The 57,671-nt window shown below is 44.7% G+C and carries 49 protein-coding genes, 1 pseudogene and 1 riboswitch (1 of these 51 running past the window's edge); of the genes and pseudogenes, 39 read left to right on the forward strand and 11 right to left on the reverse strand.

Annotated elements, in window-relative coordinates; translation table 11 throughout:
* Window positions 1-143 precede the first annotated feature (143 nt).
* The 23 genes and pseudogenes from ACEW8F_RS11575 to ACEW8F_RS11685 all read left to right on the forward strand — a co-directional run.
* Window positions 144-1,259 (forward strand): annotated as a pseudogene (locus ACEW8F_RS11575) (methyl-accepting chemotaxis protein); the annotation flags it as partial.
* Between the two features lie 222 nt (window positions 1,260-1,481).
* Window positions 1,482-2,072 (forward strand): DUF1097 domain-containing protein, encoded by a 591-nt coding sequence (locus tag ACEW8F_RS11580; RefSeq protein WP_373483625.1) that lies wholly within the window; start codon window positions 1,482-1,484, stop codon window positions 2,070-2,072.
* A 412-nt stretch (window positions 2,073-2,484) separates the two neighbouring features.
* Window positions 2,485-3,141 carry a GntR family transcriptional regulator gene (locus ACEW8F_RS11585; RefSeq protein ID WP_373483626.1) on the forward strand — a complete coding sequence of 219 codons (657 nt, stop codon included), beginning with the start codon at window positions 2,485-2,487 and terminating at the stop codon, window positions 3,139-3,141.
* 378 nt (window positions 3,142-3,519) lie between these two features.
* Window positions 3,520-5,898, forward strand: a complete 2,379-nt coding sequence (locus ACEW8F_RS11590) for a xanthine dehydrogenase family protein molybdopterin-binding subunit (RefSeq protein ID WP_373483627.1) — start codon at window positions 3,520-3,522, stop codon at window positions 5,896-5,898.
* Window positions 5,885-6,385 (forward strand): (2Fe-2S)-binding protein, encoded by a 501-nt coding sequence (locus ACEW8F_RS11595; protein ID WP_373483628.1) that lies wholly within the window; start codon window positions 5,885-5,887, stop codon window positions 6,383-6,385. Before ACEW8F_RS11590 ends, ACEW8F_RS11595 begins: the two co-directional genes overlap by 14 nt.
* Entirely contained in the window at window positions 6,385-7,254 is an 870-nt protein-coding gene (locus tag ACEW8F_RS11600; protein ID WP_373483629.1) for a xanthine dehydrogenase family protein subunit M, read from the forward strand. Before ACEW8F_RS11595 ends, ACEW8F_RS11600 begins: the two co-directional genes overlap by 1 nt.
* 92 nt (window positions 7,255-7,346) lie before the next feature.
* Window positions 7,347-8,195 (forward strand): MBL fold metallo-hydrolase, encoded by an 849-nt coding sequence (locus ACEW8F_RS11605; RefSeq protein WP_373483630.1) that lies wholly within the window; start codon window positions 7,347-7,349, stop codon window positions 8,193-8,195.
* Between the two features lie 46 nt (window positions 8,196-8,241).
* Window positions 8,242-9,192, forward strand: coding sequence for a 3-hydroxyacyl-CoA dehydrogenase family protein (locus tag ACEW8F_RS11610; RefSeq protein WP_373483631.1), 951 nt, complete (start codon window positions 8,242-8,244; stop codon window positions 9,190-9,192).
* 75 nt (window positions 9,193-9,267) lie between these two features.
* A complete protein-coding gene (locus ACEW8F_RS11615; protein ID WP_373483632.1) occupies window positions 9,268-10,194 on the forward strand; it encodes a thiamine pyrophosphate-dependent dehydrogenase E1 component subunit alpha in 927 nt (308 codons plus the stop codon).
* Between the two features lie 19 nt (window positions 10,195-10,213).
* Window positions 10,214-11,188 (forward strand): alpha-ketoacid dehydrogenase subunit beta, encoded by a 975-nt coding sequence (locus ACEW8F_RS11620; protein ID WP_373483693.1) that lies wholly within the window; start codon window positions 10,214-10,216, stop codon window positions 11,186-11,188.
* 22 nt (window positions 11,189-11,210) lie between these two features.
* The gene (locus ACEW8F_RS11625) at window positions 11,211-12,554 is read left to right on the forward strand and encodes a dihydrolipoamide acetyltransferase family protein (protein ID WP_373483633.1); all 1,344 of its coding nucleotides are present in this window, start codon (window positions 11,211-11,213) and stop codon (window positions 12,552-12,554) included.
* Window positions 12,555-12,567: 13 nt separating this feature from the next.
* A complete protein-coding gene (lpdA, locus tag ACEW8F_RS11630; protein WP_373483634.1) occupies window positions 12,568-13,947 on the forward strand; it encodes a dihydrolipoyl dehydrogenase in 1,380 nt (459 codons plus the stop codon).
* A 19-nt stretch (window positions 13,948-13,966) separates the two neighbouring features.
* The gene (locus ACEW8F_RS11635; protein ID WP_373483635.1) at window positions 13,967-14,995 is read left to right on the forward strand and encodes a type II glyceraldehyde-3-phosphate dehydrogenase; all 1,029 of its coding nucleotides are present in this window, start codon (window positions 13,967-13,969) and stop codon (window positions 14,993-14,995) included.
* Window positions 14,996-15,007: 12 nt separating this feature from the next.
* Window positions 15,008-16,261 carry a phosphoglycerate kinase gene (pgk, locus tag ACEW8F_RS11640; protein WP_373483636.1) on the forward strand — a complete coding sequence of 418 codons (1,254 nt, stop codon included), beginning with the start codon at window positions 15,008-15,010 and terminating at the stop codon, window positions 16,259-16,261.
* Between the two features lie 46 nt (window positions 16,262-16,307).
* The gene (locus tag ACEW8F_RS11645) at window positions 16,308-17,480 is read left to right on the forward strand and encodes an NADP-dependent malic enzyme (protein WP_373483637.1); all 1,173 of its coding nucleotides are present in this window, start codon (window positions 16,308-16,310) and stop codon (window positions 17,478-17,480) included.
* Window positions 17,481-17,496: 16 nt separating this feature from the next.
* Window positions 17,497-18,747 (forward strand): nickel-dependent lactate racemase, encoded by a 1,251-nt coding sequence (gene larA, locus ACEW8F_RS11650; RefSeq protein WP_373483638.1) that lies wholly within the window; start codon window positions 17,497-17,499, stop codon window positions 18,745-18,747.
* A gap of 71 nt (window positions 18,748-18,818) precedes the next feature.
* Window positions 18,819-19,742 (forward strand): NTP transferase domain-containing protein, encoded by a 924-nt coding sequence (locus tag ACEW8F_RS11655; RefSeq protein ID WP_373483639.1) that lies wholly within the window; start codon window positions 18,819-18,821, stop codon window positions 19,740-19,742.
* Window positions 19,743-19,860: 118 nt separating this feature from the next.
* A complete protein-coding gene (locus tag ACEW8F_RS11660; RefSeq protein ID WP_373483640.1) occupies window positions 19,861-20,697 on the forward strand; it encodes a TylF/MycF/NovP-related O-methyltransferase in 837 nt (278 codons plus the stop codon).
* 16 nt (window positions 20,698-20,713) lie between these two features.
* Complete coding sequence (locus ACEW8F_RS11665) at window positions 20,714-21,796, forward strand: histidine phosphatase family protein (protein WP_373483641.1); 1,083 nt, start codon at window positions 20,714-20,716, stop codon at window positions 21,794-21,796.
* A gap of 13 nt (window positions 21,797-21,809) precedes the next feature.
* A complete protein-coding gene (locus ACEW8F_RS11670) occupies window positions 21,810-22,835 on the forward strand; it encodes a molybdopterin-binding protein (protein ID WP_373483642.1) in 1,026 nt (341 codons plus the stop codon).
* Between the two features lie 69 nt (window positions 22,836-22,904).
* A complete protein-coding gene (locus ACEW8F_RS11675; protein WP_373483643.1) occupies window positions 22,905-23,939 on the forward strand; it encodes an XdhC family protein in 1,035 nt (344 codons plus the stop codon).
* Window positions 23,940-24,006: 67 nt separating this feature from the next.
* A complete protein-coding gene (moaA, locus tag ACEW8F_RS11680; protein ID WP_373483644.1) occupies window positions 24,007-24,966 on the forward strand; it encodes a GTP 3',8-cyclase MoaA in 960 nt (319 codons plus the stop codon).
* Between the two features lie 3 nt (window positions 24,967-24,969).
* Window positions 24,970-25,719, forward strand: a complete 750-nt coding sequence (locus tag ACEW8F_RS11685) for a sulfite exporter TauE/SafE family protein (RefSeq protein ID WP_373483645.1) — start codon at window positions 24,970-24,972, stop codon at window positions 25,717-25,719.
* A 171-nt stretch (window positions 25,720-25,890) separates the two neighbouring features.
* On the opposite strand, the gene ACEW8F_RS11690 is transcribed toward ACEW8F_RS11685, so the two are convergent.
* The 3 genes from ACEW8F_RS11690 to ACEW8F_RS11700 form a co-directional block, all read right to left on the reverse strand.
* Window positions 25,891-26,202 carry a putative quinol monooxygenase gene (locus ACEW8F_RS11690; RefSeq protein WP_373483646.1) on the reverse strand — a complete coding sequence of 104 codons (312 nt, stop codon included), beginning with the start codon at window positions 26,200-26,202 and terminating at the stop codon, window positions 25,891-25,893.
* A 266-nt stretch (window positions 26,203-26,468) separates the two neighbouring features.
* Window positions 26,469-26,963, reverse strand: coding sequence for a rubrerythrin family protein (locus tag ACEW8F_RS11695; RefSeq protein WP_373483647.1), 495 nt, complete (start codon window positions 26,961-26,963; stop codon window positions 26,469-26,471).
* Window positions 26,964-27,180: 217 nt separating this feature from the next.
* Window positions 27,181-27,849, reverse strand: coding sequence for a GTP pyrophosphokinase family protein (locus ACEW8F_RS11700; protein ID WP_373483648.1), 669 nt, complete (start codon window positions 27,847-27,849; stop codon window positions 27,181-27,183).
* A 399-nt stretch (window positions 27,850-28,248) separates the two neighbouring features.
* Here ACEW8F_RS11700 and ACEW8F_RS11705 point away from each other — a divergent pair, with 399 nt between their 5' ends.
* Window positions 28,249-28,497: a GlsB/YeaQ/YmgE family stress response membrane protein gene (locus tag ACEW8F_RS11705; protein WP_373483649.1), complete on the forward strand. Its 249-nt coding sequence runs from the start codon at window positions 28,249-28,251 to the stop codon at window positions 28,495-28,497.
* A 99-nt stretch (window positions 28,498-28,596) separates the two neighbouring features.
* Here the strand turns inward: ACEW8F_RS11705 and ACEW8F_RS11710 are convergent, their stop codons facing one another.
* Window positions 28,597-29,454: a diguanylate cyclase gene (locus ACEW8F_RS11710; protein ID WP_373483650.1), complete on the reverse strand. Its 858-nt coding sequence runs from the start codon at window positions 29,452-29,454 to the stop codon at window positions 28,597-28,599.
* Window positions 29,455-29,678: 224 nt separating this feature from the next.
* Between ACEW8F_RS11710 and cax the strand changes: the two genes are divergently transcribed.
* The 4 genes from cax to ACEW8F_RS11730 all read left to right on the forward strand — a co-directional run bounded on the left by cax (window position 29,679) and on the right by ACEW8F_RS11730 (window position 33,590).
* Window positions 29,679-30,722, forward strand: a complete 1,044-nt coding sequence (gene cax, locus ACEW8F_RS11715) for a calcium/proton exchanger (protein WP_373483651.1) — start codon at window positions 29,679-29,681, stop codon at window positions 30,720-30,722.
* A gap of 149 nt (window positions 30,723-30,871) precedes the next feature.
* Complete coding sequence (locus tag ACEW8F_RS11720) at window positions 30,872-32,896, forward strand: serine hydrolase domain-containing protein (protein WP_373483652.1); 2,025 nt, start codon at window positions 30,872-30,874, stop codon at window positions 32,894-32,896.
* Between the two features lie 158 nt (window positions 32,897-33,054).
* Window positions 33,055-33,207: a hypothetical protein gene (locus tag ACEW8F_RS11725; protein WP_373483653.1), complete on the forward strand. Its 153-nt coding sequence runs from the start codon at window positions 33,055-33,057 to the stop codon at window positions 33,205-33,207.
* A gap of 2 nt (window positions 33,208-33,209) precedes the next feature.
* Window positions 33,210-33,590 (forward strand): DUF1214 domain-containing protein, encoded by a 381-nt coding sequence (locus ACEW8F_RS11730; RefSeq protein WP_373483694.1) that lies wholly within the window; start codon window positions 33,210-33,212, stop codon window positions 33,588-33,590.
* Between the two features lie 156 nt (window positions 33,591-33,746).
* On the opposite strand, the gene ACEW8F_RS11735 is transcribed toward ACEW8F_RS11730, so the two are convergent.
* Complete coding sequence (locus ACEW8F_RS11735; protein WP_373483695.1) at window positions 33,747-35,573, reverse strand: FAD-dependent oxidoreductase; 1,827 nt, start codon at window positions 35,571-35,573, stop codon at window positions 33,747-33,749.
* Window positions 35,574-35,891: 318 nt separating this feature from the next.
* Here ACEW8F_RS11735 and ACEW8F_RS11740 point away from each other — a divergent pair, with 318 nt between their 5' ends.
* The 5 genes from ACEW8F_RS11740 to ACEW8F_RS11760 all read left to right on the forward strand — a co-directional run bounded on the left by ACEW8F_RS11740 (window position 35,892) and on the right by ACEW8F_RS11760 (window position 41,343).
* Window positions 35,892-36,836: a hypothetical protein gene (locus tag ACEW8F_RS11740; RefSeq protein ID WP_373483654.1), complete on the forward strand. Its 945-nt coding sequence runs from the start codon at window positions 35,892-35,894 to the stop codon at window positions 36,834-36,836.
* Between the two features lie 53 nt (window positions 36,837-36,889).
* Window positions 36,890-37,696, forward strand: a complete 807-nt coding sequence (fdhD, locus tag ACEW8F_RS11745; RefSeq protein ID WP_373483655.1) for a formate dehydrogenase accessory sulfurtransferase FdhD — start codon at window positions 36,890-36,892, stop codon at window positions 37,694-37,696.
* 86 nt (window positions 37,697-37,782) lie between these two features.
* Window positions 37,783-38,652, forward strand: coding sequence for a helix-turn-helix domain-containing protein (locus ACEW8F_RS11750; RefSeq protein WP_373483656.1), 870 nt, complete (start codon window positions 37,783-37,785; stop codon window positions 38,650-38,652).
* The gene (locus ACEW8F_RS11755; RefSeq protein WP_373483657.1) at window positions 38,649-39,575 is read left to right on the forward strand and encodes a DMT family transporter; all 927 of its coding nucleotides are present in this window, start codon (window positions 38,649-38,651) and stop codon (window positions 39,573-39,575) included. The genes ACEW8F_RS11750 and ACEW8F_RS11755 overlap by 4 nt, the downstream gene beginning before the upstream one ends.
* Before the next feature lie 136 nt (window positions 39,576-39,711).
* Window positions 39,712-41,343, forward strand: a complete 1,632-nt coding sequence (locus ACEW8F_RS11760) for a D-alanyl-D-alanine carboxypeptidase family protein (RefSeq protein ID WP_373483658.1) — start codon at window positions 39,712-39,714, stop codon at window positions 41,341-41,343.
* A 58-nt stretch (window positions 41,344-41,401) separates the two neighbouring features.
* Here the strand turns inward: ACEW8F_RS11760 and ACEW8F_RS11765 are convergent, their stop codons facing one another.
* From ACEW8F_RS11765 to ACEW8F_RS11775, 3 genes are all read right to left on the reverse strand, one after another.
* The gene (locus tag ACEW8F_RS11765) at window positions 41,402-42,772 is read right to left on the reverse strand and encodes a PhoH family protein (RefSeq protein ID WP_373483659.1); all 1,371 of its coding nucleotides are present in this window, start codon (window positions 42,770-42,772) and stop codon (window positions 41,402-41,404) included.
* 240 nt (window positions 42,773-43,012) lie between these two features.
* Window positions 43,013-44,263, reverse strand: coding sequence for a [FeFe] hydrogenase H-cluster maturation GTPase HydF (hydF, locus tag ACEW8F_RS11770; RefSeq protein ID WP_373483660.1), 1,251 nt, complete (start codon window positions 44,261-44,263; stop codon window positions 43,013-43,015).
* A gap of 43 nt (window positions 44,264-44,306) precedes the next feature.
* Entirely contained in the window at window positions 44,307-45,701 is a 1,395-nt protein-coding gene (locus ACEW8F_RS11775) for an aspartate ammonia-lyase (protein ID WP_373483661.1), read from the reverse strand.
* A gap of 355 nt (window positions 45,702-46,056) precedes the next feature.
* Here ACEW8F_RS11775 and ACEW8F_RS11780 point away from each other — a divergent pair, with 355 nt between their 5' ends.
* Both ACEW8F_RS11780 and epsC read left to right on the forward strand, forming a co-directional pair.
* Window positions 46,057-47,193 (forward strand): hypothetical protein, encoded by a 1,137-nt coding sequence (locus ACEW8F_RS11780; protein ID WP_373483662.1) that lies wholly within the window; start codon window positions 46,057-46,059, stop codon window positions 47,191-47,193.
* A 192-nt stretch (window positions 47,194-47,385) separates the two neighbouring features.
* Window positions 47,386-48,321, forward strand: a complete 936-nt coding sequence (gene epsC / locus ACEW8F_RS11785; protein WP_373483663.1) for a serine O-acetyltransferase EpsC — start codon at window positions 47,386-47,388, stop codon at window positions 48,319-48,321.
* A 227-nt stretch (window positions 48,322-48,548) separates the two neighbouring features.
* Here the strand turns inward: epsC and ACEW8F_RS11790 are convergent, their stop codons facing one another.
* Window positions 48,549-49,565, reverse strand: a complete 1,017-nt coding sequence (locus ACEW8F_RS11790) for an ABC transporter substrate-binding protein (RefSeq protein ID WP_373483664.1) — start codon at window positions 49,563-49,565, stop codon at window positions 48,549-48,551.
* A 261-nt stretch (window positions 49,566-49,826) separates the two neighbouring features.
* Here ACEW8F_RS11790 and ACEW8F_RS11795 point away from each other — a divergent pair, with 261 nt between their 5' ends.
* The 3 genes from ACEW8F_RS11795 to ACEW8F_RS11805 all read left to right on the forward strand — a co-directional run bounded on the left by ACEW8F_RS11795 (window position 49,827) and on the right by ACEW8F_RS11805 (window position 55,338).
* The gene (locus ACEW8F_RS11795; RefSeq protein WP_373483665.1) at window positions 49,827-50,924 is read left to right on the forward strand and encodes an HD domain-containing phosphohydrolase; all 1,098 of its coding nucleotides are present in this window, start codon (window positions 49,827-49,829) and stop codon (window positions 50,922-50,924) included.
* A complete protein-coding gene (locus ACEW8F_RS11800; RefSeq protein WP_373483666.1) occupies window positions 50,924-53,839 on the forward strand; it encodes an ATP-binding protein in 2,916 nt (971 codons plus the stop codon). The genes ACEW8F_RS11795 and ACEW8F_RS11800 overlap by 1 nt, the downstream gene beginning before the upstream one ends.
* 152 nt (window positions 53,840-53,991) lie before the next feature.
* The gene (locus tag ACEW8F_RS11805; protein ID WP_373483667.1) at window positions 53,992-55,338 is read left to right on the forward strand and encodes an MFS transporter; all 1,347 of its coding nucleotides are present in this window, start codon (window positions 53,992-53,994) and stop codon (window positions 55,336-55,338) included.
* 108 nt (window positions 55,339-55,446) lie between these two features.
* Here ACEW8F_RS11805 and ACEW8F_RS11810 read toward each other — a convergent pair whose 3' ends face one another.
* Window positions 55,447-55,833, reverse strand: coding sequence for an FMN-binding protein (locus ACEW8F_RS11810; RefSeq protein WP_373483668.1), 387 nt, complete (start codon window positions 55,831-55,833; stop codon window positions 55,447-55,449).
* A 15-nt stretch (window positions 55,834-55,848) separates the two neighbouring features.
* A complete protein-coding gene (locus ACEW8F_RS11815; protein WP_373483669.1) occupies window positions 55,849-56,313 on the reverse strand; it encodes a MarR family winged helix-turn-helix transcriptional regulator in 465 nt (154 codons plus the stop codon).
* 300 nt (window positions 56,314-56,613) lie between these two features.
* Window positions 56,614-56,760: riboswitch (cobalamin riboswitch) on the forward strand.
* 127 nt (window positions 56,761-56,887) lie between these two features.
* On the opposite strand from ACEW8F_RS11815, the gene ACEW8F_RS11820 reads away from it, so the two are divergent.
* Window positions 56,888-57,671, forward strand: partial view of an anaerobic ribonucleoside triphosphate reductase gene (locus ACEW8F_RS11820; protein WP_373483670.1) — the beginning only. It continues 1,577 nt past the right edge of the window; only the first 784 of its 2,361 coding nucleotides appear in the window; its start codon is at window positions 56,888-56,890; the stop codon falls past the right edge of the window.

Genomic DNA, 57,671 nt, shown 5'->3' on the forward strand with positions numbered 1-57,671 from the left:
CTGGCAAAAAGTATTCAAAAGTTGCGCAGATGGTACTCTGTTAAAAAGAGATTGGACGACCATCTGCTAATGAACAAAATTGTGTTGGCAAGTGCACAACTTTTCGAGACCAAACGCTAAACTTTTTGATTGACAAACACAACCGGGGTGATGTATCAAAATTCAATGGCGAATATGCAAGAGTAATCGGTGGATTTAACCAGATACTGGATGCGGTCATTGCACCAGTGATGGAAGCGTCAGATACCCTGAAAAAATTATCTCAGGGAGATTTGAGTTCGGAGATGGTTGGTGATTATAGGGGTGACCACGCTCAAATCAAAAATGCGTTAAACCAGACCATTGCCTTTTTAAAACAATATGTATCAGAAATTACCATAACTCTTAAAGAAATGGGAAATGGCAATCTCAATCAAAAAATCACAACAGAATATTTGGGAGATTTCTTACCGATTCAGAATGCATTAAACGAAATCATATCAAAATTAAACGAAACCATACTGAATATAAATTTAGCAGCTGGTCAGGTTGAGATGGGTGCGCAGCAGATTTCAGATGGCGGACAGGCATTGGCTCAGGGAACTACCGAACAAGCCAGTTCGATTCAAGAACTGACTGCTTCCATAGAAGAAGTTGCGGATGAAACAATAAAAAACGCTAAAAACGCCAATGAGGCCAATAAATTAGCGTTGGCTGTGCTTCAAGGTGCAGTAACAGGGAATGAACAAATGAGCAAAATGGTTACGGCCATGGTAGAGATTAATGAATCTTCCGGTAACATTTCAAAAATTATCAAAGTGATTGACGATATTGCTTTTCAAACAAATATTCTGGCATTAAATGCTGCAGTAGAAGCGGCGCGGGCTGGACAGCATGGCAAAGGTTTTGCTGTGGTTGCTGAAGAAGTCAGAACATTAGCAGCAAGAAGTGCAGAGGCGGCTAAAGAAACTACAAATCTGATTGAAGGCTCCATTGAAAAAGCGAAAGCAGGAAGCAAGATTGCTAACGATACGGCTGAAAGTTTGAACGATATCCAAAAAAGAGTAGCGAAGGTTACTGATTTAGTTGGCAACATTGCTCGGGCATCGAATGATCAGGCGTCTGAAATTGCTCAAATCAATCAGGGAATCGAACAAGTATCAATGGTTGTCCAAACAAATTCAGCAACTGCGGAAGAAAGTGCAGCAGCCAGTGAGGAACTCTCAGGCCAGGCAGAGTTCTTAAAAAAAATGGTGGGTGCTTTTCAATTGAAAATCTAGTCATAGGCTGTTGAATAAGAGCTTTTCATTATTGTTAAAATACAATTGAGAAAGGTTCTTTTTTTATTGGTGTTAAAAATATCATGTTATCGTAAATACAGGTTAAATAGTGATTGACGTTTACAATAATATATTGTATATTAAAGATAATCGATTATGTATAATAAAGCGGGAAGGTAGTTGAGTATCGATTTTCGCTAGTTTAATCATTAATCGAGACTTATGCGATTAAAAAAGACAACAGGAGCAATCATATTATTAATTATTACCGAAATGGTAAAATTGAAAGGTGGAATTATTATGGGGTATTTAGTAGCAATTGGTCTTACGGCGGGAGTTATCGCCGGGGTTTTTACACATTTGGCATTCATAGCAGCGGTATTACCAGTCATTGTGTGGGTATCCTTCGCCGGAGAAGCTAGCTTCTTCGCTGCTGGGGGAAAAAATATGGGTTTTGTAAAAGGTCTTGCGTCAAACCTGGCAGGTGTATTCTGGGGTTATGTCATATTTTTTATTGTCGGCGCATGGGCTTCGCCACTGGCCATGGGTTTAGCTGTATTTCTTGCGGTTTTGATGATGTGTATCCAGGCTAAAATTGAAATCCTTTCCTTTATTCCAGGAGCATTTATTGGAGCGGCCTGTCTTTTTGGCACGGCATCGGCCGATTTCCCCAGTGGAAACATTGTTGGTGTAGTCATTGCACTGGTACTGGGAGCAGTAATGGGTTGGGTGGCTGAAAAAGCAGCAGGCCCAATTGCCGGTTTAATTGCAAAAAAAATTCCGGAAAAAGCAGTGGCAGAACAACAAGCATAAAAAATTTGTCAGAGTCAGTTGAGTTTTAAATCGCATAAGTAGCAACAATGATCGATCACGTCCAAAAGACGTATTGCCAGATAACTTCATGTTAAAAGCAATACGTCTTTTCTGGTTGAGTCAAATTATTTTGCAATGATACAGGCAAATCGTATTTTTGGGGTTAAAAGGAAACCGTCTTGGCGCATTAATTACGGCAATGAAAATTAGATATATTTAAAAATTCAGCATTGCTTTGAATAATAAAAAAATTAATCATCAATATAATCAGGAATCTGGAAAATTTATAAATATTATTCGGATTTAAAAGATGAGGAGAATAAGGCATTAACGATTATAGATAATTTTGACATGCATAGAATTTGTGCTATAATAAATCAATAATGAATGTTGTAGCAAGGAGAGATCTATTGTGGTAGAGTTAGACGGAAAATTAAAAAAAAGAACTTTATATAGTGATGAGATACGAGAAGTCATCAAACAGGCCATCATCAGCGAGGAGTTAAAACCCGGCGAACGGGTAGTTGAAACCCGTTGGGCAAAAAAACTGGGGGTATCTCAATCACCGGTGAGAGAAGCCATTCGTGATCTTGAAATGATGGGTTTTATTGAAAACCGTCCTTATCAGGGAGCCTTTGTGCGCAAAATGGACAAGAAAGATGTGATTGATGCGTATTACGTTCGGGAAGCCCTGGAAATGGCAGCCATGCGTTATGCCGTTGAAGTCATTACCGATGACCAACTGGAAGACATACTCAATGTGATGGAAGAAATGAAACAAGCGGTTAAAGATGGAAATTTTGAACTTTTTGTTGAAAAAGACAGCTTGTTCCATGAAAAAATTATGCAGATATCCGATAATGGGTTATTAATCAAGCTTTGGAATCAGTGTAAGATCCGGGAATATACCAGCATCAGTGCCTGGATTTCAGATCTTACCCTGGAAACATTGGCCGAGCGGCATAATAGCCTGTATGAAGCATTGAAAACAAGAAACAAGGAGATGGCGATGGAAGCTGTCACGGAGCATTTTGAAGTACTGATCGAAGAAATGAATAATATTTCCTGACAAGAGGAAGCAAGAAAAAAATTAAAGTAAATAATATCAATTCTGTTTGACAGAGATTCCCATAATGATTGGTTAATCATTATGGGAATTTTTTTAAACAGATTTTTTTTGTGCAAAATTAATTTAATAAATTTACGAAATAACAATTGACATTAGGAAAGGGAGGTGTTAGTATTCATCTATAAAATATAATCGATTATATATAATATTTAAAAAATTATGTAGTGCAAAGAAAAATTAAAATATTGGTATTAATAGCAATGGTATGAAAACGCTAATTTCCTTGTGGTTCTTAAAGCACCGCTTATGAATGCTAAAAATCCTGTTGTTAGATTTTCAAGTATTTTAAAATTTTTACTTTAATTTGGAGGTTTAATTATGTCTGATTGTGAAAAGACCAATTATATTGGTAAAAGTGTTCAAAGAATTGACGCATTTGAAAAAGCAACCGGTAAGGCGAAATACTTTGAGGATTATCAGGTCCAGTATAGAGATTTGCTGCATGTAAAGGTTTTACGTAGCCCACATGCTCATGCAAAAATTGTCAGCATCGATGTGAGTGCAGCAGAAGCACTGCAAGGTGTAATAACTGTAGCAAAAGGAAGTGATCCAGATATTCCCTGGTCTGACCTCCCCTATGCATCCAGTTATTATGGAAACCCGGCAAAAGATGAGGTTATCTGGGCCGGACAGGCGGTTGTAGCTGTAGCGGCAGAGACCATTGAAATCGCCGAACAAGCCTTAGAGTTGGTTAAGGTTGTTTATGACGAACTACCATATGTTACTGATCAGCACTTGGCAATGGGACCAGACGCTATATCAGTTACAAGCCCTGAACTGGGAATTGCTGCTGGATATGGTGGGGTTCAACCTGAAGGACCCAATGTCATGGGAAGCTATAAATTGAGACATGGTGATGTTGATAAAGCCTTTGCTGAAGCAGATGTAATCGTTGAGGAAGAATACCAGGCTGGTAAAAAATCAACTTCCCAAATTGAATGCAATGGCAGTATTGTTGAATATCAAGAAGATGGCGGTGTGACGGTAATCACTAATGGCTGTGGTGTTCACGGTGTAATAAAAAATCACTTACTGACCATGTATCCACAGCTTACATCATCCAAATTGCGCGTTATCCAGCCGGTTACCGGCGGTAGTTTCGGAAACCGTCTGTTCCCATTAGTTGAGCCACTAGCAGTATTAATGGCTTTAAGAACAAAAAGAACTGTTTCATATGTTCTTTCCAGAAAAGAAATGTATATCTCATCACCATCCAACTGGCCGGTTTATACCAAATTGAAACTAGGCGCTAAAAAAGATGGAACGATCATTGCTGAAAAGCTGGAATTGGTTGAAGATGCCGGAGCACAGATCAGAGGTTATTTTGATGGACGTTTATCATCTTCAGGTTTAATGTGCGTCTATAATATTCCAAATGTTCACTGTGATTCTTATGCAGTTCGAACAAACACCATGCCATGTGCTCCATATCGTGGTTTAGGCTGTGCAGAATCGGAATGGGCAATGGAAAACCTTCTGGATGTACTGGCCGAAAAACTGGACATGGATCCTTTAGAAATCAGATTAAAGAATATGATCAAAAATGGGGAATCCAATGCTTATGGTGAAAAAGTAACCAGTATTGGTCTCGGAAAATGTTTAAAGGCTGTAGCTGAAGGGATCAAAATTGATGAACCGTGCCAACAAGATGATGGTCCATGGAAATACGGAAAAGGGATTGCGGCGGCCGGAAAGCAGAACACACCACTTGGTCGTGCCGAAGCGGACTGTTTAGTTCACAGCGATGGCAGTATCGAAATTCTTGTCAGTTGTGATGAGCAGGGAATGGGTGTTCAATCAGCACTCCGGCAAATGGCAGCGACTGAATTCCAGATTGACATTGACAGAATAAAAGTAACCCGAGCTGATACCGCCATCACTCCATTTGATAACTTTGGGGCTTCCAGCCGAACAACTTATACAACTGGGAATGCCGTCATTATTGCCTGCCAGGATGCAATTGATCAATTAAAGGAAGCCGCTGGCCGTGAAGTTGGTTTGGCAAAAAAACAGATTACGATTAAGGGCGGGAAAGCCTACATCGTTGGTTCAAATATTGAATCCATTGATATCCCTGATTTATTCAAGCCATTTGATTTCTTTACCCAGCAGACCTGGGGATTATTAAAAGGTACACCAGTAAGAGGTCGTGGCGTATTCTGTCCGGCTCCAGCAGTGGAATGGTTTGGACCTGGTCACGAAGATGGCCGAACACCAAGAATGTGGAACTGGTATCAGTTCAGTGCTTTTGGTGCAGAGGTGGCTGTTAATGAAGAAACAGGTCAAATTAAAATTCTAAAACTGATGAGTACTGCGGATTCGGGAAACCCTATCAATCCAAAACTGGTTGAAGGTCAGATTGATGGTGGTGTTATCATGGCACTGGGATTCTCGATTATGGATCATCATATGTTCCAGGATGGAAAAATGATGAATCCCAATATGTCAGACTATCGTTTGCCAACAACCCTGGAAACACCGCTACAGAAAAACTTTATGCGTGCGATCTTACCAGATCCACTTCCAGATGGTCCGTTTAATGCAAAAGGGATGGCAGAATCCATCATGATTCCTGTTGGACCGGCCATTGCAGCAGCCATTTATCAGGCGATTGGCGTACGACCGACAGAAATGCCAATGACAGCAGAAAGAATATTGAAGTTGATTAAAGATAAGGAGGCCAATGATGCAAAATAGAACGAATTATATTCAAGTTGAATGTGAAATAAATGGAAAACCAGTTGATTTACTAGTTTCACCAGACCGAACCGTAGTTGATGTATTGAGAAATGAATTGGGTTTAACCGGAACAAAACAAGGGTGTGATGACGGGAATTGCGGTGCCTGCACCATTTTAGTTGATGGCAAAGCGGCAAAAAGCTGTTCAATGCTGATTGGGCAGGCAAAAAATAAAAAGATTACAACCATCGAAGGTGTCAGCAACGGAGATGTGCTTCATCCAATGCAGCAGGCGTTTATTGACCATTTTGCAATTCAGTGTGGCTTCTGTACGCCAGGGATGATTATGACAGCGATTGCGATACTCAATGAAAATCCCAATGCTACAGAAGAAGATATCCGCGAAGGATTACATGGTAATTTATGCAGATGCACGGGCTATGTAAAAGTTGTGGAAGCTATTGAAGATGCCCGAGATCAGATGAATGTTGGGGGTGAAAAATAATGAGATTTGATTCATATTGTGAACCAGAAACTATTGAAGAATGTTTAACCATAATGGAAGAACAGGGATCTGATGCTAAAATTCTGGCTGGTGGAACTGATCTGGTTATCCGGATGAGAAACCGGGTGCTAAAACCTAAAACAGTCGTGAGCTTAAATGCCATTCCTGAATTAAGCGAGGTGACCTTAACCGAAGATGGCCTTTATATTGGCGCCATGGCTCGGCTGATGGATGTTTCTAAATCGGAACTTTTGACTGGGGCCTGGAAAATCGTCAAAACTGGGGCCGGAAATGTATCCAGCATGCAGGTGCGAAATATTGCCACCCTTGGCGGAAACACCTGTAATGCTTCCCCAAGTGCCGACACCGTTCCTGGTCTGGTTGTTTCCGGAGCAGTTGCCAATATTGCGGGGAAAAATGGTAACCGAAGTGTTCTGCTGGAAGACTTTTTTACCGGCCCAGGCAAAACCGTATTAGCTGATGACGAAATGTTAGTGAGTTTTAAACTCCCAAAATACGCCGATAAAACCGGTGCTGTTTACAAAAAATATTCAATCCGTGGCGATACCGATATTGCAATTATCGGCGTTGCGGGGAAAATCACTTTGAATGATCAGGGTGAAGTAGCTGATGTGAAAATTGCTTTAGGTGGTGTCGCCCCAACCGTTATGCGGGTGCAAAAAGCCGAAGCCTTATTAACAGGAAAGAAACTGACCTTTCAACTAATTGAAGAAGCTGCAGTGATCGCTTCAGAATCGTGTACACCGATAACCGATGCTCGTGCGACAAAAGAGTATCGAACTGAAATGGTTAAGGTTTGGGTACGACATGTATTAACCGATGCGGCACAGGAAGCTCAAAACAACTAAGCCAGTTAAGGAGCAGAAATGATGCCGCAAGGCATCGCTGCTCCTTTTTTAAACCAATAAATCAATTACGCCGATTGAGAAAGGAAATTTAAATGGAGAAATTAACATCGAATGTCTATACAGAAACAAAGATTCGGGGGTGTAATCCCAGTATTGTTTTCACAAAAGAAGGTGCGGTATTTATTGATACCGCTCAGATTCTAACCGACTTACTGGAAATGATCGCCTTTGCCGAAGAAAAAGGACCGATCAAATACATGATCAATACGGAGCCCCATATTGACCATATTTTCGGAAATCACTGGTTTGCTGGCAAATGTCCGGTTATTGGACACGAAGCAATCGACAAAGATTTCTTCCTGGTGCCAGGTGAGATGGATGGCTATGACTACTCTGTGGATGTGTTAACCCGACAAGATCCCAAAGGCCTGCCATTAATGCCATCCCGGGAAGATTATATTATTAATAAACCACAAATAACCTTCTCTAAAGATATGTCAATGAAGGTGGGCGATCATACCTTTAAGCTCTACCATACACCAGGTCATTCTGATTCGCAGATTGCGGTTTATGTACCAGAGGAACGGGTTGTTTTCGTCGGAGATACCATTTTTTCTGATTGCCAAACCTGGCTGCACTCAGCCAACATCGATGAGTTGATCAATTCGCTTAAATTCATCTATACCCTGGATGTGGATTATATTGTCCCGGGTCATGGACCAGTGGTTAAAAAATCATATATTTTAAAACAATTATCTTTTATTTATGAGTGGCTTAACCAGGTTGCCGAAGGGATTGCCAAAGAATGGACCCTCGACGAATGTATCGAAAAAATAAGTTTTGCGGACCGATGTCCAGTGGATATTGGTCAGGATGAAATGATGGAGTACATTCAACGAACAAATATCATCAAGTGTTACAACTACTTAACCCAGGGATAAGCGACGAAGGGCTTATCCAAAATGAAAAAAGGAGGACATTTTGCAGATGAAATTGGATTCAATTCATAACGTTTCGATTATCGGAACTGGCATGATCGGTGCCAGTATGGCCGTGTTGTTTACCGGAAATGGCTATAAAACGACCATCCTGGCCTATAACGAGGCCGAAGTAGAAGCCGGAAAACAACGTTATCAGGCCTGTTTTGAAGATCTGGTACAAAAAAAACTGGTCACCGAAAAACAATACCAAGCCTGTGAAAAACTGTTGACGATAACAACTGACTATCAGGACATTTCTGATACCGAACTGATTTTTGAATGTGTGGTTGAAAATCTGGCGGTTAAACACAGCGTTTATCAAGCCATTGAAGAGCACTGTCCGAACTTTAAAGCTATTGCCTCGTCGACATCAGCGATTTCCGCCGATGATCTGGCCGAAGGCTTGAAACAAAAAGAAAAGCTGGTGGTGGCTCACCCCTGGAATCCCCCTCATCTGGTTCCTTGTGTGGAGTTGGTGCCAAGCCAATGGTCGGACGCGGGTGTCATCGAAGTCATTTATGAGTTTCTGGAATCGGTCGGACGAAAAGTGGTGGTCATGAAAAAAGCCGCGCCCGGATTTATCGGCAATCGCCTGCAACATGCGTTGTACCGGGAAGCCGTCCACATGGTGGAACAGGGCATTGCGTCACCGGAAGACATTGATAAAACCTTAAAATACAGTTTTGTACCCCGGTATACCTCCATCGGTATTTTTGAACATTTTGACTATGCCGGTTTGGATATGATCGTCAGCATTGATGATTATCTCTTTCCAGATCTTTCAAATGCCGAGAAAACTCCGGATTATATCCGGTCACGCTTTGAAAAAGGTGATCTCGGTCAGAAAACCGGTTTAGGCGTCTACGATTGGTCGAAGGTGGATATGGACGAATTCCGGATGAAAGCCGCAAAACCATATTTTGAGTTTTTCAACTGGAGTTTACCCGAAGAAGAGTAAGAAAAAATAACAGTAAGGATTGAAAGGAGTAATAACGTGATATCAAAAGAACGAAAATTTTGGATCTACGAGATCATGAATAAAATCAGATATTTTGAATTAAAGGCCCTGCGCTTGTTTGAAGAAAATAAACTCCGTGGATCGGTTCATTTATATGCCGGCGAAGAAGCCGTTGCCGCCGCGGTATGTTCCCAATTAACCGATGACGATTATATCACCAGTACCCATCGGGGCCATGGTCATTGTATTGCCAAAGGCGCTGAGCTGGATAAAGCCATGGCTGAATTAATGGGCAAGGAAACCGGCTACTGTAAAGGCCGCAGCGGTTCCATGCACATTGCCGATTTTACCAAAGGTAATCTTGGTGCCAATGCCATTGTCGGTGGGGGCATTCCGATTGCCACCGGAGCGGCGCTGGCCGCCAAGCTTCAGAAAAATGACAAGGTCGCCGTTTCATTTTTTGGGGATGGTGCTTCTAATGAAGGAACCTTCCATGAAAGTCTGAATCTGGCAGCCGTCTGGAAACTGCCCATCATTTTTATCTGTGAAAATAATGGTTTCGGTATCTCGGTTCCGGTTGCCCAGTCAACATCGGTTGAAAACATCAGTGATCGTGCGGTCGGCTATGGGATTCCTGGAGTAACCGTTGACGGGAATGATGTTTTTGCTGTTTATGAAGCCTTTGAAACCGCCCTTAAACGGGCGAAGGCAGGCGACGGTCCGACTTTGATTGAATGTAAAACCTATCGGACCCTTGGTCATTGGACCGGAGATCCCCAAACCTATCGGGATAAAAAAGACGTTGAAATGTGGCGAGATACCAAAGACCCGATTCAATTGTTCAAAAAACGCCTTATTGATGCCGGTGATTTCACGGCTGCAGAACTGGATAAGGTTGAAGAAGCTGCTAAAGTGGAAGCAGATGCCGCCGCCGAGTTTGCCATCAACAGTCCGAATCCGGATCCTGCCGATGTCATGAACGATGTTTTCTACGAAGCTTGAGAAAGGAGCAAAAATGAGTATAAAAACTTACGCAACAGCCATTCGCGACGTCATTGCAGAAGAAATGCGTCGGGATGAAAATGTTTTTGTTATGGGAGAAGATATTGAGTTACTGGGTGGTATTTTTGGATGCACCCGGGATTTATATAAAGAATTTGGTACCGATCGGATCAGAAATACGCCAATCTCCGAAGCCGCGATGATCGGAGCCGGCGTTGGGGCCGCTTGTGCTGGTATGCGTCCAATTGTAGAACTGATGTACATGGACTTTACCTTAGTTGCAGCAGATCAGATTATTAACCAGGCTGCCAAAACCCGCTATATTTTTGGGGGTAAAGCGAAGATTCCCCTGGTCATCCGGGGACAACAGGGAATTGGCCGGGGCAACGCCGCCACCCACAGTCAGAGTCTGGAAACAATTTTTATGCATTTTCCGGGGATTAAGCTTGCTTGTCCGTCTAATGCCGCCGATGCCGCCGGTTTATTAAGAACCGCAATTCGCGATGATAACCCGGTAATGTTCTTTGAACATAAGGCACTCTATGCTTCTAAATTCGAAGTACCCGATGATCCGGATTTCTGTGTGCCGTTTGGTAAGGCTGAGATCAAGCGAACCGGTAAAGATGTCACCATCGTGGGTTCACTGCTTTATGTCAGTAGAGCCCTGGAAGCGGCAGCTGAACTGGAAAAAATGGGGATCGATGCCGAAGTGATTGATCCCCGAACGATGGTACCTTTTGATATGGACACCATTATCGAATCAGTTAAAAAAACCGGAAAACTGGTGGTCGTTCATGAAGCCCATAAGGTCGCCGGTTGGGGTGCAGAAGTCGTTTCAGAAGTAGTTGAGGCGGCCTTTAAATATTTAGATGCGGCACCCATCCATCTCGGTGCAAAAGCCTGTCCGCTGCCGTTTAATATTGAATTGGAAAATGCAGTTGTACCCAGTGTTCAGCAGATCGTTGAAGCAGCAAAAAAAGTGTGTTATCGATAGACTCGATAGTTAGGAGGATAGAATGGCAGAATTTATAATTATGCCCAAACAAGGTCTCCAGATGACCGAAGGAACCATCATGGAATGGTTGGTTGGAGAAGGAGAGGAAGTTATTGCCGATACTCCTTTATTCGAAATGGAGACGGATAAATTAACCATTTCCATTGACGCCAGTGCCAGTGGTACCTTGTTAAAAATAATTCATGACGCCGGAGCCGTGGTTCCGATTACCGAACCGATTGCCATTATCGGTGAAAAGGACGAAGATTTTTCCGCTTTATTAGGTTCCATCGGGGCACCGGCAGCAGCAGTTGCTGAAAGTGCGGAAGCAGTTCAGAGTAAGGAAGCAGCAATCGGAACAGCAGCCGTTAAGGCACCACGAACAGGAAGATTTTTTGCTTCCCCCCGGGCTAAAATGCTGGCTGAAGAAAAAGGGATTGATGTTGCCGATATTGATGGTTCCGGCCCGGAGGGACTGGTCATTGAAAAAGATGTGATGGATTTTGCTTTTAATTTTGAAGCAATGCCTGGGACGAAAACAGCCGCAACGCCATTGGCAAGAAAAGTTGCTGAGCTGGAAAATATTGATATCAATGGGATTCAGGGCACCGGCGTACGCAATAAAGTGTTAGCCGACGATGTCCGGGCATCGGCATCAGTCAGTCAGGCGCCGGTTCAGATGGTTCAGCAACTTGATGAAGAATTGATTCCGATTAAAGGGATGCGAAAAATTGTGGCTGAACGGATGAAACAAAGCCTTGGCGAAATGGCTCAGGCCAACCATCGTATCACCGTCGATATGACCAATTCGGTGGCGCTTCGAGAGCAGTATAAAGCAGTGGGCAGAAAGGTCAGTTACAACGACATCGTGCTGCGTTGCACGGCCAAAGCCTTAACTGAATTCCCAATGATGAACTCCTCCTGGACAAGTGAGGGCATTGTGCTTAAGAAATACATAAATATGGGTATGGCCGTGGCCATTAATCAAGGTTTAATTGTTCCTGTCATTAAAAATATTCATCTCAAATCGTTGGATCAAATTTCAAAAGAATCCAGTGAACTAGCCTTAAAAGCAAAAGAAAACCGACTTCAGCCAGAAGACTATAGCGGTGGAACCTTTACCGTTTCCAATCTGGGGATGTTTGATATTGACGGCTTCACTGCCATCATCAACCCACCAGAAGCTGGCATCCTGGCGGTTGGTAAGCTGGCCAAACAACCGGTGGTAAGCGGGGATGAAATTGTTATCCGAATGATGATGCAGCTCAGCCTGACCTATGATCATCGTACCGTGGACGGTGCCCCGGCCGCTCAGTTCCTGAAACGGATCAAAGAATTACTTGAAAATCCGATGTTGCTGATTTAAGGAGAATGACTTTATGAAATATGATGTTGCAGTTTTAGGAGGAGGCCCCGGGGGATACGAAGCAGCAATCCGCTGTTCCCAGTATGGTCTCAAAACAGTGCTCATCGAAGCAAGAGAACTTGGCGGCACCTGTTTGAATCGTGGTTGTATTCCAACCAAAGCCTTGCTTCATGGTGCCGAATTTTACGATGAAGCAAAGAGTGCCCAAGAGTTTGGTGTTCTTTTTGACAATCTCGCATTTGACTATCAAAAATTGGCAGTCTATAAAGAAAAGATCGTCAGCAGGTTGAGAAAGGGCATTGAAGGACTTGAAAAAGCCCATGGTGTCACCATCATCAAAGGCTTTGGGGCGTTAAAAAATGCTAATGAAATAGCCGTAAATGGGGAAACGGTAGTGGCCGATCACATCATCCTGGCTACCGGTTCCAGTCCGTTTTTGCCACCCATTCCAGGGGTCGATAATAAATCCGTCATGACCAGTGATGAAGTTCTGGAAATGAAACAATGTCCGGAAAGCCTGGTAATCATCGGCGGCGGCATCATCGGCATTGAATTTGCGACCTTATATGCATCACTGGGAAAAAAGGTGACGGTTCTGGAAATGCAGCCGGATATTCTAAAGGGAATTGACAAGGAAATTGTTAAGGAACTGTCCCAGATTCTTAAGCGCAAAGGAGTTCAGATTATCGCTGGTGCCAAGGTCACGGGGATCGAAGAAGCGGAAGAAATCACCGTGAATTATGAAAAAGACGGACAGCCTAGCAGTGCTGCCGGGGCTTGTTGCATTGTCAGTGTCGGTCGAAAAGCGCAAATCGATCAAATCGGGTTGGATGCCGTCGGCATTAAGCGTCATGGCGGATTTGTTGAAGTTGATGCGTATCTCAGAACCAATATCCCCAATATCTATGCGATTGGTGATATCACCGGAAAAATACAGCTGGCCCATGTGGCCACCAAACAAGGGATGGTTGCCGCAGCAAATATCAGTGGCAAACAGCAGCGGATGAAATATGAGGTGGTACCTTCCTGTCTTTATTCCAATCCGGAAATTGCCTGGATTGGCTTAAGCGAAGAAGAAGCGATTAAGGCCGGAAAGCATATAAAAATCGGACGCTATGGAGTCGGCGGTAATGGCAAGTCCAGTGTCATGGGCCATAGCAAGGGACTCATCAAACTGGTCTGTGACCATGCCACCGGTGAAGTTTACGGAGCCCAGATCATGGCCCCCAGAGCCACCGATATGATCGGTGAAATTGCGGTAATTATGGAATGCGAAGGCACCATTGAAGAATTATCAGACGCCATTCATCCTCATCCCACCGTTTGTGAAATTATTGTAGAGGCGGCTCACGATGTGGAAGGGCTGTGCTGTAATGCACCGCCTAAGAAATAAAAATCAGGAGGAAAATAGAATGAAAAAAATTAAAGTAGGAGTTGCCGGATACGGCGTCATTGGTCAGAGACTGGCAGATGCAGTGGCACTGCAAGGCGATATGGAACTGGTGGGGGTTGCCGATTTAGCACCGACTTTGTCAATTCGGGCATTAAAAGAAAAAGGGATGCCTTATAACTTGTTTTTAGTGGACATGAACCGGAAACCAGAGTTTGATGCCCTGGAAATTCCCATTGCCGGATCTTTTGAAGACCTGGTCGATCAGGTTGATATTATGCTGGATTCTTCACCAGGCGGTGTTGGGGTTAAAAATAAAGAACTCTACGCATCAAAAGGCGTGAAGGCTATTTTCCAGGGCGGTGAAAAGAATTCGGTCGCTGATGTATTCTTCCACGGCTATGCCAATTACGAACAAGGGCTGGATCAGGATTATTTGAAACTCACCAGTTGTAATACCACCGGTCTGATTCGTGCCGTTGATTGTCTGGACCGAAACTGTGGTGGGGTAGAACGGGTTGCCATTACCATTATCCGTCGGGTTGCCGATCCCGGCGATTATCACCGCGGCTTAACCAATGCGCTACAGGTAGACAAGGCCCCTTCCCATCAGGCGGTGGATTTAATGACCATCATGCCCCATGTTGAAGCCACCGGCGTGCTGGTTCATACACCAGTTACTCATGGTCATATTATCACGGTACTGGCCACCGGCAAGGAGAAAATCACCAAAGAAATGGCTTTGGAAGCATTCAAAAAACATCCCCGTATTCGGGTGGTAAAAATTGATGATGGTTTCCTGGGAAATGCCTCCTTCTTCCGATATGCCAGAGATCTGGGCAATACCAGAGGCGACATGTATGAAATTGGTTTATGGGAAGATTGTATCGTCGAAAGTGGAAACGATATTATGTTCGCCATTAATATTCCCCAGGAAAGTGTCACCATTCCCGAAACAATGGATGCGGTCAGAGCCGCTACCGGGATGCAGCAAACCCGCGAAGACGGAACAGCAGCAACCAATAAATATTTGAATTGTCAATGCCGTTAAGGGAGTGGGCCAATGAAATTTGGAATTAAAACCTTGGATGACTTTCAATACTCCGGAAAAACGGTCCTCCTCCGGGTGGATATTAACCAGCCGGTGGACAAAGAAAAAAATACTTTAAAAGATATTACCCGAATCAAAGCCTGTCTTCCGACTATCCGGGAATTATCGGATCAGGGCGCCAAGGTGGTGATTCTGGCTCATCAGGGCAGCGATATTGAATATGAAAACTTTTATACCACCGCACCGCATGCAAAAGTTTTAACCGAATTGCTTAATAAAGAAGTGAAATTCGTTGAGGATGTTTGCGGTCCCACCGCCAGAGCAGCGATTTCAGCATTGAATGATGGCGAGATTCTATTATTGGATAATGTCCGTTTTGTCTCGGAAGAACAGACCTTGTTTGAAACGAATTTAAAATTAAACCATGAAGACCAGGCTAAAACCCTGCTGGTCAGAAAACTGGCACCGCTGGCGGATCTGTATGTTTGTGATGCTTTTGCAGCTGCCCACCGGGATCAACCCTCCCTCTGCGGTTTTGAACAGGTACTGCCGTCAGCAATGGGGAGATTGTTTGAAGAAGAGTACAGTGTCCTGTCCGAAATTACCGAAAATCCCGGCAGACCATCGGTCTTTGTTTTAGGCGGCGCCAAAATATCCGATGCCTTTATCATGATGAACTCGGTGCTGGGAAAAGGAATTGCCGACACGGTTTTGGCCGGTGGTTTAGTGGGAAACATCATGTTACTGGCAAAAGGATTTGACATCGGCGCAAGCTCAAAAGCCTTTATTGAAAAAAGAGGGTTTAATCAATACATTGAGGATGCCAAAGAATTGCTGGGAAAATATGGGGCGATGATTGAATTGCCAACGGATTTAGCCTATCTGGATGGCGGGGTCAGAAAAGAAGTGAAACTGACTGATTTGCCGGTTGATAAAATGCTGGTGGATATCGGTCGCGAATCAACCCAGAAATTTCAGGAGATCATCCTTGGCGCCAAAACAGTTTTCACCAACGGACCGATGGGGATTTTTGAAGAAGAAATTACGGAATACGGCACCAAAAATGTCTGGGACGCCCTGGGAAAAACCGCAGCTTACACGGTTATCGGCGGTGGAGACAGCATTACCGCCACCAATAAATACAATTTAAGCGAAAAAATTGATTATATCTGCACTGGTGGTGGTGCCCTGATCCGATTTTTAACGGGTGAAACCCTGCCGGTTGTTAAAGCATTGATGCATGGTTCAGAAATAAAGGAAAAATAAAAACGAACACCAGATAGTAAGAAGGAAATGAAGAGAGGTTATTAAAATGGATTATGCACAGGAATCATTAAAACTGCACTATCAATGGAAGGGGAAACTGGAAGTAAATGCCAAGGTTTCCGTTGATAATAAGGAGGATCTGTCCCTGGCTTACACCCCGGGGGTGGCCCAGCCTTGTCTTGAAATTCAAAAAGATATCAGCAAAAGTTATGAACTGACCGGTCGTTGGAATACCGTTGCTGTCATCAGTGACGGAACTGCGGTACTCGGGTTAGGTGATATCGGCCCAGAAGCAAGCATGCCGGTAATGGAAGGGAAATGCGTTTTGTTCAAAGAATTTGGCGATGTGGATGCCATTCCCCTCTGCATCCGTTCCAAAGATGTGGATGAAATTGTTCAGACCGTCAGTCTCCTGGCCGGTAGCTTCGGCGGTGTGAACCTTGAAGACATTGCCGCTCCGCGATGTTTTGAAATTGAGAAACGGCTCAAAGAAATCTGCGATATTCCCATCTTTCATGATGATCAGCATGGTACCGCGGTGGTCACCCTGGCAGCGGTGTTAAACGCTGCGAAATTAACCGGTAAAGAGTTTAAAACCATGAAAGTGGTCATGAACGGCGCCGGATCAGCGGGGATTGCCATTGCCAAGCTGCTGTTGCAGGTGGGTGTTGAAGACATCACCATGTGTGACCGGGTTGGTGTCATTTATGCCGGTCAGGAAGGGTTGACACCGGATAAGCAGGAAATTGCAAAAGTGACCAACAAAGTCGGAATCAAAGGGAGTCTTGCCAATGCAATGAAGGATGCCGATGTATTTATTGGTGTATCCGCCCCCAATACCGTTACTCCAGAAATGGTGCTGTCCATGAAGAAAGATCCAATTCTATTTCCGATGGCCAATCCCACTCCAGAAATCATGCCGGATCTGGCCTTGAAAGCTGGAGCAGCGGTTGTTGGTACCGGTCGAAGTGATTTTGCCAATCAGATTAATAACGTCTTAGCCTTTCCGGGAATTTTTAGGGGCGCACTGGATGTCAGAGCCAGTGATATCAATGACGCCATGAAAATCGCCGCAGCCTACGCCATTGCTGGTTTAGTAACCGATCAAGAACTCCGTTCAGATTTTATTATCCCCAATGCTTTTGATCCCCGGATTAAAGACGCAGTCGCCAAAGCGGTGGCAAAGGCTGCCCAGGAAAGCGGTGTCAGCCGCATCTAGGGGTTGGGAGTCATTTATGAAAATAGAGATAGCAATTGGAAAAGAAAAACAAGCGGTTAATATTCCGGAAAAAAATCTGGAAGCAATTTTAAAACCAAATTCCATTGAAGTGACGACAAAAGGTGAAGATGCCGTCTGCGCAGCGCTCCAAAATCCCATCGGAACACCCCCTTTAAAAGAGCTTATCAGACAGGGTGAAAAGGTTGTGATTATTACCAGTGATATTACCCGGCCATTGCCGTCACATGTGGTATTACCGCCGATTCTTCATGAACTGAAAAAGAAGGGCATCAAATGTGAAGACATAACCATTGTCTTCGCTCTGGGGAGCCATCGGAAACATACCGCCGAGGAAATGAAAAAACTGGTCGGTGATTACATTTATTCAACCATTCGTTGTGTCGATGGCGATCCAAAAGATTTCGTGAACATGGGCAAAACAAAAAATGGTACCCCTGTGGATGTGACCCGGATTGTGGCAGAAGCAGACCGTCGCATTTGCCTGGGTAATATTGAATACCATTATTTTGCCGGTTACAGTGGCGGTGCCAAGGCTATCATGCCAGGTGTTTCGACCCGAGCCGCGATTCAGATGAACCACAGCTGTATGGTTGATCCTCTGGCGGTGGCCGGAAAGATTGACGACAATCCGGTGCGACAGGACCTGGAAGAAGCGATTGAATACTGCCCCATAGACTTTATTGTCAATGTCATTCTCGATGAGAAAAAAAATGTCATCCATGCCGTAGCCGGTCATTATATCAAAGCCCATCGGGAAGGCTGTAAATTCCTCGATCAATTGTACAGTAAGCCGATTGCTGTGCTGGCAGATATTGTGATTGTATCCCAGGGAGGAGCACCCAAAGATTTAAATCTTTATCAAACCCAGAAAGCCCTGGATAATGCCAAGCATGCGGTTAAAGATGGCGGCATCATCATTCTGGTGGGTTCCTGCGAAGAGGGCTTTGGCGAAGGGGTGTTTGAAGAATGGCTGCTAACAGCTACGGATTCCCAGTCCTTAATTGAACGGATCAAAAATGATTTTCAATTAGGGGGACATAAGGCTGCAGCCATTGCCATGGTTCTGGAAAAGAGCGAGATCTTCTTTGTTTCAAAAATGGAACCGGAAGTGGTCGAATCTATCTTTATGAAACCGTACATCACCGTTCAGGGAGCATTAAAGGCAGCCTTTGACAAACTGGGACCCGATTCTAAAGTTTTAGTAATGCCCCACGGCGGCTCAACCCTGCCAATTTTGGAAAAATAATATCAAAGCATTGCTTATTTATCAGCCGACTCCTTTAATGGAGGAGTCGGTTTATGGAAAGAGGTAACAAAGTGAAAAAAGTAAAGGAAGGAGCTGTCATTCTGGCAGCCGGGATGTCCTCACGGATGGGTGACTTTAAACCGGTGCTGAAAATTGGGAATCTTTCAATTTTAGAAAGGATCATATTAACCTTTCAGGATGCTGGTATCATAGAAATTGTTGTGATTACCGGGAATAAGGCTAGAATTGTCGAAGAACTGGTAAAAAGTATGAACGTTACCTGTCTTCATAATCATAAGTTTGCCACAACTCAGATGTTGGATTCGGTGAAAATAGGTCTGAAATATCTAGAGCATAGGTGTGAACGAATTCTCATTACGCCCATTGATATTCCCCTTTTTTCCAAAGAATCGGTGATGAAACTGATGGATTCAAAAGGTATGTTTATTAATCCGGTACATCGGGGTGTAAAAGGGCATCCCTTTATGATTGACACTCGGGTTTTGCCAGAGATCTTAGCTTATACCGGAAACAAAGGTTTACTGGGAGCCGTTGAGAGCTGTGATTATGAACAGATTGAGGTTGAAGTCGAAGATGAAGGAATTTTGCTGGATGCGGATACCAAAGATGAATTTAAAAGCTTGTTGGATTTATATTATAAACGGAAATTAAAACCAAAAGTCCGTGTCAGCGTGGAAAAGGAAGAATCTTTTTTCGGTACTGGTACTGAACAATTGTTAAATTTAATCAAGATCGGCGAATCGGTTAAAAGCGCCTGTGGAAAAATGAATCTTTCATACAGTAAGGGATGGAAGATGATTAATCAGGTTGAAGAACAACTAGGATTTCCAATCGTTTATCGTAAGCGTGGAGGCATGAACGGCGGCAAAACCATTTTAACGGAAAAGGGAATCGATTTTTTGGAAAAGTACCAAAAATTTGAAAAAGAGTCAATCAAGAGTGTTGACGAAATATTCGACCGTTATTTTTTTTAAGATCGAATTGTTTTGTGAAACAACTCGATTATTAGCCAAAGCGTTAAATATTTGATAGGTTCTTTAAATGAACCGTTTAATTCAACAGAAAAAGTAGAAAAAAAGGAGTTTGGATAATATGAAAGCTGCAATATTTGGAGTCGGACAGGGTGGAAATGCACTGATGAATTTGATATCCAGTGACTATGAAGTCGTTGCTTGTTTTGATAATAACCCTGACAAGTGGGGGTCAATTATTTCGGGATTAACAGTCAGGTCGCCGGATAAACTTCTGGATGATAACCCTGAGATTATTTGGACCGGCAGTTTAAACGCAGATGTGGCAATTGATATAGAGAATCAAATCAGAGGTCTGGGGTTTGACGGAACCGTTAAACATGCCAGCGATTTAAAAAACAGATATGATCTTCGGCTTGCTGAACTGCGGCTTATTGGAGATCAAATAAGGAAACGCAGGGTTACAGGGGTAATTGCAGAATTAGGCGTCTACCAGGGAAAATTTGCCCGGGAACTGAATCAGAATTTTTCGGATCGACAACTGTATCTCTTTGATACCTTTGAGGGTTTTGTGCCGGAAGACATTGCCAGCGAAAGGGGGCTGTCCAAAGCTAACCCCGGGGATTTTTCCGATACCAGCGAAGAAGACATTCTCAATAAAATGCCCTTTCCGGGGCAAGTTGAGATTTTTAAAGGCCGTTTTCCCGAGACCATTCCTGATGAAGAAATTCTATATGCCTTTGTCAGCCTGGATGCTGATTTGTATGAACCCACCTGGCAAGGCCTTTCGTATTTTTATCCCCGGCTCAGTTCTGGTGGAGTAATGTTAATCCATGATTATAACAGCATGCAGTTTCCCGGGGTAAAAAAAGCGGTTGATGAGTATTTAAATGAGCAGAAGTTATTTATAATTCCACTCTGCGATTTTCATGGTACTGCCATCTTCATCAAAGCATAGATGTTGATTAAAGGACATGAGAAGCATTTATCTAATTCGTCATTGTCAGCCAGCGTATCCAAACGGCGTAAAATGCTGTCTCGGGAAACTTGATTTGTCATTGAGTGAAGAAGGGCGACTTGAGGCAAAAAAGTTGGCGACCTATTTTTCTAAAATAGCGTTATCTACGATTATTACCAGCCCGCTGGCCAGGAGCCGGCAAACTGCCGAAATTATTTCAAATGGCAGATACCCTATTGTCTCTGTTGTTGAATTAGAGGAGATTGATACGGGATTGTGGGACGGATTGCCGTTTGATTTGATTAAACAAAAGTATCCAGAGGATTATCAGCAGAGAGGAGAAAATTTGGCTAGAGTACCCTTTCCGAAGGGGGAATCGTATCATCAAGTTTTGATGCGGACTGAGCCATGCATTGAGAAAATGATGAAAAATTATAAAGGAAATTTGGCCATTGTTGGTCATACATGTGTCAATCAGGGATTGTTGAGCAGGTGGATGGGTTTGGATTTGGAGCAGGCACCTGGGCTGCTCCAATCATATGGGAGCATTAGTCTGATTGAAATAGATAAACATACTAAAAAAGTAAAGTATGTAGGTAAAAATTTAGAGGCAATTCCTGATCAAGATGAGTGCCAGGCTATTTTAGAAAGATTTCAGGTCGGTGAGGACGTTCGAAATCACGGAAGAAGCGTCTGTGAACTGGCATTGGAATGGACTGATCTGTTGATGCATAAAAATTATTATCTGAATCGTAACTTGATTGCAGCCGCAGCACTGCTTCATGATATTGCTCGGGCTGAAAAAGAGCATGCACAAATTGGTGCAGATTGGATTAACAGAGAAGGTTACCCCTTAGTTGCGGAGGTGATTGAGTTTCATCATCATCTTTCAAGTTATGATGAAGAGCGAATTACAGAAAAAACAATTGTCTATTTGGCAGATAAAAAGGTATCAGGGTGTCAACGGGTCAGCATTGAGGAACGGTTTAATAGAAGTAGAAAAAAATGCACCACCTTGGTAGGAAGAGTTAAACATCGGTTAGCTTATCTACAGGCAAAAAAAGTAGAAATTCTGTTAGAAGAAGCGATGGTTTATTAAAAGGAGAAAAACGATGCAATTAATTGAAACAACCAATGCAGTAGGCCATGTACTATGTCATGATATTACCCAGATTATCAAAGGCGTGAAAAAAGATACGATATTTAGCAAAGGACATACAATTAGAAAGGAAGATATTTCTGTATTATTATCCGTGGGAAAAGAAAACCTTTACGTTTGGGAAAAAGAAGAAGGGATGCTTCATGAAAACGAGGCGGCTGAAATCCTCTATGATCTTTGTAAAGGCGAAAATATGCGGCCATCAGAAATCAAAGAAGGCAAAATCGAACTCATTGCCAGCTGTGATGGGGTACTTAAAATTGATAAGGATAAAATGAATCGGGTGAATGCCCTGGGCGAGATGATGATTGCCAGCCGGCACGGAAATTTTCCAGTTAAGACTGGGGACATTCTGGCAGGTACCCGGGTTATTCCGCTGGTGATTGCTGAAAGCAAAATGAATCAGGCCAAAGAAGTGTGTGGAGAAGGATCGATTTTTCAGATCAAACAATATGTGCACAAAAAGGTAGGGATTGTCACGACTGGTAGCGAAGTCTTCCACGGTCGGATTAAAGACACCTTTACACCGGTTATCGAAGAAAAACTGGCAGAATTTGATGTCGAAATCATCGGGCATCTTATTTCCAATGATAATCATGAGATGATTACCGAGTCGATTATGACACTGCTGGAACAGGGAGCTGATATGATCATCTGCACCGGGGGAATGAGTGTCGATCCGGATGATCGGACACCCCTTGCCATCAAAAACACCGGCGCAAAAATGATTACTTATGGTGCACCGGTGCTGCCGGGAGCGATGTTTTTACTGGCTTATTATAAGGGCACAATTCCCATTGTGGGCCTACCTGGGTGTGTGATGTATGCTAAACGAACAATCTTTGATTTGGTACTACCCCGGATCATGACCGATGAACGATTGAGAATCAATGATTTTACCATTTTGGGGCAAGGCGGTCTCTGTCTAAATTGTCAGGTCTGTATTTATCCGAACTGTGGGTTTGGGAAAGGTGTGTAAGAAGTGAAATTTGCGATTCTCAGGTATCAGAGCAAAAAGAAGCTAGTAAGGAAGATGAGGGGATAAGTTTTGGGTAATCTATATGAATTAATTAAAAAAAGTGATGCTAACCAGAAGTATCTGATCGCTACCGTGGTGGAAGGCGAACATTCAGGAGAGAAAGTATTTGTATCCCTGGAAAAAATCGTTTATGAAACTGGAAAAAGCAGTTTTCTGAAACAGCATATCGAAATAATTTTAAATCAATTGGAAACGGGATTGATCACTGTCGATGGCAACCGGATTTTCTGTGAAATCTTACAACCTGATAAAAAGCTGGTTATTTGTGGGGCTGGTCATGTATCAATTCCGATAATAAAAATTGGATTGATGGCTGACTTTTCAGTTAGTGTTATTGAGGATCGCTACACCTTTGCCAATGATGCCCTTCGGGCCGGCGCAAATCAGGTGATCTGTGAACCCTTTGAGCAGGGATTGAAGAAAATTGAAGGGGATAAAAACACCTATTTTGTCATTGTAACTCGGGGTCATCGTTATGATCAGATCTGCCTGGAGGGAATTATCAAAAAAGAGAATGCATATATTGGCATGATCGGCAGTAAAGTCCGGGTGAAAAATGTGAAAGATCAGCTGGCCCAAAAAGGGGTTAACTTAGAAAAACTGGAAAAGGTACATACGCCCATTGGTTTAAAGATCAGGGCAGAAACCCCGGTTGAAATTGCCATCTCTGTTATGGCAGAAATCGTCCAGGAAAAAAATCAGAAAAAACAGAGCTGTGGTTACTCCAAAGAAATACTTGAAACCCTCAACGCAGCTGAGAAATTAAGCGAAAAAAAAGTCATGGCGACGATTATCAGCAGAAAAGGTTCAGCCCCCAGGGAAGTGGGCACCAAGATGTTAATTTACCCAGATGGCCGGACGGTGGAATCCCTTGGTGGGGGTTGTGCCGAAGCAGATATAAAAATTAGGGCCTTGTCGATACTAAACAGTGACAAAGCTAAATCGGAATTGCATCGAGTCGACATGACAGGATGGCAGGCGGAAGAAGAAGGCATGGTTTGCGGGGGGATTATTGAAGTATTTCTGGAAAGCGTAGTACCATGATATTTGTTTCTGGAAAATACTGATCAACGATATAATAGTTTTTGAAAAAAGAAAGTTGGATAAAATTATGCTGGATCAATATGGAAGAAAAATTGAATATATGCGAATCTCTGTGACCCAGAAATGTAATCTGAAGTGTATCTACTGTGATCCGGATGGTGAAAATTGTAAGGGTAGCGAAGACGATAGTCTAACACCTCGGGAATTAGAAAAAATTACGCGATCGATGGTTAATGCAGGGATTAGAAAAATCAGAATTACTGGCGGTGAACCGCTGTTAAGACGGGATATCTGTGAAATTATTTCCAGAATAGCGAAGATTGATGGTATCGAAGATATTTGCATGACAACCAATGGCATTCATCTCTTAAAGATGGCAGGTGATTTAAAAGCTGCTGGCCTTCGACGGATTAACATCAGCCTGGATTCTCTGAAGCCAGAAAAATTTAAATTCATTACCGGCGGCGGTGATTTAAAAAGAACTATGGATGGAATTGACCGGACCCTGGAATTGGGGATGACGCCAGTAAAGATTAACACCGTTTTGATTAAGGGGATCAATGATGATGAAATTGATGACTTGATCGAACTGACAAGGAATCGACCCATTGAAGTCCGTTTTATTGAACTGATGCCGATGGGGAGTTTTGGCGCAGATAACAGGGATAAAATCATTCACAATGACGACTTAATTGCAGCCAGACCGGGTCTTCAGTATCAGGCAAGAACCGATAAGGGTTCTCCGGCGATTTATTATCAGATGGATGGTTACAATGGCAAAATCGGCTTTATTTCACCCATGTCCCACCAATTCTGTGCAGACTGTAACCGCATCCGGCTGACTTCTGACGGAAAGATCCGACCTTGTCTGGGAAACAATGGGGAGGTAAATATTCGGCAAGCGCTTAATCTTAAACCTGAGGATTTCAATCAAATTGTCAGTCAGATTATTAGGGATAAACCGCGGGGGCATCATTTCGATAAGGATTTCAAATCAACTCGAGCAATGCATATGATTGGAGGCTGACTTGTGGAAATATTCCCGGATTTAGAAACGGGGCAATGGGCTTGGATTATTTTGGCCGCATTGTTGATTGGTATATCAAAAACTGGTATTGGCGGTCTTCTGACACTAGTAATCCCAATATTAGCAGCTGTATTCGGAGGAAAAGCTTCAACTGGGATTATCCTTCCGATGTTGATTGTAGGTGATGTTTTTGCGGTTTTTTATTATAAACATAATGCGAAACGGGAAGACATTATTAAATTACTGCCATGGACTTTTATGGGACTAATATTTGGTTTGATCATTGGCGGTTACATAAATGATGAACAATTCAAAAGCCTGATTGCACTATCAGTTTTACTATGTCTGTTTTTGTTAATTTATTTTGAAAAAAAAGGCGATCAACTGAAAATTCCCGACAAGACCTGGTTGCATGCTTTAGTCGGAATTCTTTCCGGGTTCACATCAATGATCGGAAATGCGGCAGGGCCCATTTTTAGTGTGTACCTGTTGGCAAAAGGCGTGAATAAAGTAAATTTTCTGGGGATGACAGCGTGGTTCTTCTTTATCGTCAACGTCACAAAACTACCCATGCAAGTATTCATCTGGCATAATATTACAGTCCAGACGTTTGTACTCACTGGTTTAATGATACCTTTTATTGGTATCGGTGCAGTTTTCGGGGCGTTTATTATTAAACGAATCAATGAAAAATCATTTCGGTATTTAATTATTGCGATGACAGCAATTGTCTCGGTGAAACTCTTTTTTTAGTGGAAATCTGGCTGAAAAGTCAGAATTCAGATGATTAAATAAAATCAAATAATCAAACCAGTTTAAAAAAACTCAGTTATTCAGCAATTGCCTCCGAATGGCTGAGTATTTTTTATTGACTGATATCAATGAAATATTCGATGTTTTTCTAGGAATCTTAATTGACCAATTTTACTCACAGGGATGGATATAAAATTTCTCAATATTAGCATTGAGCAGATAATCGCTTTTGATCGATTGCAATTGTTGATAATGCTTAGTCTGGGCATGAAAAGCCAGCGCCTCATCATTTTCCCAGATTTCTACAAGTAATAGCTGATCGTCAGAGTCAACTGGATAATAATAGTCGTATCTGTGATTGCCAAACTCCTGTTTTGACTGTTCTACAACACCAAGTTGAGTTAAGGCATTTAAAAATTCGGTTCTTCTACCCGGCTTAGTAGTATAGGTTACATTTAGCAATATGTTTTCTTTTGTTTTCATGTTCAACCTCCAGTGGTGAAAATTTTATTAAATCGCAACGATGAGATGTGGTTGCTGATTCAAAGTGAAAAAACAAGATTTTCCAGGGCTTTGCTAGAGCTTGAGTTAATAACTGGAACTTTAAAGATTTACGAGTTAAGTATACCCTTTATAAGAGTTACTGTAAAGAATTAAACGATTATCGATTAAAAAACCAGAAGAATCATGCCATTAAGAGGGCGCAATACTTCTGGTTTTTTGGTTAGGCGATTCGTATGATTAGTTACTTAATACTTAATAAAGCTGGCTCCAGGAACGCCGCAGATAACGCATTTGTCAGGCACTGCTTTTTCAATATTGCCGCAGAGCGGGCAGAGATAGTAAAAGACTTCTTCGGTTTGATCCAGATTTTCCAGGGCTTCCTGATACAGTCTGGCATGAACAGCTTCGGCTTTCATAGCCAGGGTAAAGGTTTTAATGGCTTCTTTATTTCCTTCGGCTTCGGCTTCTTTTAAGAAGTCCGGATACATTTCAGTAAATTCATGGGTTTCTCCAGCGACCGCATCTTTAAGGTTTTCAGCAGTAGTATGGATCTTTCCGGCAACTTCAAAATGCTTCAGGGCATGCAGGGTTTCGGCATCAGACGCGGCGCGAAATAATTTAGCCGCATTGATTTTTCCGTCGGCTTCAGCTTTCTTTGAATAAGCAGTGTACTTTCTGTTTGCCTGGGACTCGCCGGCAAACGCCTCCATAAGATTGTTAAGTGTTTTAGATTCTGACATTTGTTTTCCTCCATATCAATATTTTATTTAGGCAGTTTGATGCGTTGTGATCCGGGAAAGAAAGGGAACATTCCGGTCAGGCAGAGCAAACGCCGCAATAAAGTAACAATTACTAATCAGTAATGATTATGAATAAGATACCATAGAAAAATAGAGGTGTCAATAAAATCTGCAAAAAATTATAATAAAAAAACCGAAGCTATTGCTTCGGCATTGATTATTTTTGATCGCAGTCGTCAGCGGTAATTTCTTCATAAATCATCTGCATTTCTTCATCCAGTCGGGTGATCGACTCGGCACAGTATTTCAGCCGTTCCCGGAGACCTTCGGACATATCGTTATGTCCTTTGTATTTGAGCTGATGCTCAAGACTGGCCCAGAAATCCATGGCGATGGTTCTAATTTGGATTTCAACGGGAACAGATTCGGTTCGTTCCGCCAGGAAAATGGGTACCAGAACAATCAGGTGCAGGCTTCGGTAGCCGTTTTTCTTCGGCTCATTGATATAGTCGTTTTTTCGAACCAGGGTAATATCATCCTGACGGACTAACAGGTTGGCAATATGGTTAATATCATTTAAATAGTTACAGATTACCCGAACTCCGGCAATATCCGTCAAGTTTTTGCGGATGTTCTCGGCAGTAATCTCCAGCCCTTTTTTCTGCATTTTTTCAGCGATGCTCTGGGGTGCCTTTAAACGGTATTCCATATGATGGATGGGATTATGGTCGTATCGGGCCTGGAATTCTTCATCGAGGATCTCAAGCTTGGTTTTAATTTCTTTTATGGCAGCCCGATAAATCTGCTGCTGCAGGAGAAATTCCTTCAGATTTCCGTTAATGTCCAGATCTTCAGAAAAGGGTACTTCAGTTGAATTAATTTGCATTGATTTTTATCACTTTAGTCAGTTAAGAGTAGAAAGTGCCTTTCTATAGTTAATCGTGTTAATAAGTAAGCTGTAAATAGGAAATCGGGAGACATTCTAATATTGATGAAGACTAACGAGATAAGCCTTAACAAGTATTTCAACAATGATGAACGCATTTGGTGGATGCGGTTGATATTAAATAAAGTCTACAAGTTGTAATTATACATCTAAAACCTTAGGTGCAATTTAAAGATTGGGCGGATGTGATCATTAAAACGAAATTTCCGGTGACAGCCATGCGATTCTATGGAAATAACTGAGTGGCTAAAGCTGATCTGGCGCCACCTGGCGAATTGAATGATTTGTTTTTAGATAAGTGGGTATATTAAAAGATAGAAAAAGAAAGGAAGTGGACTTATGGGAATTTTCACCTGGATCATACTTGGCGGTTTAGCCGGTTGGCTGGCCAGCATGCTGACTAAAAACAATGAAAAGATGGGATTAATTAAAAACATTGTGGTCGGAATTCTGGGCGCAATGATCGGTGGCTTTGTATTTAGCTTTTTCGGAGCAACCGGGGTAACCGGATTTAATTTGTGGAGTATATTCGTTGCTTGCGTGGGAGCGGTAATCCTGCTGGTTATCATTAATTTGTTTACAAGATAATAGCATCGCTAACGACATGTTCCAACTGGTCAGGAAAGAGACTCTCTTTCCTGACTTTTTTTAGATTAAGAAAGGCTGTTATTCAAGTGAATGAGGGGGTTATTTTGTGCGGCTGTTTTTTATTTCATATAATTTCTTGTCGGCTTCAATGATGACCTTTTCGAGAATTTCTTGGTCACGCATCTGGTATAATCCAAAACTGGCACTGATGTGGATAAGGGTGTCGTTATAATTAATTTCGACGGTTTCGAGAACATGCTTTAAGCGGGCGATGAGGATAGAAGCCTCGGCATAATTGGTGTTTGACATCAGCAATACAAATTCATCCCCGCCATAGCGCCCAAAAAGGTCAAAATCGCGGATGCTTTCATTGATCGTTTGGGCGACCGTTTTTAAAACCAGATCCCCGGCATGATGACCATAGGTATCATTGATATTCTTAAACCGATCAATATCGATCATGGCAACACAAAGATCTGCATGAAACCGTTTGGCTTTGGAAAATTCAACAGAGGCCAACTGTTCAAAATACTGACGATTGAAGATCCGGGTCAGACCATCCCGCTGGGCAAGATCACGCATTTTCTGACCTTCCACCTTATCGGTCACATCCATGCAGCTGCCAATATAGCCGGCAAATTCATGATCCTTGATATAGTAGGGAACACCCCGGTCATTGATCCATCGATAAACGCCATCTTTTCGCTTAAGCCGGTATTCCATTTCAAAGGATTCCTGTTTGGCAAAAGCGTCTAAATAAATTTTCAGGCACATCTCAAAATCCTCAGGATGAACGCCTTCGGCCCAGCCGGTTCCGACTTCTTCGGCCATGGCTTTGCCGGAAAAGCTCAGCCAGGTGGTGTTAAAGTAATTACACAATGTATCGGTACCCGCGCGCCAGATCATGTTAGGGGATGACTCAACAATGATCCGGTACTGTTCATTATCCAGTGTCATGGAAATACCTCCAGAAAATTTAAATATTAACGGTTTAGAGTTAATACTTATTATAGCCTGATTTGGGTATCTTTGCAGTAAAATTTTAGCGCGTCATTTTATTTATTTGTGCCGCCGGGAAAGTTCGATGCTTTCATAAATTTGCATTTATTTTCATTAAGATTTGTGGTATTCTTTTACCAGTGTCATTGTATCAGAAATTAAAAAATGAGGTTGGTGCGTAGATGAAGATACTAAGGTTTTTGCTGATTTTTGTCCCGATAAGCATTGTGGGAGAATTCATGCACTTTTCACCCACATTAATGTTTGTTCTTTCGGCTTTGGCCATTATCCCCCTGGCGGGCATCATGGGAGAAGCAACAGAAGAAATTTCTTTCTATTCAGGGCCGCGAATCGGCGGATTTCTCAATGCTACCTTTGGTAATGCCACCGAACTGATCATCGCCTTTTTTGCCATGCAGGCAGGACTGTTTGATGTGGTCAAAGCGTCGATTGCCGGATCGGTGATTGGTAATATCCTGTTGGTGCTGGGTGCCAGTATGCTAATGGGGGGAATGAAATTCAAGTCCCAATCGTTTAATAAACAATCCATTGAGGTTTCATCGAGCATGCTGCTGTTTGCCGTCATTGGTTTAACTGTTCCGGCAATCTTTACCCATACAGTGGCTGCCGATCTTCTCAATACCCGCTATGAGGGGCTTAGTATTACAGTGGCGGTGATCATGTTTGCCATCTATCTGATGAGTCTGTATTTTTCTTTTTATACTCATAAAGATATTTATTCAGCCGTACCGGAAGAGGAAGCCACGCCCAAATGGTCACTCAACAAGGCGATTGCGGTATTAATTGGCGCAACCGTCCTTATCGGGGTCGAAAGTGAGATGTTTGTGGGAGCGGTTGAGCCGATGACCGAAGCCATTGGACTCAGTGAGTTTTTCGTCGGGATTATTCTGGTGCCAATTATCGGAAATGCTGCGGAACATAGCACCGCTATTGTGATGGCATATAAAAATAAAATGGACGTGGCGATGGAGATTGCCATTGGATCCAGTCTCCAGATGATTCTGTTTGTCACGCCGGTGCTGATTTTTTTGAGCCTGCTGTTTACGCCGATGAGCATCATTTTCAACGAGTTTGAACTGGTAGCCCTGGTATTATCGGTGCTGATTGCCAATCGGGTCGCCAGTGACGGCGAATCCAACTGGCTGGAAGGGGTTCAGCTGCTGGCGGTCTACCTGATCATGGCGGTATCGTTTTTCATTTTATAATCAAGATAATCGCAGGTGTTAAGGCCTGAAAAACAGATAGTTTAATAACTATCTATTTTTTAATGTAAAAAAAGGTTGATAAAATCTTGTTGGGGTAAAAAGTAAATAGCGAAAAAATTCCGGGTGATTTTTGAAAGGAACGAATAAAAATGAAAAGAAAAATTATGATCTGGGGATTCTGTCTGACATTGATGGTTCTGATGTTTTCGGGTTGCGCCACAACCCCTTTACAGAGCCAGAGCCAGAGCCAGAACCAGAGCCAGAACCAGAGCTATGAAAAAACCATAGTAACGGCCCGAACTGAAATATGGAAGGCTATTTCCGGCGGCGGGGCGTCCAGTGCCACTGTGGCGATTATGGACAATGGTAAAATTGTTTATGAAGAAGGCTTTGCCATGGCCAACCGGGGGGATGCTGTGGGGGTGAATACCAGCACCCAGTTTAATATTGGCTCGGTCAGTAAGATTTTTACGGCCGCAGCGGTAATGCAGCTGGTCGAAGCGGGCCAGGTGGATCTGGATAAACCAGTAGTCGACTATGTTCCTGATTTTACCATGCAGGATAGCCGTTACAAAAATATCACAGTCCGGATGCTGCTAAATCATTCCTCAGGATTGCCGGGAACCGACATTTATAACGGTTTTGCCGCAGCAGTGGATCCGGATTTTCTGGCGACTTTTATGGTCTATCTGGCCAACAGCAATTTAAAGGATGATCCCGGGGTAGTCAGTGTTTACTGCAACGATGGCTTTACCCTGGCGGAAGTGCTGATCGAAAAGGTATCGGGTCAGTCTTATGCAGAATATCTCAATGAGAATCTCTTTGCGAAGGCGGGTATGGAAGACAGCAGTTGTTATTTTAAACCTGACAACCCTAATATTGCCCTAAAATACGACAACGATGACGGGTCAGCCTTACCGGCGGAATATGTCAACCTGATGGGTACCGGGGGGATTTCCTCCACCGCCGCAGATTTATGCCGGTTCGGAAACGCCTTGCTGACCAATAAGATCATGACCGCTGAGTCTTTTAGCGAATATACCAGCCCCCAGTATGCCCCGGAAACAGTGCCATCAGGAACGCCAATTACCAATTATGGCTTGGGCTGGGATATGGTAGCGGTGGCGGATTTTGCCGAACAGGGAATTCAGGTACTCAGCAAAAACGGCGGCACCCTGCAGTTTAACTCACAGCTTTATGTGCTGCCGGAACAAGGCTTATCCGTGGCCGTGATTTTTGCCGGCGCTGCCGATACAACCACGATCACTAATGCCATTACTCAGGCTTTGCTGGAGGAACAGGAAGCTTTACCGGGGAGTGAAACCAGTGCCGCAGCCGCACCGAATCCAGCTGCCATTCCTGATCAACTTAACAGCTTTGCCGGATATTATGGGGCCAATGGCAGCACCATTAAAGTTGAGTTTGACCGCCAGAACAACACCATGAATTACAAAAAATTCAATGGCAGCGAATTTGTCAGTACCGGTGCCTACGCCTATATGGACGACGGTTATTTCTATATGGCATCCGGAAATCGGCTGTCCTTTAGTGACAGCTTTGGGCAAAAACTGATCCTGCAAACCCTTCCAACGGCGGATTATTCCCTGGTTGTGGCCCAGGGGATCACTTCAGTCAATCCCGTGGATACCCAGAACTTTGCCAATAAATGGTGGATCCCCACGAATTTCAGCGCCATTGACCTCAATACCTTTGTCGCTGCCACTGGCAGTATTCCAGAATTGCCGGGCTTCATCTATTTTGGCGGCGACGATACCTTTACGCCCTACCGCTTAAAAGATGGCAACACCGCCGAAATGATCCTGCCCTATGCCCGGGATTTGGTTGAACCCCGAATTAGCGAAGTCAACGGAAAAAAAGTTCTTAATATGATGAGTTATACCTTTATCGATGCTCAGGATGTGACGGCGCTGGCAAAAGATGAGACCATCAGTATTGCCAAAGCCAATGAAAACCAGGTCAGAAAACTGGATGCTGACGGCATGTTTGGGGTCACGATGCCAGAAGGCGGCCGGGTGATTATCTTTGCTCCGGATTTTACCCTTAGCTATGACAGTCTTTATGCCGTTGCCGAAAGTGTGCCAGTCACAGCCGGTTCCTATGTGATGTTTATTGGGAACGAAGGCGATCAATTCCCCTATCAGTTCAGCTTTTAAAAAGTAAAGCAAATAATAAGACTCAAACTTTATTTTGAGTCTTATTTTTTTGCCCCAATTGGGTTACAATGAATTAAATTGCGCAATTGATCATGCGTCGAAAAACAATCAAGGGTGATTGCAGATTTAGATTATTTGAAAAAGAAAGGAAATTTGTCATGAAGAAGATTACCAGAATTATCTGCCTATTTCTTTCGTTGCTGTTTTTGACCGGCTGTACCGCCAGTCAAAACGAACCAAAAACAGAGAGCATCAAAGAGACCATCTATGATGCCTATGTTTATGCCTTTTCGTTAGTCCGGTTTCAGTAGCCATTTACCCTAATGCCAGTACCGACAGTGAGGGTGTTACCTTTGACGGCACCAATCATTATGTCATTCATTTTGACAAAGATCAGTTGCCGCCCACTAAAGATACCGGTTTCTGGTCGATCACCGCCTATGACAGTGATAATTTTTTGATCGATAATCCGATTGATCGCTATAGTATTAATGATCGCAGTGCCGTAACCTATAATCAGGATGGTTCGCTGGATCTGTTGCTGCAAACTCAGGCGCCACCAGATGCCGCAATGGCCAATAACTGGCTGCCGATTTCAGCTGACAATTTTCATTTGTATCTGCGCATCTATCTCCCTCAGGAGTCGGTGTTAAATGGAACCTGGCAACCGCCAACAATTAATAAGGCTGAATAAAAAATCAGCCTGTTGATAAGTACAGTGAACAAGGGTAATTTTTATATAACGGTAATTTAGGAGGAAAATAAAGAATCAAACGTGAAAAAAATGGCGAAGTCCCGGGGGCTTCGCCATTTTTTTTCAGAAAAACACAAAGTTGTGATGCATTAAAACCTAAACCAGATGATAGGCGGCCACAAAACCGGTTTCCACCGCATTGGCAATGCGGCCAATCTGGGCGGTATCACCAATTTTGACAACCCGATCAAAGTGAATGACAAGCTCATTAGCCAGGGTCTGATCAGCTTTGACACCTAAGGATAAAACCACATGATCAACGGTGAGATCAACGCATTGGCCGTCGTTTTGCTTTAATTTAATAGTGGTATCACCAATTCCAACCAGTTTGTGAGCTGGCATAAAGACCGTGCCAAATTTAATCAGCCGGGCCTGAACGTCGCTGAAGCTCTGCCAGCTGGCATCGGGACCAATGCGATCCGCCATTTCCACTACAAAAACCTCATTATCCTGGGTTTCCAGCAGTTCGGCTGTTTCCACACCGGTCATGCCAGAGCCGATAACAGCTACTTTTTTCCCGGTGAGAGTGACCTTCCCGGAGAGAATATCGGTACTGGTACAGACATGGGCTTTTTTGACACCCTTGATGGATTGGGGAACAATGGCTTCAGCACCGGTTCCCACAAAAACGGCATAAGGATCGAGGGCGGTTAGGGCATTATGGGTTGCCGGAGTACTAAGCCGAACATCCACGCCAAGTTTTGCGAGCTGAGTTTTATAATAGTCAATCAGCCAGTTGATTTTATCCTTATGCGGCGGCTTGTTTCCCAAACAAAGCTGTCCGCCCAGTTCACTATTTTTCTCAAATAAGACGACCTTAAATTGTCGTTCAGCAAGTTTTCTAGCGGCTTCCATTCCCGCTGGTCCGCCACCGATAATAACTACTAAACGTCCATCGCCATCCCGGCGTTCATCGTTGTAGAACCATTCCCGGGCAGCCCGGGGATTGATGGCACAGGCAAAGGGTTCGCCCTTCATCCCATTGGCAATCATCGAGTCCATGCAATTCAGACAGGAAATACAGCGGCGGATATCGTCCACCTGGCCGGCGGCAGCCTTATTGACCCAATCGGGATCGGCCAGTAAACCCCGGGCGATGGTAACCCCGTCTACTCGTCCCTCAGCAATGATTTTTTCAGCAAACTCCGGGTTGCGGATCACACCGACCCCAAAGACCGGCACGTCCACCGCTTTTTTAATGGCTTCGGCCAGGTAGATCTTCCAGCCTTCAGCAAAAGAAATCGGCTCCCAGGCCTGGTTCATGGTTTCATAAATACCAGCGGAGACATTGATGGCATCCAGACCAAAGGGCACCAGATATTTACAGATTTCCACCGCTTCATCCAGCAGCAGGCCATCTTCGGAAAAGGGGAACATCGATTCCCGCAGAAACTCATCGGCTGAGATTCGCAGCATCACTGGGTAGTCCCGCCCGACCCGTTCGCGGATGCCTTCAATAATTTCTTTAATGACCCGAGCCCGGTTTTTGGTGCTGCCACCGTATTCATCAGTCCGTTTATTGGTCAGCGGGGAAATGAACTGGTTTAACATATAGCCATGGGCACCATGCAGTTCAACCCCATCGATCCCGGCTTTGTAGCAACGCTCTGCGGCATTGATATAATCCTGAACAAAGCTTTTTATTTCAGCATTGGTCATTTCCCGGCATTCGGCCTGGGTCAACATACTTTTGATGCCGCTGGGGGAGATGGTCGCCCGCCCGCCGATGGCCATGTTATCAGTCTGGCGGCCGGGATGATGAAGCTGGACAAAGATGGCTCCGTCATAAAAATGAACGGCGTTAGCCAGTTTTGCCAGCCCCGGGATGCAGTCATCGGTGGCGGCAGAGGTTTGGCGGGGCATCATCACCCCGGTTTCGTTGTTGACCCGGGTGACTTCAGTAATAATCAGATTTGGGTGTATCGTTGTACCATCTCAAATCCTCCTTGATTTAGTAAAAGACATGTCTTTCGTATTTTATTACTAGTATAGCAGTTGAAAGCGTTTTCGTCTTTGTAATGGTTTGAGATTTTAGCGACCGGAAAGAACTCAGCTGACAAAGGAACTTTGTAAATATTAACAAATGAAGGATGGTAAAATTGTCAGAAAATCCAAAGAAATCGATGAGATCAATGGATACGATCAATGGATACGATCAAAGTCAGCGGTTTTTCTTAATGTACACGCGTTTAACCTCGTGATATAATGAGGCAAATTCGATAAGATGGCAAGGTGGTTCTGATGGCAGTTACACTTAAAAAAATTATTTCGATCTTGAATGGGCGGCCCCTTAAATTGAGCAGTAGTGGCGACGGAGAAAACATTGAAATTAAAGGCATTGACTATTATACGGAACAGCTCACTGACTTGTCGCCTGACTATGTCTATGTTTTAAAAGCGTCTGAAATTTACCGACGGCCACTGGGGAACAAAAATTACTTCATCATCATCGAGAATGAACCGCTAGACGAAAAACAACTCCGGGAAAACAATGCTATTCTGGTCGATAAAGAGTGGGCGCCGGAAGGTGTCGTCAAACAGATAAGACAATTATTTGAGGATCAGTATCGGGTTGGTGACAGCTCAATAAAAATTCTAATGGCTTGCCAGAAAGGCGCAACCATCCAGCAACTCCTGGATCTGGGCTACCAGATGCTTTGTAATCCGTTGCTTCTGGTTGACGTTTCGTTATGCTTTATTGCCCATTCCGGAGGCAATAATATTGATAATGAACCGCTCTGGGAATGGACCCTTTCTAAGGGATATGTCAACAAAGAGTACGCCCGATCAGTGATGACCGACGACTCTCAAACGGAAATGCTTGAGGGTGATACGGTGCTGGTCATCTGGGAAACCGGTCTGTTAAACCATCGCCAATTGGTTGGTCGGGTTTTAGACAATAATCGCCCGCTGGCATATCTCAAACTGTTGGAATATCATCATCCGATTACTGAAAGTGATGAAGAAATTTTAATTATGCTGTGTCATGCGGTGGCCATGACCATGGCGCACGTAAGCGACAGCAGTCATATCGCAAGTTCGCTCAGTGATACCTTCTTAATCGCCCTGCTGAATCAGAAAATGTATGATCACACGGCCATTGAGGAACGGGAAAAAATGTATGGCTTAAAGCTCTACAAAAATCTCTTTGCCCTGGTCATCCGCATTGATAACCGTTATCCGTGAAAGTGGATGATATACTCGATTGTATATAGTAAAAAAGTGGAGAAAGAAGCGCGATGAAAATAATCAATGAAACCCACAGTATAAATTTAAAAGAAGATTTTTCAATCGAACGATTACGGCTACAGGCAGATCATCAGTTGATCGGTGAAAAAATGACTGATCTGGTGATTGTCGAACATCATCTAAACGCCTATATCAACGATCAACTGGCCTTTAAGCTGGTCTGCACCCCGGAAAAACTGGATGCTCTGGTGCTGGGCTTTTTGCTCAGCGAGGGCTATATTAAAAATCGCGATGAAATTGAATTTATCTATGTCTGCGAAAGCGGTGAGCGGGTCAAGGTCCAGCTGAACAAACCGCTGGCCTTGCCGGAAATTAACCATGATACCAGCAGCAACTCGATTTCCTGTGGCAATAACCGGAAAATCCGCCAGGCGGCTTACGCCAAAAGTCTGATCCCTTTGCCGATCCATGACTGGTCCCATGAAACGGTATTGATGCTGGCCAATGCCTGCAACCGGAATGCCGGGCTGTTTGCCGAAACCGGCGGAACCCACTGCTGTGCCATGAGCATCGGGGGGGAACTGGCTTTTATCTGTGAAGATATTGGCCGTCATAATGCCGTGGATAAAGCCATTGGCCAGGCCTTGATGGAAGAAAAAAACCTCACTGAGGCGATCTTGTTTACCACCGGTCGGATTCCCTCGGATATGGTGATAAAAGCGATCAGAAGCCGCATCCCGGTGATTGCCTCTCATTCAGCCCCCACCGATGAAGCAGTTTTACTGGCCCGTCAGTTTAATCTCACTCTGATTGGGTTTGTCAGAGGCAAACGCATGAATCTCTATGCTGGAAAGTAATTTCCTGTTTTTTTTCGGAACTGCAATATCATCCAAGAGATTAAATCAGATCAATGCTACACTGGGAGGGAAGCGGAGGTAGAGCAATGAAACACCATGAAGAACGGAACGTGCGTTATGATAGCACCCTGAAAATAGAAGCCTTGCGGTTAAAAGGCATCATCCAAAAATTTCCCAACCACTTTCATGAGCATTATGTGATTGGTTTTATTGAAAGTGGACAGCGAAAACTGTCCTGTAAGAACAAAGAATACCGGATAGGACCGGGCGATTTGCTGCTTTTTAATCCTTATGATAATCATTTTTGCGAACAAATTGATGAAGACCCGCTGGACTATCGCTGTCTTAACATCAAGCCGGAAGTAATGCGGAAAGTGGTTTTCGAAATTACCCGGAAACAGGATAAACTGATTTTTAAACAGCCGGTGGTGTGCCAGTGCGAGCAGGTAAAAGCGCTTAAGGAACTGCATCAGATGGTGATGCAGGAAGAAAAAGAATTCAACAAGGACGAAGTATTTCTATTCATGATCGAACAGCTGATCGAAGAATATGGAAACTGGGAAACGGATGGTGATCAGCAGGAAGTCAATAGCGACATTGACATGATCTGTGCTTACCTGGAAGAACATTATCAGGAGCGGATCGCGTTAGATGACTTATGTACCTTAACCGGATGCAGCAAGTATTATCTGGTGCGGGCGTTTACAAAAACAAAGGGAATTACCCCCTACCGATATCTGGAGACGGTGCGCATCAACCAGGCCAAGCAGTTGCTGGAAAAAGGCCTGGAACCGCTTGAAACAGCCCACCAGACGGGATTTTCAGATCAGAGCCACTTCACCAATTTTTTCAAGGAATTCATCGGGATTACTCCCAAACAATACCAGAAAATATTTATCCCGAATGATTCACAAACCCGGAGATCCCGGTATGAGGATGAAGGGAGCAAAAATTGATCAGTGAACACCGGCTGGCCGGCCATCTGGCGGCAGCATTTTCTATTTTTATCTGGGGGATCACCTTTGTTTCCACCAAAATTTTACTGGATGTTTTTACCCCGATTGAGATTCTGATTTTACGGTTCGCCATCGGGTACTTCGTTCTGACCCTTGTCTATCCCCGAAGAATGGGGCTTCGCAGCCGTTCAGAGGAAATGCTTTTGATGGCCGCCGGGTTATGTGGGGTGACGCTCTATTTTTTGTTTGAGAACATCGCCCTCACCTATACCTATGCCTCCAATGTTGGCGTGATTATTTCCATTGCGCCCTTTTTCACGGCTATCCTGGCTCATTTCTTTTTGGCTGGAGAAAAACTGAGCCTGAATTTTTTTATTGGATTTCTGGCGGCCATCATCGGAATTTTTCTGATCAGCTTTAATGGGATCATGGTGCTGCAACTCAATCCCATTGGTGATTTGCTGGCGCTGCTGGCGGCCGGGGTGTGGGCTGTTTATTCGGTGCTGACCCGGAAAATAAGTGCGCTGGGTTATCATACCATTCAAACCACGAGGCGGATCTTTTTTTACGGGCTTATCTTTATGATGCCAGCCCTGCCCTTTTTTAATGTCAATTGGAGTTTAAAACCTTTAGCCCAGCCGGTCTATCTTTTTAATTTGCTGTTTCTGGGATTGTTGGCCTCGGCCCTTTGCTTTGTCACCTGGAGTCTGGCGGTCAAGTGGGTGGGAGCCACCAAAACGGCGGTTTATATTTATCTGGTGCCGGTAATTACCGTGGCAACATCGGTGATTGTCCTCCAGGAAAGATTAACCGGGTTGGCGGTTCTGGGCATTGCCTTGACCTTATTGGGATTGGTCATTTCCGAAAAGCAGAGCGCTCCAAAGAAAAACAGGATTGCCGAACAAGCCGAAAAGAGCAGCTGAAAAGAAATGCCAACAGATATGATTTTATCACAAATCAAAAACAAATTATCTGACCATCCCGATGATTTATGATAGAATAAATCATCGGAAAGCTTTTATGAGATGATACATGATATAAAAGGAAGGGTTGAATGAGATGTTAAGATTAAGGGCAATGAAAATCGTACTGGTGGGTTTATTCGGTCTGGTTTTATTGATGGCGTTGACGCCGCTTATCAGTAGTGTCAGCGCAGAGGACAATCCAGCCCAGGCTGAAAACGCTGTCACGGCGGATTCGGTGGACCGGGTAATGACCTCGGAGCGCACGGTGAATGCGACGGTGGGCTGTTCATATCGTACCCACGTACAAAATGTGGGGTGGCAGAGTTTTGTCAGCAACGGCGTCATCAGCGGGACCGAAGGCCAGGGTCTGCGTTTAGAGGGCATTGAAGTCAAACTGGACAATGTCAGTGGCGATGTGGGTGTGGAATACACGACCCATGTGGAAAATATCGGCTGGCAGAACTATGTGAAAAATGGTGCCATGAGCGGCACCTCGGGCCAGTCACTGCGTCTGGAAGCCATCAAAATCCGGCTGATTGGGGCTGACGCAGAGAATTATGACGTTTATTATCAGGTTCACGCCCAAAATTTTGGCTGGCTGGATTGGGCCAAAAACGATGCCAGTGCCGGAACCGAAGGGTTTGGCTTAAGGCTGGAGGGGATTAAAATCATGGTTGTTCCCAAGGGTGAGCCGGCGCCGGGTCCAACGGAGCGGCCCTTTGTCACCACCAACACCCAAGTTGTCTACCAGACCCATATCCAGAATATCGGTTGGGAGGGCTGGAAACAAAATGGTGAGTTAAGCGGAACCACGGGCCAGAACCTCCGTTTGGAAGCCATTGAAATTAAAAACAATAATCAGGAAAGTAACGTCGGCTTAAAATACCAGACCCATGTCCAGAATCTTGGCTGGCAAGGCTGGAAAGAGGATGGCGAAACGAGCGGCACCTCGAACCAGGGCCTCCGCCTCGAAGGCCTTCAAATCCAGCTGACCGGAGCCAATGCCGAGCTGTTTGATGTGTATTACGAAGCCTATGTGGAAGGTTTTGGCTGGCTGCCCTGGGTGAGCAATGGTGAAAATGCCGGAACCGAAGGTCTGGCTCTGCGACTGGAGGGGATCCGGATTCAGGTACAGTTAAAAGGATCAACGCCCCCTAAAAACAGCGAAAATACGCTGGGATCGATGGCCCAATTGGTCAATAAAAACCACAGTATCCCAGCGGACTATGTGCCTGGCGATCTGGTCTGGGTTAATCTGCCATCCACCCGGGATACCCAGCTGCGGGCCGATGCCGCCCAGCATCTCATCCAGCTGTTTAATGGCGCCAGTGCTCAGGGTTTGACCCTTTACTGCTGTTCCGGGTATCGCTCCTATGCGACCCAGTCCGCCCTGTATCAATGGAATGTGGAAATGTATGGGGAGGCCGGAGCGGAGCTGGTCAGTGCCCGGCCGGGCATGAGTGAGCATCAATTGGGATTGGCCATGGATGTGACCTCGGCCACCGTTGACTTTGATCTGGTGGAAAACTTTGGTTATACTGCAGAAGGCCAATTTATTCGCGATCATGCCCATGAATATGGGTTTATCGTCCGCTATCCTCAGGGCAAAACCCATATCACCGGTTATGCCTATGAACCCTGGCATCTCCGTTACCTTGGGGTTCCGGTGGCCACCACCATTTACAACAGCGGCAAAACCATGGAAGAGTTTTATGGGATTTATTAATGTGCTGATTTTAAGGTCAAGCACCCTATTCCTGATTAGGAATAGGGTGCTTGACTTTTTACATGCGTTGCGTGGCATCGAAGGCCAGCGGCGAGCGCAGGCACTCATCGGCAAACATGGTCAATTGGAAGCATAGCGGACTGCCCTTCATTTTTTCAGAGGCGTAGCTTAAACCGTTGGTTTTTTCATCTAACAAGGGGTGATCGATCTGTTGCGGGTCACCCAGTAAAACAACCTTGGTACCCTTGCCAACCCGGGTAATAATACCCTTTACCTGTTTGGGAGTGAGGTTTTGGGCTTCATCAATAATCAGATAGGTATGGGTAATCGAGCGGCCGCGGATAAAGTTCATGGCTTCGGCGGTAATAACGCCGCGTTCAAACAATTCTTCAATTTTCTTGCGCATTTCAATTTCATTCTGAAACCGGGATTTATCACTGCGATTCATTAAGATCTCCAGATTATCAATAATCGGCCGTAACAGCGGGGCGATCTTTTCCTGTTCGCTGCCCGGTAAAAAGCCGATTTCATCGTCAAACTGAACATTGGGTCGGGTCACTAAGATTTTGCGGTATCCTTTAAAATCGGGATCCAGGGTTTGGTGCAGACCCACGGCCAGAGAATAGAAGGTTTTCGCCGTTCCGGCGGTGCCCTTCACAATCACCAGCGGGGCGGTGTCGGCGTCCTGCATCAGCGCTTCCTGTAAAAATCGTTGCCCGACGTTTTTAGGTTTAACGCCGAAAGGCTCCAGATCCAAACTTTTTAAGGGGACAATTTTTTTGCCATTGAAGCGGCCCAGCAGGGTTTTTCGCTCATTGAGTTCGGAATGAATAATAAAAAACTGATTGTGTTCAGGGATGATTCCGGATTTTGTTTTGTTATTATTCATGACATAGATGTTTTCTGGCAAGATGCCTTTTTTCTTAAATTCATCCATTTTGTCATCCGGCGCATAGACTTCAGTCCGGCCGGTATATTGATCCTGAAACACTGGCGATTGTTCAGCAAAGAAATCTTCGGTGGGAATTTCCAGCATCTGGGATTTCAACCGGACGATGATATCTTTGGTCACCAATGTTACCGGTTCGCCCTGACTGAGCAGTCCCTTACAGACTTTCAGAATGCGATTATCGTTGGAATTGGCCTGAAAACCATAGGGCAGATCCACTGAGGCAAAATTTGCTTCGATTTTAAGTAGTCCACCACTTTCCAGACTCACCCCTTCAAAAAGATTTCCTTTTTGTCTTAACCCCTCCAGAAAGCGAATCGATTGCCGGGCGTTTGAACCCCGCTCACCATCTTCGTTTTTAAGCTTGTCCAAATCTTCCAATACGGCGATGGGCAGAACAATCTTATTATCCTCAAAGGATAACAGCGCCTGGGGGGATTGAATTAAGACATTGGTATCAAGGACATACGTTTTTGGCATAGAAAACCTCCATAAAATCTATTTTATGTTTTGCAGTTTACCTTGAGTGTACACCAAAAAAGAGCGTAAAAGGTTTGGAACATGTTAAATTTGTTAATAAAGATTAATACTAAAGTTTATTGGGAAATGGGGTAAATCAAACCGGTGAACCCTTCGAGTAGACCGATACTTTTGACGAAATGGCACAGCTATAGGCAAAAAAATGCCGACATCCTGAGTTAATCAGAATGCCGGTAAGCTTTAAATCAGTTGATTTTCCTCCAGGGCCAGTTTGGCGGCCGGGAAGGGTTCCAGGACGCGGCTTAAAATGCCCTGAACATAGGCAATCAGCACGCCGTAATTGGTAATATAAACCCCTTTTTGTCGGGCGGTATGCACCCGGTACTGCATTTCCCGGCGGTTGAGCATGCAGCCGCCGCAATGAACAATGACTGCGTATTCGCCGATATCCTTGGGATAATGGGCCCCGGAAGCCCAGTGAAACTCAATATCACCGCCGGTGATCTGACGAATCCAACGGGGGATTTTGACCTTGCCGATATCATCGGCCTGGCGGTGATGGGTACAGCCTTCCACGATCAGCACCTTATCCCCGGGGGCCAGCTGTTCAATCCGTTTAATCCCTCTGACCATCTCGGCCAGATCGGTTTTTTGGCGGGCAAACAAAATCGAAAAGGAGGTTAGCGGGATACCGGCAGGGGTGTCAGCCGAGACCTTCAGGAAGGCCTGGGAATCAGTGATGACAAGAGCTGGCGGCTGAGCCAGGTTTTCCAGGGTGTGCTTGAGTTCATGTTCCTTGGTGATCATCGCCACCGCGTCTTTTTCAAGAATGTCCCGGATGGTTTGCTGCTGGGGCAGAATCAGCCGGCCCTTGGGGGCAGACTTATCAATCGGAGTCACCAGCACCACCACATCCCCGGAGTCGATCAGATCCCCCACCAGCGCCGGTTCCACATCTTCGTAGTTGGCATGATCGATGATCATCTGCTTAACTGCTTTGATGCCGCTGCCGTTATAAACACTGGTAAAGGATAAGGGGATTTTAAGGGATTTTTTTAAGGCTTCGATCTCTTCGGGAGCAGGACAACCCTTATCGGCTTTGTTTAACACAAAGACACTGGGGATTTTTCGCTTAATCAGCTGGTCAATGAATTCTTCTTCAAAGTCGGTAATGCCGGTTTCAATATCGGCCACGACAATGGCAAAATGACATTTTCTCAGCACCTCGTAGGTTTTTTCAATGCGCAGCAGCCCCAGTTCCCCGCTGTCATCCAGACCGGCGGTATCAATAAAGACCACCGGACCGATGGGCAGCAGCTCCATGGTTTTATAAACCGGATCGGTGGTGGTCCCGGCAACGTCCGAAATAACCGCCACCGACTGGTCGGTGAGGGCATTGATCAGCGACGATTTACCGGCATTTCGTTTGCCAAAAAGGCCAATCGCCATCCGGCTGGACATCGGGGTTTCATTCATACTATTTAGATTCATGATTTTTTTCCTTTCAATCAGTGATTTAAATCAGTGAGTATAATCAATGCTTTTTATCCAGGCTGGGTGAGGTCAGGCGTTCCGGTTTTAGCACAGCCTCCAGTTCAGCCGCGGTCATCCAGTTTTTTTCCAGAATAATAGCCTTGATGGATTGGCCGGTTTCTTTTAAAATCAGGGCCGCTTCAGTGCCCTTGTCGTAACCGATGATGGTGGTCAGGGCGGTGAGGGTCACGGTACTGTTTTCCAGATTGTCGCGACAGGTCTGCTCGTTGGCGGCAATCCCCTCGATGCAGCGACGGATAAAGATCGGCAGGGTGTGATTGAGCAGGTCCAGTTCTTCAAACAGGTTTTTGGCAATCACCGGCAAAAAGGCATTAAGCTCCAGCTGTCCCGACATCGCCGCCAGGGTGATCGCCGTATCGTTGGCGATAATCTGAAAGGCCACCTGATTGACGGCCTCGGGAATCACCGGATTGACCTTGCCGGGCATAATCGAAGAGCCGGCCTGAACAGCGGGCAGGGTGATTTCACCAAGACCGGTGTAGGGCCCTGAAGAAAGCAGCCGCAGATCATTGGCGATTTTGGAAAGATTGACGGCGGCAGTTTTTAACAGCCCGGAAACCTCCACAAAGACATCACAGTTCTGGGTTGGATCCATCATATAATCGGTTCGGGCCAGGCTGATGCCGGTGAGATCCCGGAGCTTTTCAATCATCGTAAAGATATAGGAACGGGGGGCATTGAGGCCGGTGCCTACGGCAGTGCCGCCAATATTCACCTGCCGGAGCCGTTCTTCAGCCTTGTAAAGGCGCCAGCGGTCCCGGGAAATGGCCTGGGCCCAGGCCCCAAACTCCTGGCCCAGGGTCACCGGTACCGCATCCTGGAGCTGGGTGCGTCCGGCTTTGATAACCCGGGAAAATTCTTCTTCCTTTTCCTGGAGCGCCGATTGCAGGTTGGCAAAGGACTCGGTCACCGGCTTTAACAGCCGGATGGCGGCAATCCGCACCGCCGTGGGAAAGACATCATTGGTGGACTGGTGGAGATTGACGTGATCCAGGGGATGAATCAGGTTATAATCGCCTTTTTGTCCGCCCAGATATTCAATGGCGCGGTTGGCAATCACCTCATTGACATTCATATTGGCCGAGGTGCCGGCGCCGCCCTGCAGACAATCCACCACAAACTGGCTGTGCAGCGCCCCGGCCAGGATCTCATCGCAGGCCGCCGTAATGGCTTCACCCTTTTTAAGATCCAGGGCGCCAATGCTGATATTGGTCAGCGCCGCTGCCTTCTTGATGATTACCAGGGCTGCCACCAACTCTTTGTGAATCGGTATGCCGGTGATATAAAAGTTTTCCAGGGCCCGCACCGTATGGATGCCGTAATAGGCATCAACCGGCACCTTTAGGGGGCCCAATAAATCGTGTTCTGTTCGCATCTGTTCCCTCATTTCAACAAAATCAAAGACAAAAAAACTCTCTTTCCGAAAAATGGACGGAAAGAGAGCGTAATAGCATAACGGTTTATTGAAATAAAATATTAAGTAAAATATTAAAATAAAAATAAACTTGCAGATTTCGCACCTTTCCGGTCAGAAAAATCTTTTCGGTCAGGATGATAGCAGTAAAATAACGTTTTCAGTTTAATAAGGCAATCTTAGCATTGTTTTACGGCTTTGTCAAAGTCAGGTTAGGGTATTATTTTGTGAAATCGGAAGGGCAGAATCGAGTGATGATGTGATTCTGTCAATAAAACGGGTAAGTATTCCGTATACCAGAGAGGAGGATTTATCGATGAACTATCAAATCATTAAAGAATTTCCCCATCCGATGATGGAAAAAGGAAAGCGGCCGGTGATCTCCATTTATGTGGATACCAACATCAAGAAACCGGATCGTCTGGAAAATCCCATCCGTTTTAAAAATCTCGTCAAAGAAGCCCAGGCTTCTTTAAAAGACAAGGAGTTCAAAGGATTTAAAGATCTGTTTTCGCTTTTTAAAGAAATGGAGGAAGATGCTTTATTCTGGGAAGGTGCCACCGAAAGTCTGGCAATTTTGGGGGACGAAGAAGAATGCATTGTCTATAAGCTGCCGGTGAATGTTAAAAGCCTGGCAATTGTGTCAGACAGCTATTATATAAAGCCTATGCTAAGGAGCTTTCAGTCCTATGGACATTATCACGTGCTGGGCTTGAATCGGGATAATTTTATTCTTTTTGAAGCTGACCGCGACGGCATCGACGGGATCCCAGTAGACGAAAAAGACTCAACCATGGAAGGGGTGCTGGGAACCGAAAAAACCGCCCCCCATCTTTCTGTGGCCAGCATCGGCGGCGATCAGTCAATGTTTCACGGTCATGGCGGCGCCAAGGATGAGCGGAAAGTTGATCAGGAGAAGTTTTTCCGTCATGTTGATGCCTTTGTTCTGGAACAGTATTCCAAGATCCATAAGATCCCCCTGATTCTTGTCAGTCCGGATGAACATCAGGGTGAATTCAGAAAGCTGACCAAGAATAATTACCTGATTGACGAGGGGATAAAAATTGATGTTGATTCCCAGGACATGAAGAGTCTTCATGAAAAAGTTCAGGTTGTGATGAAGGAGCTGTTTAAAAAAGAGCTCAAAGAACGGATGGACAGCTTTTCTGAAGCCCACGCCAAGGATTTGGGGTCTGACGATCTGGTACAGATCGGCCGCGCCATTGCCCAGGGCCGGGTAGCCACCCTGTATCTGGAAGAAAACAAGGTTCATCCAGGAGTCTTTGATCCCCAGCTGGGGACCATCATCCAGGGTGAAATTGCCGACCCCCGAGTGGGCGACGTTTATGATGACATGGCCGAGGTGGTGTTAAGCCGCGGTGGCGAGGTGCTGATCTTAGACAACGGAGAGATGCCAACGGAAAGGGATATTGCAGCGGTGTACCGGTACTGATTATTTGGCCGGTTGATAAATAGAACTGAGGATTAACTCCTAGTATTTAAAGGGGTTAATCCTTATTATTTTTCCGGATTGAATGGAATTTTGTAGTATAATAGAGAAAACTTTTCAAAATAGACAAAAATTCAATGATGAGATGGATGCGTAAAGATTAATTAAAGCATAAGCCAAAGAGAAAGGAACACCATGAGCAACGAATATAAAGAAAAAATAGGAACCTTGGTTGACAGTATTTCTGAGAGTTATAAAAAGGAGTGCTATATTGCGCCCCATGATTTAGGTTTTTTACCGAACCGGACCGTGATTATTGATACCACCAAAGCGTTGCGGCAGCTTATTTTCCCCAGCTATTTCGGGAGAACCAATTTTCGCCGAGAAATTCAGGACTATCATATTGGCGAATTGCTGGTTTGTATCATCGAAAGTCTGACCAAGCAGTTCACCCTGGCGCTAAAGCATCAGGCGGGTCGATCCGGAGATTTGGGTGAAGTCGAGTGTCGTCAGGAAGCGGAACGAATCTGTGATGAATTTATGAGCAAAATTCCCCAGATCCGGGAGTTTCTGGCCACTGATGTGATTGCCGCCTTTGATGGCGACCCGGCGGCCAAGAGCAAGGATGAGATTATATTTTGCTATCCCGGCGTTTTTGCCATCAGCATTCACCGCCTGGCCCATGAGCTTTACAAGCTGTCGGTGCCGCTGATTCCCCGGATCATGAGCGAGTATGCCCATAATATCACCGGCATTGATATTCATCCCGGTGCCACCATTGGCAAGCATTTTTTTATTGACCATGGTACTGGAGTGGTTATTGGCGAAACCGCTATTATCGGCGAGCATGTCAAAATATACCAGGGGGTGACCCTGGGGGCACTGTCCACCCGGGGCGGACAGAAACTCCGAGGCGTGCGGCGACATCCCTGTCTGGAAGATGAGGTAACGGTTTATTCCGGGGCTTCCATCTTAGGAGGGGATACCGTTGTGGGAAAAGGCGTTGTCATTGGCAGTAATGTTTTTATTACCAAATCAGTGCCAGAAGGGACAAAGGTCAGTATAAAAACCCCGGAACTCCAGTTTTCTGGTCATGCCACGAAGGAAGTTTCCATCGAAGCTTTTGATTGAGTGATTTAAATTGGCTCATCAATGACTCTGGTAGTTAGTACCGGCTAAAACGGCAAGGATCTCGAGGGCTGAGAAAAATACAGGTAGAGAAAATTCAGGTAGATATAAGGAAACAACGTTTCAGAATCCGTTAGGATTCTGAAACGTTGTTGTTTAGTCCGGATAACAAAGGGGATTGCTGCAAAAATTGAGCCAGACGTTAACAATTGACAATGGGGCAGCAATGACTATTTAAAATCAACGCCATATAAAAACTTCAGCATATCATTTTTTGTTTTTTCAAGATCAATCGTTGTGAATTCATCAGGATATAAAGATTTTGCCAAAAACTGAATCGAATACATATACTTGACAGTCCACAGGTCACAATAAAATGGATGCGGCAATTCAAAAACCTTTTTATTTTGAATGGCTTTGATCCCGGTCCACTGGGCATCATCATAATAGCTTTGCGGAGTAAGCTCCGGCAGATACCACATCAGCATGGTATCGGGATTCCAGTCCGCGACATCTTCCATAGTTGCGACAAAATGCTCTTCACGGAGGCTATCAGCCGCATTTTTTCCACCAGCCTTTTCAATAATACTGTCACCAGTACTGTTATTGCCGGCCAGATCAAATTTTGACGGCCCCCAGACAAACAGCGACGACAGTTTTTTGCTTTCATTTATTCCTGAAATGATATCCGTAACACTTTTGAGCTGTTTTCTGGTGTAGGTGACAATTTCTGCGGCCCGCTCTTCTTTTCCTGAAATTTTACCAAGAATATCGAGTTTTGTATAGACATCTTCAAAATTATCAACCTGAATACCGATAACTTTGATGCCATTATCTTCAAGCACTTTGATATCTTCAGCCTGATCTGCCCAGATCACAACAACATCCGGATTCAGCGCAACAATGTCTTCAATATTGCGATCAATGGCCGGCAAGGTTTTATTCTTTACCCGCTCATCAATTTGAGCGGTGAAATCATACACTTCTGTTGTATCATAGGTCCACTGATCAATGGCGATGATCTGATCTTTCGCTCCCAACATATACAGATCATTGAGGGCGCTGTTTAACAGGCACACAATTTTTTGAGCAGGATAATTAACCTCAACTTCTTTCCCTCTTGAATCGATAATTTTCACTGTCTCCTGGGTTTTTGATTTGTCTCCTTCAACCGTGGCCTTGTTGCAACCGGCAAACAGGGGGCATAACATCGCCACCATCAGAATTAACACAACAATTCTTTTCATTTTTTCTCCTCCAGGTTTTCGATTCGGCAGTTTCAAAACTACGATACAATCAACAAAGCTGATGATAATTTATGATTACCCATTTATCTTCGAATTAAATACTTGTCGTGAAAATCGCCAGCACTTATTTATGTTTAAATGTTATTAAACGTGGTATTATGGTTATAATCAGGTTGAATCTGTAAATTGTTCTTACAGATTATAATAAATTGATTTATAAATCAAGCCGATTAGGTAATGAAAGGCTCTGAGGAGGGAACTATGAGCACAAAGATATTGATTGTGGATGATTCGACCACCGATCGGCTGATTATCAGCACAATGTTAGCTGATTACCACACGCTGACAGCCAGCGATGGATTAGAAGCGATGGAATTGATTGCTAAAAATACAGACATTGATCTGGTTATTCTTGATTTAAACATGCCCAGAATGAATGGTTTTGAGGTGCTTGAGGCGCTGCAGCAGAATCCCGAATATCGCAAGATCCGCACGATTATTCTGACCAACTATGACGAAATTGATAATGAGGTCAAAGGTCTGGAATTAGGAGCGGTGGATTACATCAGAAAGCCACTCAATCTTCAATCACTGTTGATCCGGATCAATATCCATATCAAATTAAAACGGATCCAAAAAACGATCGAACAGGATAATGAACGGCTGGATGCGATGGTGTTAAAGAAAACCAGAGAAGTGGCAGCCACCCGGGATATTACCATTCATGCCCTGGTTGGTTTGCTGGAAGTCCGCAATGTTGAATCTTCAAAACACACCATCCGCACCCAATTGATTATGAAAATTTTGTGTGCTCATTTAAGAACAAAAGACAGGTATCAGGACATTCTGACGGAGACCTACGTCCAGGAGCTGGTGACCACCACCCCGCTCCATGATATCGGCAAGGTCGGCATTCCCGATAATATCTTATTAAAACCGGGTCGACTCACTGAGGACGAATTTGTGATTATGAAAAAACATGTCAATTATGGAGTCAATGCCCTGCAAAACGAAATTTATTGCGATGAGGATGTGCCCAGCTTTATCAAAACGGCCATGGAAATTGTCGGTGCGCATCACGAAAAATATGATGGCAGTGGTTATCCCCGGGGCTTAAGCGGGGCAGATATTCCGCTGCCGGGGCGGCTGATGGCCATTATTGATGTCTATGACGCCCTGACCAGCAAACGGGTCTATAAGGCAGCCTATGATTTTGACTACAGCATCGACCTGATCAAGAGTGAAAGCGGCAAGCATTTTGATCCGGATATTGTGACCGGATTTATGGAAATCAAGGAAAATATCATTGAGATTTCCCGCAAATTTCTACAGGAGACCCATACGGCGGAGGTAGAGTGATGAAAAGACTGACCCGGTTAATCATTTTATTAATTTTTATTCTGGGATGGCCGTCTTTTTGTTATGCCCGGGATGACAGCATCGACTGGACTCCCGAAGAACTGGCCTTTATGGAAGCGCATCCGGTGATTCGGCTGGGGGTTGACCCCAAGTTTGTGCCCTTTGAGTTTTTTGATGAGGATGGCACCTATCAGGGTATTACCTCCGACTATCTGGAAATAATCAGCGAAAAAACGGGATTAGAAATGGTTGTCACCCCCGGACTGACCTGGACCGAAGCCTATGAAAAAGCGCTTCAAGGTGAAATTGATATGCTCCCGGCGGTTTCTAAAACGCCAGCCCGAGAACAGAATTTTTTATTCTCAGAACCCTATTATTACTTTAAACGAGTGATTGTCGTGCGGGATTCCACCCAGGGCATCAACAGCATTGAAGATCTGTATGGACAAACAGTGGCAGTTCAAAGAAACAGTTCCCATCAAGGTTACCTCGAACAATATCCACAAATTAACCTGAGCCTGTACGACTCGGCAGAAGCGGCTGTCACTGCCGTTGCCAATGGAACGGAAACGGTTTGTGTGGGAAATCTGGCCACCAGCAATTATATCATTCAATCAACTGGTTTGACCAATCTGAAGTATGTCGCCTTTGAAGCTGAAAATCAGCAGGGTTTATATTTTGCCGTGCGCAAAGACTGGCCCGAGCTGATTGATATCACAAATAAAGCGTTGGCAACGATCAGCAAGGAAGAACGGATTGCGATTAACAGCAAGTGGATTGGGGTTGACGTGGAACCAAACTACGAATCCGTTTATCAGGTGGTTATGGTTGTCAGCGGGGTGATCATCCTGATCTGGCTGGTCTCCGTCTACTGGATTTTACGGCTCCGCCGGGAAATCGATAAGCGCAAAAAAATCCAGCGTGACCTGGAAAGTGCCAAGCAGGAAGCCGAGGCCGCCAACAATATTAAATCCAGTTTTCTGGCGCGGATGTCCCATGAAATTAGAACGCCGCTCAATGCCATTACCGGGATGGCCTATCTGGTTAAAAAAACCGAGGTAACCCTGACCCAGAAGATGTATCTGGACCGCATTACCCAGTCAGCCAATACGATGCTCAGCATCATTAATGACATTCTCGATTTTTCCAAAATTGAAGCCGGAAAAATCGAGCTGGAGCGGGTCCCCTTTAATCTCGATCTGGTGATTCAGGACGTCATCAATATTGTTTCTTATAAAATTGAAGAACAGCGGATCGGCTTTAAGCTCAGCAAAGACCCCAAAATACCCAACTGTTATTTTGGCGATGCCAAACGCATTGAACAGATACTACTGAACCTGATTAATAATGCCACCAAATTTACCAATGCCGGCGAAGTCTCCCTGGACATCCGCCTGGTGGCCCGGGAATCGGATTTTTATCATCTGGCTTTTACCGTCAGGGACTCAGGAATCGGCATGTCGGACGAGCAGATCAAAAACCTTTTCGAGCCCTTTGCCCAGGGGGATGCCAGCATTAACCGCCGCTTTGGCGGCACCGGGCTGGGGCTGTCGATCGTTAAAAGTCTGGTGGAAATGATGAATGGGGAGATCCAGGTTTACAGCACCGTGGGGGAAGGATCAACCTTTATTGTCGAATTATCCCTGGAAAAAGATGTGGAAAAAGAACAGGAATATCAGCTCCAGGTCTCGTCACTGTATTTTAATGACATCAAGACCCTGGTCCTGGAAAAAACCGGATCGAACATGAATATTATTGACAGTTATTTAGGGGCCTTTGGCATGCATTGCGAACTGACAACCGCTCCGAGCAGTGCGATCAATATGCTGGAACTGGAAAATGGCAAGTTTTCAGAGCCTTTTGACCTGCTGATTCTGGATTATGATACCCCGGCCGGCGGTGGCTTTAAATTTATTGAAATGATCCAGGAGAACAAGAAAATCCTGAAAAAACCCAAAGTCATTATGCTGTTGCCGATGATGCGGGAGGACTTATTTGACCAACTGGATACCCAGGGAGTGGACATTGGCATCGGCAAGCCGATTATCCCGTCGGTTTTATACAACGGCATTCTGGAAATTTTCAGAACCAAAGCCCTGGTTGCCAATCAGGAGTTTAAACAGGAAGATATCAACAAAGACATAATGGCCCACAATTATGGTATCTTAGTAGTGGAGGACAACAAAACCAATCAGCTGATTGCCAAATCACTGCTGGAACCAGTGGGATTTAAGGTTTGGCTGGGTAATGACGGCCAGGAGGGAATTGATCTGTTTAAGGCCCACCGCAGCGCGATCGATTTAATTCTGATGGATCTGCACATGCCGGTGCTTAACGGTTATGACGCGGCGGAGCAAATTAGAGCGCTTTCGGCCGATATCCCAATTGTTGCCATGACGGCTGACGTCATCGAGGGCGTTAAAGAAAAGTGTGAATCTTATGGCATTCATCACTACATCAGTAAACCCTTCGATCCTGAACAATTTGTGGAAATCATCAGTAAAATTGTCAGCGCCGAAACAAAAAGTAAAATGGAACCGGAGCGCCAGCGTGCTGATCACAAAAATGAAGGCGCGGATGATGCCGCGATGGTGCTTGACCGCGAAGAGGGACTCCGCTATATGGGGGACAATCCGTCACTTTATGAGAGTGTGCTGGAAGCCTATTTCAGCGAAAACCAGGAAGTGTCAGAAAACCTCGATCTTGACATCAAAAACGGGCGCTATCAGGAAGCCGCCCAGACGGTGCATAAGGTTAAAAGCAGTTCGGGCAGTATCGGTGCCAAACAACTTTTTGAAATCGCCAGGGAATTGCAAAAAGCCCTTGAAAGCGGGGCGGAAAAGGAAATAGCCAGTCTTCATCCGAAGTTTACAGCGGCCATGAAGCAATTGCTGGCGGCGATTAAAAACGGCTGAGGGTTAAAAAGGAAGCGCTGTTAAATAAGTGCCGGCGCCTGCTCTGAAGGTCAAAGACATACAAATTCTCCCATTTCTTAACGGGATTTTGTAGCAAAAAAAAATAGGTATGCTATAATAATCTCAACTTAAGTATGATGAGGAGGGTAACAATGTTAAATATTGCTGCGCGGATTGATCAGCTGCCGATGACCCCGATGTTAAAGAAGGTGCTGCTGTTAACCGGGATCGGCTGGATGTTTGATGCGATGGATCAGGGGATGGTTTCCGGTGTGATGGCAGCCATTGGCAAAGAATGGGCGTTAGATCCCAGCCAGCTGGGTTTGCTGGGCAGCATCGGGATGCTGGGGATGGCTTTGGGCGCCGGCTTGTCCGGCATGGCCGCCGATAAATGGGGCCGCCGGACGGTGATTATGTGGACCCTGGTTATTTATGGGGTGTCCAGTGCGCTGTCCGGTTTTGCCGTGAATTTTACAATGCTGCTGGTGTTACGGTTCTGTACCGGTTTTGGACTGGGCGGGGAACTGCCGGCGGCATCAACCCTGGTCAGTGAGTTTTCGCCGACCCGGATGCGGGGTCGCAATGTTATTATTTTAGAGAGCTTCTGGGCCTGGGGATGGCTGATTGCGGCCTTCGTGGCGTATTTGTTTATTCCCGTGTACGGTTGGCGGATGGCCTTTTTTGTGGGTGGCATCCCAGCCCTGTTTGCGGCCTTTTTTCGGATGGCCATGCCCGAATCCCCCCGTTACCTGGAATCAGTGGGGAAAACCGGTGAAGCGGAAAATCTGCTGATGATCATGGAAAAACAGGCCAATATTACCAGTCAGGCGAAAGCCGATGAAACGGGAACCAGCAAGTTTGTTCATATTAAAGCATCATTTCTGGATTTATGGGGCAAAGAATATATCCGTTCCACCATTGTCTTATGGGTGATCTGGTTTGGGATTAATTTTGGTTATTATGGCTTTGTGTTATGGACCCCAACCCTATTGGTGGCCAAGGGCTTTACTCTGACTAAAAGTTTTGAGTTTACCCTGATTATGTGTCTGGCTCAGTTACCGGGATACTTCAGTGCCGCCTACCTGATTGAAAAAGTCGGGCGCAAAAAAGTACTGGCCATTTATTTTGCCGGAACGGCGCTGGCGGCCTGGCTGTTTGGCCATGCCGGCAGTGTTGAGCAAATTCTGATCTACGGATCGATGCTCTATTTCTTTAGTCTCGGGGCCTGGGGCTGCGTTTATGCCTATACCCCGGAAGTCTATCCCACCTTTTTCCGGGCCACCGGGTCCGGTTGGGCCGCCGCCTTTGGCCGCATCGGCGCCTTTTCCGCACCGTTTATTGTGCCGGTGATCTATAATTACTATGGCACCGAAATCGGCTATACCAATGTTTTTATCACCCTGACCCTGGTGTTTGCGGTGGTGGCCGTGGTGGTGGCAATATTTGGTAAGGAAACGATGGGGATAACCCTGGAAGAAATAAACCAGCCAGGAGTTTAAAATAAAGATATCATAAAAAAAGTGAAAACAAAGAGCCTGTTGTCAAATCGACAACAGGCTCTTAGCTTTATAAAAAACGTTTATCTATGCAGTCAATCTTTAATTGTCTCACTGGGATAAGGCGTTTTCAATGGATTTGAGATAGGCTTTACTGGATACTGTGGCGCCGGTGACGGTGTCGACGGTGGTATTCTGTTTTTCGATGACATTATTGATGATGGTGCTGGTCATTTCCGGATCATCAATGTTGATGGTTTTGACCACCTCGATGTTTTTAATCTGATGATCGGCCACGCTGACGGCGACCTCATTGCTCCAGCGTCCCGCCTGGTACACACCGGCATAGCTACCATCTTCAATTTCGGTCAGATCGACGGGGTTGATCGCCAGGTTTTCACCGGACTCCAGGCCGTTGGTGATGTAAAACATCCCACCGGCACCGACCAGTACCAATACGCCCAGAATACTGAGAATAATAATCATTGCTTTTTTCACGTGTTTTTCCTCCTGTTATTTTGATTCCTGGTCCATTTTTTCCAGGTTAGTCAGCATTTTTTCAAGAGCTGACCGGGTCATCGCCATTTCTTCGGCCGAGATGCCGGCAAATAATTTTTCAGTAAAAATCACCGATTTCTCCTGACTTTCTTTACCAAAAATATCAACGGCATCCGTTAGTTTAATGCGGGTGATCCGGGCATCTTTGGCATCTTTGGCCATCACCACGAAGCCCTTTTGCTCCAATTTGAGCGCCACCTGTTTGACATTCTGATGGGAACTCCCCATTCCTTTAGCAACTTCTTTGATGGTCGGGTCGTGATCAAAGGTGTTGGCAACCACAATGGTGAGCAGCCATTGCTTGGTTGTTAAATTGTGTTCTTTTAGTTCCCGCTCCAGCATGGTATCCATCTGGTTGGCAACGATTTGAACACCGCCAAAGATAAATTTATGATCTGGCATTGAATCAACATTGTCCAAAATATAACCTCCAGTTATCTTTTAAGGTAACATGTTACCTTAAAAGATAATACATTACCTTTTTTTATTTGTCAACACTTTTCAGTTAAATTAAGGCATTTCTAAAAAAAATTAGGGGGTTTTTCAATTTGAAAGGGTTTACATCAATTTAAACGGCATAAATATTCGCGTTGATGCTATCATCGATAAGCATTAAAATAAGGGGCTTTAATACCAGAGCACGGCGATAAAAATAATGATGACCGTTTGCAGCGCAGAACCAGTTTGACACCACATCTTGTATGTGATAAAATACCCACAACAAAATAAGATAATAAAGGAACTGTGCCAATCGGTGCAGTTTAAGGGGAAGCTGGTGCAAATCCAGCACGGTCCCGCCGCTGTAATGGGGAGGTTTTTAAAAATTAACCCTAAGTCAGATTACCCGCCGTTATTAGACACACCAGACTCTACGCGTGATAGAGGGTGTTTGCGCCAAGCAATTTTATGCCTCTTGATCACGCCGTCGAGGGGTTTTTCAATGCCCGTAGCCATAAATAACAAATAAAAAGACTGGCAGGAAAGAGGAAATACGATGATTACTAAGATAAAAAAACGAGACGGACGGGAAGCCCCCTTTAATATTGAAAAAATTGCCAATGCCATTTTTAAGGCCGCCACTGAAATCGGCGGCCAGAATTACCAGACCGCCATGGATCTGGCCGAGCAGGTGACCATCTATATCGAACGGGAAATGAAGACCAACGCCCCGACGGTGGAAGAAATTCAGGATGCGGTTGAAAAAATCTTGATCGAAAGCGGACATGCCAGAACCGCCAAGAAATATATTCTCTACCGGGCGGAACGGACCCGGATCCGGGAAATGGATACCCGGCTGATGAAAATATATGAAGACCTGACCTTTAAAGAGGCCAAAGACAACGATGTCAAACGGGAAAACGCCAATATTGACGGCGATACCGCCATGGGCACAATGCTGAAATACGGCTCCGAGGGGGCCAAGCAGTTTTATGAAATGTTTGTCCTCAATCCGGAGCATTCAAAAGCCCATAAGGCCGGTGAAATCCACATTCATGATATGGACTTTTTAACCCTGACCACCACCTGCTGTCAGATTGATTTAGAACAGCTGTTTAAAAATGGTTTTTCCACCGGCCATGGCCATCTGCGGGAACCCAATGACATTCAGAGCTATTCAGCCCTGGCCTGCATTGCCATCCAGTCCAATCAAAATGATCAGCATGGCGGACAGAGTATTCCCAATTTTGACTACGCCATGGTACCCGGGGTCAAAAAAACCTTTATCCGGCTGTATCGGGAAAATCTGGCCAAGGCCTTAACCTTGTTGACCGATACCA

Origin of the sequence: Acetobacterium sp., assembly GCF_041752335.1 — a bacterium.
Taxonomy (GTDB): domain Bacteria; phylum Bacillota; class Clostridia; order Eubacteriales; family Eubacteriaceae; genus Acetobacterium.

Excerpts from the sequence above, each read along its gene's own strand:
- ACEW8F_RS11580 (WP_373483625.1), top strand. The coding sequence starts at position 1,482 with ATGCGATTAAAAAAGACAACAGGAGCAATCATATTATTAATTATTACC.
- ACEW8F_RS11590 (WP_373483627.1), top strand. The coding sequence starts at position 3,520 with ATGTCTGATTGTGAAAAGACCAATTATATTGGTAAAAGTGTTCAAAGA.
- ACEW8F_RS11595 (WP_373483628.1), top strand. The coding sequence starts at position 5,885 with ATGATGCAAAATAGAACGAATTATATTCAAGTTGAATGTGAAATAAAT.
- ACEW8F_RS11600 (WP_373483629.1), top strand. The coding sequence starts at position 6,385 with ATGAGATTTGATTCATATTGTGAACCAGAAACTATTGAAGAATGTTTA.
- ACEW8F_RS11605 (WP_373483630.1), top strand. The coding sequence starts at position 7,347 with ATGGAGAAATTAACATCGAATGTCTATACAGAAACAAAGATTCGGGGG.
- ACEW8F_RS11610 (WP_373483631.1), top strand. The coding sequence starts at position 8,242 with ATGAAATTGGATTCAATTCATAACGTTTCGATTATCGGAACTGGCATG.
- ACEW8F_RS11615 (WP_373483632.1), top strand. The coding sequence starts at position 9,268 with ATGAATAAAATCAGATATTTTGAATTAAAGGCCCTGCGCTTGTTTGAA.
- ACEW8F_RS11625 (WP_373483633.1), top strand. The coding sequence starts at position 11,211 with ATGGCAGAATTTATAATTATGCCCAAACAAGGTCTCCAGATGACCGAA.
- lpdA (WP_373483634.1), top strand. The coding sequence starts at position 12,568 with ATGAAATATGATGTTGCAGTTTTAGGAGGAGGCCCCGGGGGATACGAA.
- ACEW8F_RS11635 (WP_373483635.1), top strand. The coding sequence starts at position 13,967 with ATGAAAAAAATTAAAGTAGGAGTTGCCGGATACGGCGTCATTGGTCAG.
- pgk (WP_373483636.1), top strand. The coding sequence starts at position 15,008 with ATGAAATTTGGAATTAAAACCTTGGATGACTTTCAATACTCCGGAAAA.
- ACEW8F_RS11645 (WP_373483637.1), top strand. The coding sequence starts at position 16,308 with ATGGATTATGCACAGGAATCATTAAAACTGCACTATCAATGGAAGGGG.
- larA (WP_373483638.1), top strand. The coding sequence starts at position 17,497 with ATGAAAATAGAGATAGCAATTGGAAAAGAAAAACAAGCGGTTAATATT.
- ACEW8F_RS11660 (WP_373483640.1), top strand. The coding sequence starts at position 19,861 with ATGAAAGCTGCAATATTTGGAGTCGGACAGGGTGGAAATGCACTGATG.
- ACEW8F_RS11665 (WP_373483641.1), top strand. The coding sequence starts at position 20,714 with ATGAGAAGCATTTATCTAATTCGTCATTGTCAGCCAGCGTATCCAAAC.
- ACEW8F_RS11670 (WP_373483642.1), top strand. The coding sequence starts at position 21,810 with ATGCAATTAATTGAAACAACCAATGCAGTAGGCCATGTACTATGTCAT.
- moaA (WP_373483644.1), top strand. The coding sequence starts at position 24,007 with ATGCTGGATCAATATGGAAGAAAAATTGAATATATGCGAATCTCTGTG.
- ACEW8F_RS11690 (WP_373483646.1), bottom strand. The coding sequence starts at position 26,202 with ATGAAAACAAAAGAAAACATATTGCTAAATGTAACCTATACTACTAAG.
- ACEW8F_RS11695 (WP_373483647.1), bottom strand. The coding sequence starts at position 26,963 with ATGTCAGAATCTAAAACACTTAACAATCTTATGGAGGCGTTTGCCGGC.
- ACEW8F_RS11700 (WP_373483648.1), bottom strand. The coding sequence starts at position 27,849 with ATGCAAATTAATTCAACTGAAGTACCCTTTTCTGAAGATCTGGACATT.
- ACEW8F_RS11705 (WP_373483649.1), top strand. The coding sequence starts at position 28,249 with ATGGGAATTTTCACCTGGATCATACTTGGCGGTTTAGCCGGTTGGCTG.
- ACEW8F_RS11710 (WP_373483650.1), bottom strand. The coding sequence starts at position 29,454 with ATGACACTGGATAATGAACAGTACCGGATCATTGTTGAGTCATCCCCT.
- cax (WP_373483651.1), top strand. The coding sequence starts at position 29,679 with ATGAAGATACTAAGGTTTTTGCTGATTTTTGTCCCGATAAGCATTGTG.
- ACEW8F_RS11720 (WP_373483652.1), top strand. The coding sequence starts at position 30,872 with ATGAAAAGAAAAATTATGATCTGGGGATTCTGTCTGACATTGATGGTT.
- ACEW8F_RS11725 (WP_373483653.1), top strand. The coding sequence starts at position 33,055 with ATGAAGAAGATTACCAGAATTATCTGCCTATTTCTTTCGTTGCTGTTT.
- ACEW8F_RS11740 (WP_373483654.1), top strand. The coding sequence starts at position 35,892 with ATGGCAGTTACACTTAAAAAAATTATTTCGATCTTGAATGGGCGGCCC.
- fdhD (WP_373483655.1), top strand. The coding sequence starts at position 36,890 with ATGAAAATAATCAATGAAACCCACAGTATAAATTTAAAAGAAGATTTT.
- ACEW8F_RS11750 (WP_373483656.1), top strand. The coding sequence starts at position 37,783 with ATGAAACACCATGAAGAACGGAACGTGCGTTATGATAGCACCCTGAAA.
- ACEW8F_RS11760 (WP_373483658.1), top strand. The coding sequence starts at position 39,712 with ATGTTAAGATTAAGGGCAATGAAAATCGTACTGGTGGGTTTATTCGGT.
- ACEW8F_RS11765 (WP_373483659.1), bottom strand. The coding sequence starts at position 42,772 with ATGCCAAAAACGTATGTCCTTGATACCAATGTCTTAATTCAATCCCCC.
- hydF (WP_373483660.1), bottom strand. The coding sequence starts at position 44,263 with ATGAATCTAAATAGTATGAATGAAACCCCGATGTCCAGCCGGATGGCG.
- ACEW8F_RS11775 (WP_373483661.1), bottom strand. The coding sequence starts at position 45,701 with ATGCGAACAGAACACGATTTATTGGGCCCCCTAAAGGTGCCGGTTGAT.
- ACEW8F_RS11780 (WP_373483662.1), top strand. The coding sequence starts at position 46,057 with ATGAACTATCAAATCATTAAAGAATTTCCCCATCCGATGATGGAAAAA.
- epsC (WP_373483663.1), top strand. The coding sequence starts at position 47,386 with ATGAGCAACGAATATAAAGAAAAAATAGGAACCTTGGTTGACAGTATT.
- ACEW8F_RS11790 (WP_373483664.1), bottom strand. The coding sequence starts at position 49,565 with ATGAAAAGAATTGTTGTGTTAATTCTGATGGTGGCGATGTTATGCCCC.
- ACEW8F_RS11795 (WP_373483665.1), top strand. The coding sequence starts at position 49,827 with ATGAGCACAAAGATATTGATTGTGGATGATTCGACCACCGATCGGCTG.
- ACEW8F_RS11800 (WP_373483666.1), top strand. The coding sequence starts at position 50,924 with ATGAAAAGACTGACCCGGTTAATCATTTTATTAATTTTTATTCTGGGA.
- ACEW8F_RS11805 (WP_373483667.1), top strand. The coding sequence starts at position 53,992 with ATGTTAAATATTGCTGCGCGGATTGATCAGCTGCCGATGACCCCGATG.